This is a genomic window from Olivibacter sp. CPCC 100613, assembly GCF_036959255.1.
GTDB lineage: Bacteria > Bacteroidota > Bacteroidia > Sphingobacteriales > Sphingobacteriaceae > Olivibacter.
In genome coordinates this window covers 403,701-461,371 of sequence record NZ_JAWMTI010000003.1, presented here as the reverse complement: position 1 = coordinate 461,371, position 57,671 = coordinate 403,701, and the positions used below count along the sequence as shown (strand labels likewise).

The window sequence follows — 57,671 nt, the reverse complement described above, 5'->3', positions numbered from 1 at the left end:
TAGAAAAAGGTTTGCAATATGCTTACCGTGACCGTAAAACCAAGAAAAGAGAGTTCAGAGCATTATGGATTCAACGTATCAATGCAGGCGCTCGTCAACATGGGATTTCTTATTCTCAGTTGATAGGGAAGTTAAATGCGAAAAGTATCGGCTTAAATCGTAAGGTTTTAGCTGACTTAGCTTTAAATAATCCTGATGCTTTCAAAGCAGTAATTGATGCAGTTAAATAAATATTAAACTTATCACAATCTATTAGTGAAAGGGAGGCTTTGGCCTCCTTTTTTTGTTAGTTTATCGTTCGAAACTATTCTTAGTTGCGGTTAAATATCTGATTACTATAATATTGAGCCTGTTGGAGTGCTTCTTGATCGATTTTACTGTCGATATTTTTAGTTTGTAAAAAGGATAACAAGGCCTCGGTTGCAATATTCCCTGTCAATTTGTCACTTGCCATTGGGCATCCGCCATAACCACCGAGCGCGGTGTCAAATCGCCTACAACCACTCTCGTATGCCGCTTGTATTTTTTCCAGCATACTTTCAGGTGTACTATGTAGATGAACGCCAAGGTCGATATAAGGAAAATCTTTGGTTAAATTTTGATAGAGCATTTTAATAGTTGCGGGTGTGGAGACACCAGTCGTATCAGCTAACATCAAGTGCTTGACTCCCTTTTTTACAAGCAAATTTGCATAAGAGCTAACGATTTCCGGCGACCATGGATCGCCATAAGGATTACCAAATGCCATTGACAAATATATCAAGGGTTCTTTACCCGATTCGCTACAGATTGTTAAGATGTGATCAATATTTACAATGGATTGTTGAATACCCGCATTTGTATTGCGCTGCTGAAAAGTTTCAGATATAGAAAAAGGAAAGCCAAGAAAAGTTATTTCAGCGTAAGCACTGGCTTCTTGGGCACCTCTGATATTTGCAATAATAGCGAGTAATTGTGTGCTCGTATTCGATAAGTTTAATTGTGATAATACGGTTGCTGTATCTTTTAGTTGAGGTATTGCTTTTGCAGAAACAAAACTGCCGAAATCCAAACGATCAAAGCCCGCTTTTAAAAGCAAATCTAAATAAGTTACCTTACAAGAGGTTGGAATAAATTCCTTGATCCCTTGCATTGCATCGCGCGGACATTCAGTGATTTTAATCATAATTGTCGTTTATTGCTGATACAAAAATACGAATTAGAAATCGATATAAAGTATCAATCCAAGGAACCCTTTATTTTTACATGGAGGCCATCAAGTCGTTCGTCCAACCGAATTTGACAGGCCAATCGACTGTTTTCATCTGCGTCGGGAAGTGTGTCTAACATGTTTAGTTCCTCATCAGATGCTTCATGAAGCATCTCTAGGCCAGACAGTATCTCCACATGACAGGTTGCGCATAAAGCCATACCTCCACAGGTAGCCAGTATATTATATTCCGAAGCCTTTAGTACTTCCATTAAACTCAAATTGATGCCTTCCGGAACTTCTACGGTCTCGATTGTGCCGTCCCTGTCTTCTATCGTGATATGAATCATTGTTAGCTATCGTTATCAGTTGTTAGTTATTCGCTTTGTCTTTTAGCCGTACCACTATTTCCGGTGCATTAACCAAAACTAAAATGCATGAATGCCGTTGACCGTTGTATATTTAAAACTCAGCTTTTGAGCAGGGTAAACATATTTAAAAGCACTTTGGGCCATTAGGGCGGCCTCATGATAACCACATAGGATCAGCTTTAGTTTACCGGGGTAGGTGTTAATATCGCCAATAGCATAGATGCGTTCTATATTGGTAGAATAATCAACCGTATTTACCGATATGGCTGATTTATCAATTGCTAAGTTCCAATCAGCGATTGGCCCCAGTTTCGGACTTAAACCAAAGAGTGGTATGAGCGCATCTATTTTTAAAGAAATCTCTTGCTTCTGTTTGTTAATCAGCGTAACGTCTGTTAAGTGACCTGTTCCCGCTACTCGAGCTAAATTATGCGATAACAGTAAGTTGATTTTGCCCCTGTTGGCCAGATCGAAGACTTTTTCTGCCGAGTCGGGCGCGCCTCGAAAACTATCGCTCCGATGCACAAGCGTCACTTTTTCAGCTATTTCACTTAAAAAGATCGTCCAATCCAAAGCCGAATCACCACCACCCGCAATAAGGATTTTTCTATCTCTAAATTGCTCCGGATTTTTGATTATGTAATAGATACCTTTACCTTCAAAGTCGACCAGACCTTCTACTTCTGGCTTGCGCGGTTCAAAGGAGCCTAAGCCACCGGCGATGACGACCACCTGTGCATGAATGCACGTACCTTCATTGCTTTTAACAATATAGGAACCGTCATCTTGCTTCTCTAAAGCCTCCACCCGTTCGCCTAAGGTAAATGTAGGGTGAAATGGAGCAATTTGCTCCATTTGCTTGTCTATAAGTTCCTGTGCATTAATGGCAGGATAACCAGGAATATCGTAGATGGGTTTATGTGGATAAATTTCTGTTAATTGCCCGCCAACCTGTGGAAGAGCGTCAATTAGATGACAACGCATTTTCAGTAATCCTGCTTCAAAAACTGCGAACAGACCAACAGGACCTGCACCTATTATACATATATCGGTAGTAATCATCTTTTTATCAAATTAAGTTACTTAAGCTCTAAATTATTATAAATGCTATTCAGTATGCGTTCTAACTGCAAAAAGTCGTCTTCATTGAGATTTTCCCATGCTTTCGTTCTTATTTCTTTAATTTGAGGGGATAGCTCTTTTACTTTTGAAATCCCTTTGTCTGTTAAATGCACAATAAAACTTCGCCTGTCAGTTGGATGAACTTTACGTTCTGCTAGTTCTTTCTTTGCTAGTAGATCAACGATTCGAGTTAGGGTAGGCTGGTCCTTACCGCAGCGTTCGGCTAATTCCTTTTGTGTTAGATCGTGAAATTCGAAGAGGTTTTTTAAAACCATCCATTGATCCAAAGTTATATCAAAACCTTTATTACTGAATGTGGCCTGTGCATATTGCTTTACTCGACGTGCGGTGCGGTCAAGCAAAAATGAATACATGTTGTATGGTTCTTTTTGCATAACAATATTTAGTATGACAAATATATGTGTATTAATTAAAATTAAAAAAGTAAAAATCAAAAATGACAGGCGGATGAGGTCGTTAAAGTGATAATTAGTCAGCATATAAAAAAGGTGTGTGTTTAATAAAAAACACACACCTTTTTTATGAATAGCCGGCAGCTAGTTTATGCTTTCGCTGGCTTTAAATTTCCTTTTTCTGCAGAAGGAATTTCTTTTGTACTCGTTTTGCCATCTCCTTGTAAGTCGGCAAAAATTGGAGCCGCCAAGAAGATAGAAGAATAAGTTCCAAAAATGATACCGATTAAGATAGCAAATGAGAAACCACGAATAACTTCACCACCGAACACAAAAAGTACGGCCAAGACGAATATAACCGTTAGCGAAGTGATAATAGTACGACTAAGGGTTTTATTAATAGCTGTATTGACCACATGTGACAAGGGTTCATTCTTAGCACGATGCTCTCTAAGGTATTCGCGAATACGGTCGAATACAACCACTGTGTCATTTATCGAATAAGCCAATACCGTTAACACTGCGGCAATAAAGTGCTGATCAAGATCGAGCGAGAATGGTAGGATGCCATCGAATAAAGAGAATATACCAAGCAATATAATTGCATCATGCGCCAAAGATATGGCCGCGGATACACTGTATTGCCATTTACGGAATCGAATTAGTATATATAATGCAATGACAATGATTGAAAAAATTACGGAATAAATAGCCGAGATTTTGATGTCATTTGCAATAGTTGGCCCTACCTTTTGCGAGCTCACGATCTGGAACGGATTATTTTGAACCTTTGAGAGCCCCTCATTTAATTTATCCAGAACCTGTTTATCCGCAGCATCATCCGTTTGATCAATCAGATAAGGTGTCGTAACTCGTAATTGGTTGTCGCCGCCGAAGGTTTTAACCTCACTTGTTACACCGAATGTACCATCTACATGCTCTCGAACTTCTTCCAGATTCACCGCTTTTTCATATTTCACTGTATACGTACGTCCACCTGAAAAATCAACCCCTAAGCTGAAACCTTTTGTGAAAACGGAGATTAAGCTGATAATGGTTAAAGCAATTGAAATTGCATAGAACTTCTTTCGGTTTTTTATAAATCCGAAATCAGCATTCTTCATAGTATGATCACTCCATGGATAAGAAACGGTGATTTTCATATCTTTTTTGATCATCCATTCGAAAATGATACGTGTGATGAAGATTGCTGTAAATAAAGAGGTAATAATACCGATCAACAAAGTCGTCGCAAACCCCAAAATCGGACCCGTACCGAAAATATATAGAATAAGACCTACCAAGAAGGTGGTAATCTGCGAGTCTAGAATAGAAGGCATCGCATGCTTATAACCATCTGAGATTGCTTGTCTGACTCCTTTACCCAGCGCATATTCTTCTCTGATACGTTCGTAGATTAACACATTGGCATCCACCGCGGTTCCCATAGTTAACACAATACCAGCAATACCGGGCAATGTTAGGACGGCGCCAAGTGAAGCCAGGATTCCCATGATGAAGAATACGTTGAAGATTACAGCAATGTTGGCCACTAAACCAGCACGATTGTAGTAGAAGATCATAAAAATAAGCACAACAACCAAACCAATAACGGAGGAATTAATACCCGCGTCAATTGCAGCTTGCCCCAATGTAGGGCCAACAATTGCTTCTTCCACTATTTTTGCGGGTGCAGGTAAGCGTCCCGCCTTTAATACATTTGCTAAGTCTTGTGTATCTTCAAAAGTAAAGTTTCCGGTAATGGAAGAAACACCATTAGGAATTTCGTCTTGTACGGTTGGAGCCGAATAAACCGTATTATCTAAAACAATGGCAATTGCCTTTTTAGGATTTGTTGCTGCAGCAGCTGCACTGATCTTTCTCCATTCACGAGCACCTTCGCTGTTCATTACCATTTCTACCTGTGGGTTATTGGTACGCTGATCAACATCCGCACGGGCATCGGCGATTACATTTCCGGTAAGGACAGGACCTGCATTCAGACCTGTTGGTTTCACGGCGAACAATTGGAACATCTTTGTTTCTTTCGAAACAGGTTTCACGCTCCATAACAATTTTACATTGCCGGGAATAATCGCTTTTATTTCAGCGCTATTGAAATAGGCATTTACTCGGGCAGTATCTTTCTGTAATACGTAACCTATTACAGGACCTTGCCCTAGCATTTGTTGTCCTTGCGCACCTTGACCTACATTTGGGCTCAATACTGCAAATAAAGGGTTCTGATTTCTTGCCTGTTCCAGTGCTACGGTACTGCTATCTTTCTTCGTTGAATCACTTCCTGCAGCTTTATTACCACCTAGGGAAGCTAAACGGCCTCCTGTAGCTGTATCCTTCACGGCCGTGTCAGCCGTTGAGGTGTTAGATTTAGTATCCGTTTTTAGGGTCGAAGCAAGTGTGCGGTTAATATTTTCCAATAACGGAAAGATTTCTGAATTATCATAAGTTTCCCAGAATTCCAGCTTAGCTGACCCTTGTAGAAGCTTGCGCACACGATCTTCATCACTCACACCTGGCAGTTCAATTAAGATTCTATTGGTTCCTTGCTGACGTTGAATGTTGGGAGATGTAACACCAAATTTATCAATACGTGTACGTAAAATATTGAAGGAACGATCAATAGCACTACCTGATTCTTTCTGCAAAAAAGCCAAAATATCACCATCACTCGAATTCGAAGTAATATTGTTGACTGCATTATCTTTATTTGCAAAGAAAGTAGCCAACCTACCAGTTGGATTTAGTTTTTTAAACTCTTCCCCAAATAAGCTAACGAAATCTTTTTGACTGTCCTTACTTCGAGCTTCCGCATTATCCAATGCCTTTTTAAAGTGCTCGTCTTTCGGGTTGTCTGCTAAATTACTGATCAGCTCCTTTAAGGAGATTTCCATCGTAACGTTCATCCCGCCTTTCAGATCCAATCCCAACGCCAATTCACGCTCTTTGCAGTATTGGTAAGAGAATTTAGCGAAACCGAGATTGTAGACATCTACGGTAGCCATTGAATCTAAATAAGCCCGTTCCTTTACGGGGTCACCTTTTGCATAAGCAACTGCGTCGCGTTCAACCTTGTGGGTTACAAAAGTAAATGAAAGTGAATACAGGCACGCAATCGATATCAGTATTACAAAAAAGTTAATTAGGCCTTTACCTTGCATCTTTGTTTAGTGTTGTAATTTATGTAATAATTGTTGTATACATTCCCATCTATTAACCTTGATCCTCACTATGTCTAGCGAGTCATCTGTCAACGCCTTTTATATACTATTATTTTTGCATATAAAAAAGGCAATTTACCTAAGTTTTCTTAAGAACGGCAAAGCTATGAAATTTTTAAATAAACAAAGGGTTTATTGCGAGAAAATTGTTTGCCCGTTGACATGTCATTTTTGGGTCCTCCGGGATAGGGTGAGGAAATCGGAATTCTCGGAATTAGACCTACTCAAATAAAAGTGGCGCAAGAATTTAATCTAGTTTCTAACTTTAGAATACAGATAAAAGCTGTAGTCGTAGGGGTTTTTTTCGTCACTTTCGTGATGTTCCACCTCTTCTAATTGCCATTCCTCATCACTGATTTCGGGAAAAAAGGTGTCCGCGTCAGCAAAGTCGTGGTTAATTCGAGTCAGGTAAATCTTATCAGTTAGTGTCATTGCCTGTTCATATATCTGAGCACCGCCAATGATGAATACTTCTTCCTTTTCATTTTCGCAGATAGCTAAGGCCTCCTCAAGCGAAGTAACTACTTCAACATTATCAGCTTGAAAATTTGCTTGACGTGTAACAACGATATTCCGGCGTTTTGGAAGTGCCTCGCCAACAGATTCAAAGGTTTTTCTTCCCATAATAACCGTATGCCCTGAGGTTGTTCTGCGAAAAAATTTTAAATCGGCGGGCATATGCCAAAGAAGCTCATTATTCTTTCCGATTGCGTTGTTTTTCGATGCAGCAACAATGATGGATATAATCATGGTTCAATTGGTTAAACCGCCACTTCTGCTTTAATGTGGGGGTGAGGGTCATAATCTGCTAATGTAAAATCTTCGTAACGAAAATCAAAGATACTCTTTATTTCGGGATTGATTTTTAATGTGGGCAGACTTTTGGGTGTGCGTGTTAATTGTAACGCAGTTTGTTCTAAGTGATTACTATAAAGGTGTGCATCGCCTAAAGTGTGTATAAAATCGGCAGCTTCCATATCACAAACTTGGGCAACCATCATTGTGAGTAATGCATAGGAGGCGATATTAAAAGGTACGCCCAAAAATATATCGGCACTGCGCTGGTAAAGCTGACAGGACAATTGCGCCTTGCTCTGACCTTTTTGGCGGTTAGGGGGAGCAACATAAAATTGAAAAAAGGCGTGACAGGGAGGCAAGGCCATTTTTTCAATTTCTGCCACATTCCAAGCGGAAACGATGATACGACGTGAGTCGGGATTGTTCTTTAATTGATGTATAACTTGCGTAATCTGATCGATGTGTTTGCCATCGGGGGTAGGCCAAGAACGCCATTGTGAACCATATACCGGTCCAAGGTTGCCTGCTGCATCTGCCCACTCATCCCAAATGCTCACTTTATTTTCTTTCAAATAAGAAATATTGGTATCGCCTTTCAAAAACCAGATCAGCTCGTGAATAATAGATCGAAGGTGAAGCTTTTTAGTGGTGACCAAAGGAAAGCCTTCCTGAAGGTTGAAACGCATTTGATAGCCAAACACGCTTCTTGTTCCCGTACCGGTGCGATCCTGTTTATCCACTCCTTGCTCATAGACATGACGCATTAAATCGAGGTATTGCTGCATTGTTTTGAATGAAATATGATGGTGGTAAAGATAGGGATTTTTGTGTCAATTAGCCAATTAGTGAATGAGCCAATTACTAAATTGGTGAATTGGTGAATGGTTGGCTATTTAACGATCCAACTAAATCGCAAATCCTGCACAAACTGAACAATTGAAGTGAATACTCTTTTTACGTCTTTTGTCCCAAGTAGGAGACAATACCTTAACGAGACATAAACCGCTTTTTTACAATTTCAACTTAAACAAACGCCTATAGCCAACATGTACTCAATCCTTTTCCGTTCCCCGATTTTTAAAGCACTTGCTTTGTGTTTACTCCTATTATTTGGAGTAAAGGGGGAGGGGTATGGGCAAAGGGTGTATGCTAATATGCAACGGAATGGGACTACTGGGACTGCTGGCAGTGGATCTGTAATAAACCCGACATTTTCGATCGATGCCAATAATTTATCAAATTTCACCCGTTTATCCGCGTCTTCTGCAGTGTTAGCTTCAGGTGGAGCTTGGCAACAGTTAATTTTCGATAGGACGTTTGCAGGCAACACGACTATTTATGTTAAACTTAATGTGGCGAGTTCATTATTAGGTGGGGGTGTTACTCTTAAGGTTTATAACGGAAGTACGATAAGCTTAGATGGAAATGAGGTTGCATCAGCATCAAATTTTTTTACCGCTATTGACGGAACTACTTATTTGGCGATTACAGGAAGTACATCATTTAATGCTGTTCGCATTACTTTAGGTGCACCCGCACTTCTAGGAACCAGTACCGCAGATATTTATTATGCCTTTTATGAACCTGTTAATAAACGTTGTGCTGAAGTTTTGGGTGTTTCGATAGGAGGCACGGGAATCTCTTTAGGCGGAGGAGTAAGTAACCCGCTTAATGCGGTTGACAACAACTTAACGACATATTCTTCATTGACAGGGGGGCTCTTGGGACTGGGTTATACAATTACTCAGGCTGCTTACTTTTCGAATTTATCAAACCCGGGAGATGCTGCTACCGTCACATTTTCTCTTCCACCCTCTCTTTTACAACTGAGTCTTTTTAACAATGTAACAATTAATCTATATAACGGAAACACCCTTGTCAATACAGGAACTATTGGTAGTCTGTTGTCATTAGACCTTTTGGGTTTACTTCGTTCTGGGCAGCGATATACTGTATCATTATCGTCAACTCCTGTTTTCGACAGAATTGAGATCGCCGTTGCAACAGGTGTATCTTTGCTTACCGATTTTCGGATTCACGAAATCCAACGCACTCCTGCCAAACCAACTGTACCGATTGTTTATCCACAGGCGCAGGCTGTATGTTACGGGCAGACAGCGACTTTAACTGCTGTACCGACTAGCTCAGGTAGTGTTTTAAGGTGGTATAATCAAGTGAACGATGGTACATTATTGCATGAGGGAAGCCCTTATATTACACCTCCAGTGACCGTAGCCGAGGGAGACACCACCTTTTTCTATGTTGCTGCGGCCTGGAACAGTGATTGTCCGGCAGAATCAGAACGAGTGAAGGTTGCTGTAATAGCCAATCCCTTGCCTGGCATTACATTATTGTCTCCAGCTAATTTATGCCAGGGAGAAACGAATGCACCATTGATGTATAGTGCTACAGCCGGCAACCCGGTAAGTTACAGCATTACGTGGATTGGATCACCTACAGGCTTTATCAATGTGATCGATCAAATATTCCCCTCCACGAGTATCAATTTGAGTGTTCCTGAAAATGCGTCTGTTGGAACATATTCCGGGATACTAAAAGTAAAAAACGCTAACGGATGTGAGAGTTCAGAATTAGCTTTCTCTGTTGAAATACACCCTAAACCGGCACCGCCACATATAATAGCAAATTGAATGAATATGAACTTACATTTTAAATAAAAAAGACCATGAAAAGAACAAACAAATTTTTAAAACTAAGTGCGATATTAGGCTTAATATGCGGCCTACCATTGGCCGTGGCAGCTCAGGACCCTACCGTAGCTTACCTATGTGGTAACGTCACACTAACATTACAGCCTCAATTTTCAGATTACACCTTACAACCTACCGATGAGGTGATTTGGCAGGAAGTCGATGCTACCGGGAATGCGGTTGGTACGCCTGTTGAACAAACTGGAGCGTCACCGAATTTATTACTCTCCTCTCTTTCCGTTGGGGAACATAGTTACAGAGTTAGTGTGATACCTGCAAATACAGAGGTCTGTGCACCAGATGTCTCGGATGATTATACTGTTCATATGCTTCCAGTTAGTACAGTATCGCTGACTGCAGATAAGGACGCTTATTGTGAAGACGGACCGACTAATACAGATCCTGCCATCCTTACGGCGACTACATCGACCACGGGGGGAGCCGGTTTACCTACAGGCGTTGAGTATTCATATACATGGTCTGCTACGGTAGGAGGAACACCTGTTGCTGATCTGACTACCATTGGAACAAGTAATAATAATGTGTTCACAATGTCGACACAGACCGTGGGAACCTATTCATTTACAGTGGCAGCGAAATACAATGTTCCTGCTGGTACGTTCTTCAAAGCGGAAGATAGTAACGGTTGTGAAGTTACTGGAAATACAAATGTAGAAGTAACGGCTAGACCTTCGAAGCCAACAATTACATTTCAATAGCTCACACTTGAAAAAAGCATTTCTCATATTTCTGTTTTTTGTCGACCTAGCCTTTAACAGTCATGGGCAAAGCCGGCCTACCGCGCATTTGGTGCAAGGTGGGTCGGTGACGCTCCATGCACATGCTGAAGGAGCATTGAGCTTCCTTTGGTTTAAAGACAATGAGCCAGTCAATGGATTTTATGAAGAAAAGCTAGTTGTTCGGGAAGCTGGCATTTATACAGTAATTGCACTTAATGATGGTTGCGAGTCAGAAATATCTGATCCAGTGGAAGTGGTCATCGAACCAAATGGACCGGTCAAACAAGTGGATATGCAGATTGCCAAATCGGCGTCTCGCTCCATTGCGTTATTGGGGGCTACGATTGATTATCAGTTGGTAGTCGTCAACAAAGGACCTGACACAGCGACAAATCTAACGGTGCGGGATGTTCTGCCGCCGGCATTGGAATTTAATGAAATCCTTGGAGCCTACAGTGGAACGGCTTCTTATTCCGCTTCCTCACATGAACTGGTTTGGAAACCGGACAGCTTACCTGCCGGTGAAAGTAGTGAACTTCGTATTCGTACGCAGGTGAAACAGGAAGGAAGGGTAGAAAATTATGCCGAAGTAGAGACTACCCAACCTGATCCTGATATTGGTAACAACACCGCCACGGCCTCGACTGACGTGGTGGCACTTCGTATACCCAATGCCTTTTCTCCGAATGGGGACGGGTTGAATGATGTCTTCGAAATTATCGGTTTAGCGCTTTTCGAAGAAAATGAGCTTTTTATTTTTAACCGCTGGGGTACCGAAGTTTACCGGATGAAAGATTATCGTAATACCTGGGATGGTGGAACACTCAATGAAGGAACTTATTATTATGTGCTCCGTATAAAAATGGAAAATGGGAAAATGGAGACTTTTAAGGGTTATGTTACGCTTATTAAACAACAGCGTTCTTTTTAGGGTGAGACGTTAAGTAGTAGAGTAGTTGAGCTGGTGAGTAGTATTACCTTTAGGAGCGTTGGTGCTTATAACGGATAACCAGTAACGAATAACTAATAGAGTTGAGTAGTAGCCAACCAATGCTCGCAACTGACAACGAAAGACGGAACCGTGTTAACTGATAGCCAATAAATAATTTGCAATCCCCCTTTTTTATTATTAAATCTGTGGCATGATTACATTCGCAAATGCCAAGATCAACATCGGTTTGCAGGTACTGAACAGAAGACCTGATGGCTACCATAACCTGGAAACTGTCTTTTACCCCATTAAACTATTTGATATTCTAGAAGTGGTACCCGCTACTTCATTAAAATTAGAGGTGTCCGGTATTGGTATACCCAATAATAATGAGGATAACCTTTGTATCCGTGCCTATAAAGCGCTTGCGAACGATTATCACTTAGAACCTGTTTGTATTTATTTACATAAGCGCATCCCCATCGGAGCTGGTTTGGGAGGTGGGTCAGCAGATGCGGCGTTTTTGATTAAGTTGCTGTCGCAATATTTCCAACTGAACTTAAGTCTTGAACAGATGGAATCATATGCCGTAGCACTCGGTGCCGACTGTAGTTTTTTCGTGAGAAATAAAGCTGTTTTCGCTACCGGAATAGGTGATGTATTTACGGAGCTAGCTATTGACTTATCAGCCTATAAACTTGTATTGGTTAAACCTCCTATTCATGTCTCTACAGGAGAGGCTTATGGAAGTGTACGTTCTACCCGGGAAAGTAAAAATTTACTTGACTGCATTATGCGGCCGATCGAACAGTGGAAAGCGTCTATTTATAACGATTTTGAAACTGGCATTTTCGAACGTTATCCGGAAATAAGAGGTATAAAGTCTACACTATACGAAGAAGGCGCAGTATACGCCTCTATGAGTGGGTCCGGATCAACGGTGTATGGCCTTTTCAAAGAGGAACTTGATCTAAAAGAATTGAAAAATAAATACGAGGTATATTGGATGAATCTTTGAAAAAATTTAAAATTTATAAGCACACGATGATGAGTAATTTAAATAATCCGATATGGTTGATGAGCTCTGCTTTTGACAAGCTGGGTATCGATGATCTAATTGAAAAAGCAGTAGCCGTTGGTGCGCAAGGTATTGATTTATGTGTGTTCAGGAGGGATGGAGCGCGTAAGGATCATACGGCCACACATTTGGAATATGAAACATTTGATTTAGAAGCGGCAAAGAGACTCATTAGCAAATTTAATGAGGCCGGTTTACAACTTTCATTGGGGGCTTTTGAAAATATGATTGGAGGAGACCCCGCAGAACGTGTGAAGAATCAAGCGCATTTGTTAAAGCTAATTCGGATTGCCTATTTGTTAGGAGGAAATGCTAATAATGTAAAGGTAGGAACTTTTGTTGGCTATAACCACGAACTTGGGGTGCAAGAATACGGTTTTCAAAAAAATCTTGACGAATATAAACACGTCTTTGAGCCTATTGTTCGCTATGCAGAAAGCTTGGGGGTAACAATATTATATGAAAATTGTCCGATGGAAGGATGGCGGTCAGCAGCTTATACTTCCACCTATAATAATTTACCCGGTGTATTGGCTGCTCGCAAATTGATGTATGCACTCATACCCAGCAAGGCGCATGGGGAGATTTACGACCCCTCTCATGATATTTGGCAACATACGGATCCTGTTGACGTTATTGCGGCCAGCGACATTGACCGTATCCACAGGATACATGTAAAAACGACTAGAAATCTCCTAACGAAAGGACGCACGGAATGGGGAGGAATGTATCCTATGCAGCAAGTAGCGGCTTCTTTAGCGGCCGAAGCAAGTGTTTCGCAACCAACAAACGACTGGGATCGACATCATTATGAAGCGATGTTGCCGGGATTTGGCGGGACAGATCATATGGATTGGCGCACGTTTGTTGATCTATTACGTGAAAAGGGCTTTGATAGACCTTTTGAAATTGAGAACGAGGCGAAAAATTCAAAGGATACAGGTAATCTATCGGCTACTATACAAGGATACGAGGCTGCTATCCGTTTTTTGAGTCCGATGTTATGGAATTTAGGGGAGAACGGCTACGAGTATCAAAAGGGAGCGCCTCTGAGTGAGCCTAATGCACAAGATATCCCCATTAAAACGATGAAGGATTTATAGACCTCTCAAACTTTTTTTTTATCCAATTGTTATTGAGACATGACTATCAAAGAAGAAATGAAAGAAAAAAAGGGAAGCAAAACAGCAAAATTTGTTGCTTTTGCATTAGCAGGACTAGCAGCTGGAGCCGCAGTTTATTATTTGTTTGGGACAAAAGAAGGTCGCAAAACACTTAACAAAGCAGTAGATGGCGTAAATGGATTAAGTAAAACATTGAAAACACAAGCCGAAGAAGGCTTACAACGGGCTTCGCATTTGGCGAATCGTGCAAAGGAAGAATATCATCGCGTGCTGACTATGGCAGATGGCGCTCGGCATGATGCATTGGAGAAAGCCGATAAATATAAAGCTGACGCAAAGAAGCTTACGAAGAAGGGTTTAAAGTACGCGGAAGAAATAAGTAAGGAGGCTCGTTCAAAAGTGGACAAGGCTTAGGCTTATGAAAGATTTGCTTGCCGAATGGTTAAACGAACAATCATCAACAGTGAATAATAATAACTAAATAGTATCTTTGCCTGCGATGAATATGTTCAGGCAGGTAAGCCTACTTATACGGAAAGAAATCAAATTGGAGTGGCGATCCAAGTACGCCTTAAATGGTATTCTGCTTTATGTGGTTTCGACTGTATTTGTCTGTTATCAGGCATTTAAATCGGTTCATCCGATTATATGGAATGCATTATTTTGGATTATTTTACTTTTTACTTCGATCAATGCAATTTCCAAAAGTTTTACGCAAGAAAGCAAAGGCAGGCATTTATATTATTATACCTTGGTAAGTGCCCAAGCCGTTATTTTATCAAAAATCATTTACAATATGCTATTGATGCTACTGCTATCTGCAGTGGCATTTTTTGCTTATAGCACAATATTTAAAAATGAAATAGGGGATCCTCTTCTTTATTTCATGACCATTTTGCTTGGTAGTTCAAGCTTCGGTACCTCACTTACGATGGTTTCAGGGATAAGTGCCAAAGCAGGCAACAACGGTACGCTAATGGCTATTCTCAGTTTTCCCATTTTGATTCCGGTCATCATTGTGCTCATTAAATTGTCCAAAAATGCCATGGACGGTTTGGAACGCAGTGTAAGCTATGACGAAATCGGGGTCCTAGTAGCTATAAACTTAATCGTCATTACGGTATCTTTATTGTTATTTCCTTACATTTGGAGAGACTAAACAACACTTGTATTCAAATTATATTATTTAACATGAAGGCTTATTGGTGGAAAATTTTAGGAGCAGTTCTTGTATTTTATTCAGTAGTGGCCGGCTTTTTGATTTCTGTACCTAAACTACCTATTCTCCATGAGACTATCCGTAATACCTATTTTCATATTCCGATGTGGTTTGCCATGATACTTCTCTATCTACTATCGGTTATTTACAGTATTAAATACCTCTCCTCTGGAGATATCAAGCATGATCTGTTGGCCGTTGAAAGCGTGAATGTTGGTATTGTGTTTTGCGGACTCGGACTAATTACTGGTATGTTTTGGGCGAACGTTACTTGGGGTGAACCCTGGCCAAATGACCCCAAGCTAAATGGAAGTGCAATCGCAACCCTCATGTATTTGGCATACTTAGTGTTGAGAAATGCACTAGACGAAGAACAGAAACGTGCGAAGATTTCGGCTATTTACAATATTTTTGCCTTTCCCGTTATGATTGTTTTACTTTTTATTCTCCCGCGTCTTACCGATTCATTGCATCCGGGAAATGGGGGGAATCCTGCATTTAGCAATTTGGATATGGATGGCACCATGCGTGCAGTTTTTTATCCTGCGGTGCTGGGGTGGATGCTGATAGGTCTATGGATTACATCACTGCGCTATCGCTATCGCTTGATAGAACGTGCTGATATATAGATGCGACTTATTTAAGTGAAACATGACAAAATTTTGATGTATCAAGCTCGGTCAGAAGGTTTTTCCTGTTTTACGGACTTCGTTAAAATACCTTTAAAAGTATACGGAATATAGGATTTTGATATTTTTATTTAAAATAAAATAATAATTTGTGATAAAAGATATGAAGAAGCTAATTCTTTTGTTTTTATTAGGGTTGACATCCTTTTTTCATAGTTTTGCACAGTCGTCAAACGACGTAGAAATGGCTGACGTTATGCGTAGTTCAGGCAAGATTTATGTAGTGGTTGCGGTGGTCTGTGTGATATTCGTCGGGTTCATTATATATCTCTTTACGATCGACCGCAAAATTAGCCGATTGGAAAACAAGAAAAAATAAAAGAGGTCAAGCACACATAAGTGCTTCTTAGGAGAAACCAATTATTAATTAATTACATTATGGCTACAAATCAGTCACAGGGAGAGTTTAGTTTCTTTAACGATGTTTGCGAATTTTTTGATCATGCCGCTCAATTTACCAATCATGACCGGGGTTTATTAGATCAAATTAAAGCGTGTAATAGTGTTTATCGTTTCCGCTTCCCAATCCGTCGAGCGAATGGTAAATTGGAGGTTATTGATGCATGGCGCGTAGAGCATTCGCACCATAAGTCGCCAACCAAAGGGGGAATTCGTTATAGTGATATGGTTAACGAAGATGAGGTAATGGCACTTGCAGCGTTAATGACCTATAAGTGTGCAATTGTCAACGTTCCTTTTGGAGGAGCTAAGGGAGGAATTTGTATAAATCCAAGAGATTATTCGGTAACCGAATTGGAGACGATTACCAGACGCTATACTGTAGAGTTAGTAAAGAAGAATTTTATTGGTCCTGCCATTGATGTACCTGCACCCGATTATGGCACAGGTGAGCGGGAAATGAGCTGGATTGCCGATACCTATCTCACGATGAATCCGGGCCAATTAGATGCGCTGGGAAGTGTTACCGGTAAACCGCTTTCATTAAGCGGTATTGACGGTAGGAAGGCAGCAACGGGTAGGGGTGTTGCTATTGCGATCCGAGAATGCGTAGACGTGGCCGAGGATATGAAGGCCTTGGGATTAACGCCTGGTATTGCCGGTAAACGTATCATTGTACAAGGACTTGGTAATGTAGGATATAATACGGCAAAGGTGTTGGAAGAATATGGTGCTATTATCGTTGGGGTTTGTGAATACGATGGTGCTTTATATAATGATGAGGGCCTAGATGTTGATGCGATCTTAGAGCATAGAAGAAATACGGGTAGTGTTTTAGGTTATAAGAAAGCGAAACGAGAGTTTGCAAATCCAAGCGAAGGTCTTGAACAGCCTTGTGATGTATTGGTACCAGCTGCGTTGGAAAAGCAGATTACCGAAGATAATATAGGGAGAATTAAAGCTAAAATAATTGCGGAGGGAGCCAATGGACCAACAACACCCAAAGCAGAAGAAATATTTACAAAAAACGGAGGCATTATTATTCCTGATATGTACTGTAATGCAGGTGGTGTAACTGTTTCTTATTTTGAATGGCTGAAAAACTTATCGCATGTCGCTTTCGGACGTATGGATAAACGTTATGAAGAAACGGCCAATAGAAACATCGTTAATATGGTAGAGGCTGTCACAGGGGTAACCTTAACTCCCGATCAACGAAGTGTGATTGTAAAAGGTGCTTCTGAGCTAGAATTGGTGAATTCGGGACTTGAGGATACAATGATCAGATCATATCATGAGATCAGAAGAATAAGAAATGTCAACGGTAATATTGATACCTTACGTACGGCTGCTTTTGTAAGCTCGATCGATAAAATCGCGACTTCATACCTTAATATGGGAATCTGGCCGTAGAAATTAAAAAGTAAAAATTAAAAAGTAAAAAAGCTATCGAATTCAATATCCGATAGCTTTTTTGCTGTATAGAATTTTGAATTTTCTTATCTATTAATACTGAAGTCCAAAGGTTTTTTTACTTTCTCTTTCAAGAGCGCGAGATCTACCACTTCCTTCATTTCATTAACATAATGAAAGTTCAAGTCTTTTATATAATCTTCTTTAATTTCTAAAATATCCTTCCTATTAGATTTGCAGAGTATGATATCCTTAATATTTGCTCTTTTCGCCGCTAGTATTTTTTCTTTAATACCACCAACAGGTAATACCTTTCCACGTAGTGTAATTTCGCCGGTCATGGCTAAATTAGCGCGCACTTTTCGTTGTGTAAAGGAAGAAGCTAACGCGGTAAGCATGGTTATACCAGCAGAGGGGCCATCTTTAGGAGTTGCTCCTGCAGGTACGTGAATATGTACATCCCATTTATCAAATAGCTCAAAGTCTATGTTAAAATCGGCCGCATGAGCTCGGAGATAAGCCATCGCAATGCCTGCCGACTCCTTCATTACATCACCAAGGTTTCCTGTTAGTGTAAGTTTTCCTTTGCCGGGGCTCAGGCTGGATTCAATAAACAGAATATCACCGCCTACTTGTGTCCACGCTAGACCTGTTACTACGCCGGCTACATCGTTACTTTCATATAAGTCTTTGTCATAAATCGGAGCACCTAAAATATCTACCACCTCTTGCTGACTGATGCTTGGGCCTATCGGAGTTTCCATCACGATATTGGTTGCCACTCCTCGAACCAAAGCACCTATTTTTTTCTCAAGGCCGCGCACCCCCGATTCACGGGTATATTCATCTATTACTTTCTCAATTACGGTATTCTTCAGCGAGATATCTTTTGCCGTAAGACCATGCTGTTCTCGCTGTTTAGGTAAGAGGTGTTTTTTTGCTATCTCGATTTTTTCTTCAATGGTGTAACCGTTAACTTCAATAATTTCCATTCGATCTAACAATGCAGGTTGAATGGTACTCAATGAATTAGCGGTCGCAATAAACATGACATTGGAGAGGTTAAAATCCATCTCAACATAGTGGTCATAGAAAGCGCTGTTCTGTTCCGGATCCAATACTTCCAGGAGAGCAGAAGACGGATCTCCCCGAAAATCATTTCCGACTTTATCTATTTCATCTAAGACAAAAACAGGATTGGACGTAGCCGCTTTTTTTAACGACTGGATAACTCTTCCAGGCATTGCCCCGATATACGTTTTTCTATGTCCTCGAATTTCCGCTTCATCTCGAACACCCCCTAAAGCCATTCTAACATACTTTCGATTCAGCGCTTTAGCAATAGATTTTCCCAATGAGGTTTTACCTACACCCGGAGGGCCTACCAGGCACAAAATTGGGGCTTTCATGTCTCGTTTCAATTTCAAGACTGCCAGGTATTCAATAATACGCCTTTTTACTTTCTCTAATCCGTAATGATCTTTGTCTAGAATCTTTTCAGCACGTTTTAAATCGAAATTGTCTTTGCTGAACTCATTCCAGGGTAAATCGATGAGCAGCTCCAGATAGTTAAGCTGTACCGAATAATCAGCGGCCGCCGGATTTATTCTACTTAATTTGTCTAACTCTTTTCTGAAATGAACGGCTATTTCTTTACTCCATTTTTTTTCTAAGGATTTTTTCCGTAATTCTTCAATTTCCAGATCAGGAGTAGAGCCGCCCAGCTCTTCTTGAATAGTCTTCAATTGCTGATTCAAAAAGTAATCACGTTGTTGTTTATCCAGGTCGACGCGAACCTTATTTTGAATCTGATTTTTTAGCTCTAGTAATTGTAATTCGGCAGTAAGCTGTTCAAGTACTTTATTCGCCCGCTCCTTTACATTCTTCATTTCGAGAAGCTGCTGCTTTAAGGTTAAATCAGCGTTCATATTAGAAGAGATGAAATTGATCAAAAAAGACGAGCTCTCAATATTTTTAATAGCAATGCCTGTTTCGCTCGGTATGTTAGGGGAGATATTAATGATTTGTAACGCTAATTCTTTGATGGACGAAATAAGTGCATTGAATTCTTTCTCTTTCTTCGCTTTTTCTTCTACAAAACGTTCGATAGTGGCCTTTATATACGGTTCCGATTGAATCTCTTCCTTTAATTTAAAACGTTGTTTGCCCTGAATGATTACCGTTGTGTTTCCGTCAGGCATTTGCAACATTTTTATGATCATTGCAACGGTTCCTACGGTATGCAATTGGTCAAAAGTTGGGTCTTCAATTGACATATCGCGCTGTGCAACCACACCAATGGCACGATCACCTTTGTAAGCCTCTTTTATCAATTTAATAGATTTATCGCGACCAACAGTGATTGGTATAACGACTCCTGGAAACAACACCGTGTTTCTTAACGGTAATATGGATAGAGCTTCGGGTAATTCCTCACTGCTCATATCGTCCTCATCTTGCTGCGTAAATAGTGGAAAAAATTCCGTGTCCTCATTTATGATTGGTAATGCTTGGTTGAAATCAAATAGATCAAACTTGCTCATTTGTATGTTTTAATGTTTATGTTGTAACAGGTTTGGGTCAAAATGACAGTCTGCCTGCTTATTTTATGCTGTAAACAACTGAATAGGTATTGTCGCAAGCGCTATGCCAAGATCTATTTGTGTTGTCTTTTTTACCATTTGTGTCATATTTTCAGGTCATACCGAAGGATTACCTATAAACATACAATGATACTACAATAAAAATTAAAAGCCTGTAAATGAATAATATTTAATGTGATACAATAAAATACACAATTTTTAGTTTATTTTTGTGTCGAAATGGCAATTAGATTGCTATCTTTAGAGTAGAGATAAACCTTTCGGCTTAGCAGCATGATGTAAGCCCTCAAGGAATAAAAGAAATTAATTAATGAACATTAGACGCTATCAATTTATGAATTTTGGTAAATCAATGAAACAATTGGTGTTACTGGGAGTTTTTATTTTTTCCGTAGGTGCCGTTGCCGCACAGTCGCAATCTTCATCCAGTAATCCCTACGTGCGTTTGGGAAATAAAGCGATAATGGATGGAGACTTTAAAGCAGCGGTAAACGCTTTGGAAAAAGTAAAAAATCCAGATACGCTTGTGACGTACATGTTGGGATATTCACAGATCAGATGTGCTGATTACAATAAGGCCATTAATTCTTTTACAAAACTTCTTGATCAAAGTCCGAATAATTTTTCAGCTTATTATTGGAGAGGTAAAGCACGAAATACACTTGCTGTTCAAAGCGAAAGCAAATTAAGTGAAGCTGATCGCAGTAAGATGTTGCAGGCAAGTATCGACGACTTTAGCAATGCGATCAAGCTTAATCCAGATGATTTATCCTATTATCAAAGCAGGGGAATGGCTTATCGAGATCTGGGTATTTTACAAGGCACTAACTCTACTGCTGTTTATGATAAAGGTCAAGCTACAGAGGCTTATCAGAAAAGTATAGACGACTTACAGCACGTGTTAAGTGCCAATTCGAAAAGAGAGGATTTGGCGAAAGAAATTAAGAAAGTAAAGATTTACAAGAGTAACTTATCTAAGTAAATTTTATTTAACAATAGTAGTTTTTTTACTAAAAGGGCCCTTAACAACATTGTTAAGGGCCCTTTTTATGAATAGCTATAAAATTTTTCCGATAATGGTATATTGATTCTGTCCTATTATCCGAATAGATTGTTCTTTTGCTATTTGATACAGTGAGTCCGGATAATAATCGAGTTGCTCAATTGATTCGTATAACCAATTTTTTTCGCCATTGAGGATATGAATATGTTTAATAATACCATTTCGATTCTTGTAAATGGTTATTTCTTTTGTGCGAAGGCGCGAACTTTTTGCACGATAATTTAACTTTTCGTCTGTCGAGTCGATCCGATAACTTTGTCGCCAATCCGATTTATTGATATCTGAAGAAGAGAACAATTCAAATTCCTTTTGCCAGTTGTCTAATTTTAGTTTCTTCTGTTCCGTTTCCATGTTTTTACCTACTGTTTTGAGAATCATTGGATTCTTTCTCTGTAAGAGAATGGCTTGCTGCCTAAAATAAGAAGCTAAATCAAAATAGGAAGGTTGGTCAATCTTCGTTGTATCATTATTCGTAGAACAAGAAACACTTGTAAAGAATGAGAAGAAAAGTAAAATAATGGAAGGAAAATATTTCATGGAAAAATAATGCCTAGAATTGCTCCTAGGGGGAACAACATTTTTGTAAATGAGCGCGCAGATGGAATTATTTTAGCCCTTTATTCCATCTGCACGGTTTTAGCTACGTTGCAAATTAAGCGACGAGTATTTCACCTGTCATTTTTTGAGGAACAGAAATATTTAAAAGTGTAAGGATTGTTGGAGCGATATCTCCTAGCTTACCGTCTTTTATCTGTTTGTAATCTTTATCAATTAAAATACATGGTACTAAGTTAGTTGTATGCGCAGTGTTAGGTGATCCATCTTCATTTACCATATACTCTGAATTTCCGTGATCAGCTATGATAATAAAAGAATAGCCTTCTTCCAAACCTTTCTCTACCACTTGTTTAGTACAGCTGTCTACCGTTTCAACGGCCTTTATCACGGCATTAAAAACGCCTGTGTGACCTACCATATCAGGGTTTGCAAAATTCAGACAAACGAAATCAGGATGATTAGCTTCCATTTCTTTACAAATAGCATCGGCAATACCCTGTGCACTCATTTCGGGTTGCAAATCGTAAGTTGCAACTTTAGGAGAAGGGATTAATATTCTTGATTCGCCGACAAATTCGGTTTCTCTACCACCTGAAAAGAAAAAGGTTACATGTGGGTATTTTTCGGTTTCGGCGATACGCACTTGTGTTTTACCATTTTTTTCTAATACTTCTCCCAGTGTTTCAGTAATGTCGTCTTTTTGGAAAATTACTTCTACATTTTTAAACGTTTCATCATAGGACGTCATCGTGATATACTTCAAGTTCAAAGGCGTCATATTGTATTCAGGAAAAGCCTTTTGCGTTAAAGCAATCGTGATTTCCCGGCCCCTGTCTGTACGGAAATTAACGCAAATAACCACATCACCATCTTGAATAGTTGCCAGCGGTTTGCCCTTTTCATCAACTTTAACAATTGGTTTTACAAATTCATCTGTAATACCGTCTGCGTAAGAATTGCGGATGGCGTCAACTAAATTCTCACTTGCAGTTCCTTGGCCATGAACCAAGAGGTTATAAGCTTCTTTTACCCTTTCCCAGCGATTGTCCCTATCCATTGCGTAATAGCGGCCGATTGCTGAGGCGAGCTTTACTTGTCCATCCGCTAAATATTGCTCCAAATCCGAGATATAGTTTACACCAGAATGTGGGTCAGTATCTCTGCCATCTAAGAAAGCATGAATAAAAACGTTATCCGTTAAGCCGGCTGTTTTTGCAGCATCACATAAACCACGAAGATGTTTGGTATGGGCATGAACACCTCCATCCGAAACTAGGCCAATAAAATGTACCGCCTTGCCCTTAGTTCTGGCATAGACGAAGGCTTGTTGGAGCAAGCTGTTTTGATTTAGTTCGCCATCTTCTACCGCTTTATGAATACGGCCCAGCTCCTGATATACAATGCGACCGGCACCTAAGTTCATATGCCCCACTTCAGAATTTCCCATCTGTCCTGCCGGCAAACCAACGGATTCACCGGATGCTTCCAGTTTTGAATGAGGATAAGTAGTTAATAAATGATCTAAAAAAGGTGTATTGGCTGCTTTTACCGCATTGGAATCATCATTCTTGCCATAGCCAAGTCCGTCAAGAATTATGAGCATTGCTTTCTTCATTTTTAATATTCTTTATTATTTTCTCTTTACACAAACCTAATACAAAAAATGATCCTTTGCTCAATTTTTTTAAAATATTGACGAATAGGTATACAAGAGCAACCAAAATAGACAAAATGGCATACTTTTGGCTGCAATATGGAGCAGAAAGTATTCGTGCTAGAAAATGTACATAGTTGCAAATATTAAAGTAATTGAGCTAAATTCTTATCTGTCGGGATGATGAAAAGTGCGTGTATTATATTGCTTCTTTTTTTTACTAACCTAAAATCTCATGTCGTTTATTCTCGTATAGACGATTTGATTGATAATATTACGAATTGTTTTAGAACGGGTAATAGCAAAGAGTTGTCATTTTACCTGTCTAGCACGGTGAGCCTCTCTTTATTAGAAGAAAGCAATACATATTCAAAAAATCAGGCAGAAATATTACTTCACAATTTTTTTGACCGATATGCGTTTAGAAGTGGAAAAATTCTTCATAGAATGGAAACGAATGCTAGTAACCGCTATGCTGTTATCGAACTAAATTCCGCTACACAAAAATTTAGAGTTTCTTTGTCTCTCAAGAATTTCAATTCGAAATTTTTAATCACTGACATACGGATTGACGAGGTGAAATAAAGTAAGAATCAATCCGTAAATAAGCGCCGATCATGGAGACGTTGGTAGAAGCACGTTATCAAGCTTTTCTATTCACAAAATTTTCATTAGGTTTGGAGCCGATTTATGATATGAGCACAATAAATAAGAAACAACTAAATAGCTTTATACAACAAGCGCTGCAGGAAGATGTAGGGGATGGTGATCATACTTCACTGTCGACTATTCCGTCGGAGAAGCGAGGAGTAGCCAGGCTAATAATTAAGGAAGACGGAATTCTAGCAGGGGTAGAAATCGCTGTCGATATTTTCGAAGCAGTTGATTCTTCATTGGAAGTAACCGTTCAGCGGACAGATGGTGAAGAAGTTGTCATCGGTGATGTTGTCTTATTGGTTGAAGGAAGTATACATTCCATTTTAGTGGCAGAACGTTTAGTACTTAATGTCATGCAACGGATGAGTGGCATTGCAACCACCACTCGTAAGGTTGTGAAGTTACTGGAGGGGACACAAACAAAAGTGCTTGATACGCGGAAAACGACTCCAGGCCTGCGATTTTTGGAAAAAGAAGCGGTACGTATTGGGGGAGGGGTCAATCATCGTTTTGGTTTATACGATATGATCCTGATTAAAGATAACCATGTAGATTACGCAGGTGGAATTACCGCTGCCCTATTGGCGGCAAATACGTATAGAGAATCATTAAAAAAGGCAATCCAAATAGAAATTGAAGTGAGGAATTTAGCAGAGCTTCAGTCAGTTCTTGATTTTGGACACGTTGACAGGATTCTGCTGGATAATTTTGACTTCGAAACATTAAAATTAGCGGTACAGCTGGTAAACGGAAAATTTATAACAGAGGCTTCGGGAGGGATCACCCTTGAAAATGCGAAACAATTTGCAGATTGTGGCGTTAACTATATTTCTATGGGCGCCTTAACCCATTCCGTTAAGAGCCTTGATATGAGTTTGAAAGCTCAAATTGTTAACTAAAGTTAAGATTTTTTACTAATAAGATTCTCCTTTTTAGTATCATTGTACCCGATGACATCAATTAATGCCATTATTGCACTTTTGGTTGCCTACCTTTTTGGATCCATACCTACAGCCGTTTGGCTCGGACAATCTTTTTATGGTGTAGATGTAAGAGAATACGGTAGCGGGAATGCAGGAGCTACCAACACATTTCGCGTTCTTGGCGCTAAGGCCGGTGTTGCTGTCATGATCATTGATATTTTAAAGGGGTGGACAGCAACCAATCTCGCTTATTTTATTGGCGTTTCCATTACCGGACCTACGAGTTCTGTACTTTTTATCAATTATCAGCTTGCATTGGGGGTAATTGCGGTAATGGGGCACTTATTTCCTCTTTTTGCTGGTTTTAGAGGAGGGAAAGGTGTTGCAACGCTCTGTGGAATGGTGTTGGCAGTTCATTTGCAAGCGGCCTTGTTATGTGTAGGTGTTTTTGTTTGCATATTGGTACTTACCAGGTATGTTTCATTAGGGTCTATTCTAGCAGGTTTTACTTTTCCTTTTAGCATTGTTTTTGTTTTTCAAACGCCTTATAAGTCCTTGTTATTGTATGGAATGTGTATCTGTGCACTTATACTTGTTACGCATCAGAAGAATATTGAACGGCTGCTAAAAGGCAAGGAATCAAAAATTACGCTCTTCAAAAAGAAGAGTACTTGAGACTATTAATCGGCACAACAATTGCTGTGTCTTTTTAAATATAATTATCATTATGAATTGGAATAAAACTAAATTATTTGGTTCATTACTTCTACTCGTCTTTTTTGCTGCATGCTCTACTGTTCCGTTAACCGGTCGAAAGCAATTAAGTTTGGTAGATGATAAGACGATGCAACAACAGGCGACGCTTGCGTATCGTGAACTTTTAAGTGATCCTAAAACCAAAGTGATAAAAGGAACCGCTAATGCACAAATGGTTCAGAATGTCGGTCGTAAAATAGCGCGGGCTGTGGAATCTTACCTGCAACAACAAGGGTATGCGAATCAATACCAATTTAGCTGGGAATTTAACTTAATAGATGATAAGCAAGTAAATGCTTGGTGTATGCCAGGTGGAAAGGTAGCTGTGTATACAGGTATTTTACCAGTAACGGGGGATGAAGCTGGTTTAGCAACGGTTATGGGGCATGAAATTGCACATGCGATTGCTAGACATTCCTCTGAACGTGCTTCTAATGTGATGGCTGCACAGGGCATCGGTGTGGGAGTTGGATTAGCGACGTCTAATAAGTCACAATTAACGCAGGTTTTTGTTAATCAATTATATGGTGTAGGAAGCCAGGTAGCATTGTTGAAATATTCTCGGAATCAAGAAAGTGAAGCGGACCGAATGGGGTTGACTTTTATGGCAATGGCAGGATATAATCCCAATGAAGCAACTTCCTTTTGGCAACGAATGGCAAGTAGAGCAGGTGGACAAAAGCCTCCTGAATTTTTAAGTACGCACCCCAGTGATCAAAGGCGTATTGCTGATATCCAAAAACTAATACCGGAAGCCATGCGGTATTATAAGAAGTAATCCGATTTTTTATATTAGTTATCGCAGGATTTAACCGGTTTTAGCAGGATGTTACTATAAGCAAAGAAAGGCTATTTAAGGTATTTCTATTTATGACCTTCCTGAGAGCTTAAATGTTGATGTCCTAACAATTCTAATATTGCTTGCGCCTTTAGCAGACATTCCTGGTATTCTCTTAAGGCGTCGGCTTCAGCAGTTATTGCCCCACCAACATGAAAGGAAAGTCTTTTTTTCGTTTCGTTGTATAAAATAGAGCGAATGACAACATTGAAATCATAATCGCCATCGGGTGAAAAGTAGCCTATACTACCTGCGTATACTCCTCTTCGGCTTGATTCATATTTGTCAATCAACTGCATTGCGCTAAGCTTTGGAGCGCCTGTCATCGAGCCTGCGGGAAATGTGTTTTTGATACTTTGTGTGTTTTCTAATTTTTCTTTTTCCGTTGCTGTTATGGTAGAAATAAGTTGGTGTAGGTGTTTGAAACTATAGAGACCCATCAGTTCCTCTACATTAACAGATGCAGGTTCCGCACTTCGGGTTAAGTCATTTCGTACTAAATCAACGATCATGATGTTTTCGCTGATTTCTTTTTTATCCGTTTTAAGTTTTTTTATTAGCACCGTGTCTTCTTCTTTTGTTTTCCCTCTAGGAGCAGTTCCTTTGATAGGTTGCGATATGAGTAAACGATTTCTTTTTGCCAAAAACCTCTCCGGTGAAGCCGATATAAGGTGATGCTCCTTGGTTTTAAAATAAGCCGAGAAAGGTGTTGGTGACAGCTCTGTTAATCTATAATAAGCCTCTAAAGGTGAAAAAATGACATCTTCTGCAAAAAACTCTTGACAAAGGTTCACTTCATAAATGTCTCCTTGGTGAATATGTTTCTGTAATTTATTGAATGCATCCACATAATTTTCCTGAGACATTTTTGTTTGTATACTCCCCCTAAAAACAAAGGACTGTCGGCAAAATGATATACTTGCAATATGATCATAAAGCTTAGCAGGGTTATCGCTTTGGATTGTAACCTTATCGTCTTTTATACATATTACGTGTTTCGGGACGAAGAAATAGATGCTAGGTGTTCCTTGTTCATTTGGATGAGCCGTATGCAATGATTCTATTTCATTTTTTAGATCATAGGCTAAAAATCCGGTAATCCATCGCTTAGGATATTTTTTAAGGAATATTTGTAATGTTTGAAAATTATTTCCTGGATTTTCTGTAAATTCATCTAATATGTCTGCTACAATCAGGGTGTCAAATTTACGGTAGCGATCGTGGTTTTGGCGCTGACTAACCAAACTACAGGTGGTATTAAACAAAGAAGCCCATTGTAGGGCTTTCTTTGTAAAACTAATAGGATCATTAATTTGATATTCAGCAGATAGCATACCGGTTTAATCCAAAATAAGGGTTTGAGTTCTATCAGGACCTACCGATAAATATTTGATTTTAACAGCTAATTGTTTTTCCAAATATTGAATATATTCTTTTAAAGCCTTAGGTATTTGATCGACCGAAGTAATACCCGTGATGTCCTCATTCCAACCTTTAACGGTTTCATAGACAGGTTCCGGTTTTAGGGTATTGATGTCATAAGGCATGTAATCGATCTTTTCTCCATTATGGATATAATGTGTACATACATTTACTTCTTCAAATCCACTCAAGACATCTGCCTTGGTCATGACCAATTCGGTCACACCGTTCAATTGAATTGCATAGCGTAAAGCAGGAAGATCAATCCAACCTGTTCGACGAGATCGACCTGTTGTGGCGCCGAACTCATGTCCAATTTGGCGCAATTTTTCACCGGTTTCGTTTTCTAACTCCGTTGGGAAAGGACCGCCACCGACTCGCGTACAATAGGCCTTGAAAATCCCGATAACTTCACCAATACTTCTAGGAGCAACTCCTAAACCGGTACACGCTCCTGCTGTTGTTGTATTAGAAGAAGTAACAAAAGGATAGGAACCAAAGTCGATATCTAACAATGTTCCTTGGGCGCCTTCTGCCAGCACTGTTTTACCTTCCTTTAAATAATTATTGACCAATTGGTCACTATCGACATGTGGAATGGCTTTCAAGTATTCAATTGCCTCAAAAAATGCCTGCTCTCTTTCATTAAAATCAGGGATCTCACCGTAATGGGAGAGAATATTTTTGTGCTTTTCTACTAACTTCTGATAGCGTTCTTTAAAATCAGGTAGGGTAGTATCACCGACGCGTATACCGTTACGTCCGGTTTTGTCCATATATGTAGGTCCAATGCCTTTTAAGGTCGATCCGATTTTACCTGCGCCCATTTTGCTTTCAGAAGCGGCATCAAGTAATTGATGTGTAGGAAGTATAAGATGTGCTCTGCGTGCAATGACCAACTTTCCTTCTGCAAGTGGGTCAAATCCGCTTTTTTTTAAGTTTTCAAGTTCTCTTTTGAGAATAATAGGGTCGATAACAACCCCGTTACCTATCAAGTTTAAGGTGTTTTTATTGAATATGCCGGAAGGAATGGTGTTTAATACATATTTTTGTCCGTCAAATTCCAGTGTATGCCCAGCATTTGGACCGCCTTGAAAACGGGCAATTAAATCATACTGTGGCGTAAGGACGTCCACAATTTTACCCTTACCTTCATCGCCCCATTGTAGGCCCAAAAGCACATCGACTTTCATCATGATTTGTTGTTGTATGTCTTTTTATTAATAATTATAGGTGATAACAAAAAAAAGAGATGCTCAAAAAGAGTGTTACCATTGAACTAATAAAAAAAACTATTAGCTCACTTTTTTGATAACAGATAGCAATTGTAATGCTTCTTTTTGAACACCTCGAAATATCGTATTATACAGTGCATTTTAAACGGAAACAACCTCTTTATTTCGGTTTTGATTTGCTTCTGTTTTAGGACAGTTTTCATTACACTCATTACAAACCCCATATAGATTTAATGAATGATGCTTGATGTCAAATTTCAACAGCTCTCCCATCATGCTTTGTATCTGATGAATTCTGGGATCGCAAAACTCGACCACCTTACCACATTCTATGCAAATAATGTGATCATGTTGCTTATATCCATATGATTTTTCAAATTGCGCCATGTTCTTTCCGAACTGGTGTTTCGTCACCAAATCACAGGATACTAAGAGTTCCAATGTATTGTAAACAGTGGCCCTACTTACGCGGTATTTTTTGTTTTTCATGTGGATATACAAGGATTCCACATCAAAATGGTCGTTTCTTGAGTATATCTCTTCCAAGATGGCAAAGCGCTCAGGAGTTTTGCGCAAGCTTTTATTTTCGAGATAAGCCTCAAAAATCTTCCTGACCATACTTGTTGTTTCTGCTGTAGACATAATAATCCTTAATTATGTACAAACTTAGCTAAATTGCTCCTTATATGCAAATAACCAAAAAGTATATAGAAACTTATCCATTATCCTTGACATTCAGTTTATAAAGCTCGTTGCTCGTTACCCGTTATTGATTATCCGTTGTCGGTTTTTGTTCCATTGTTCAGCCTGTAATTTCTATCCTTCGGAGTCAAATCGAGTAATTCCGGTTATACCCTTAATTTGTTTTAATTTTTTTATCAGGCTATCCAAATGTTCCGTATTATTCACATAAACCATGATAGAGCCCTCAAAAATACCTTGATTGCTCGTAATCGTAATGGAACGAATATTAATTTTAAAATCTTGCGAAATAACGGTTGTGATTCTATTAACCAGACCAACGTCATCAATGCCTACAATACGCAAGCCTGTTAGAAAAGCTAGTTCTTGTTGGGAGGTCCATTTAGCTTTAACAATTCGATATCCATAATTAGCCATTAACTTTGAGGCATTTGGGCAATTAGTACGATGGATTTTAATGCCATCGTTAACCGTTACAAAACCAAATACGTCATCGCCTGGAATGGGATTGCAACAGGCGGAAAGTGTATAGTCAAGCTTCTGAAAATCGTCACCAATTAATAAAGTTTCTTTGTCCTTCTTATCTACCTTTCGGAGTAAACCGTCGACATGTTGCTCGATTTTGGTGCTTGCGCCACTTGAGGTATCGACAGACCTCTCGGCCGTTGCAAACTCTTTTAATTGTTTTAAGTCGATTTCTCCCTTTGCTACTTTATAAAACAGCTCTTGCGTAGATGGTAGCTTTAAGAATGTACTTAATTTATTAAGGTTATCGGTATTATAAGTGATCTTAATCGATTTAAGTTTTCTTTCCAGGATTTCCTTTCCATCTTCCGCAATACGCCGTTTTTCTTCTTTTAGCGCGGACTTTATTTTTGACTTGGCTTTCGCAGTAACTACAAAATTTAGCCAATCTTCCTTGGGTGTTTGTTTATTAGAAGTGATAATTTCTACCTGATCCCCATTGGAAAGTTTATGCGAAAGCGGCACGAGTTTATGGTTCACTTTTGCCCCAATACAGCTGGCACCTAAATCGGAATGTATTTCAAAAGCAAAATCAAGCGCAGTGGCATCTAAAGGAAGTTGAATGAGTGCCCCTTTCGGAGTAAAGATGAATATTTCATCAGAAAAAAGATTCATTTTGAAGTCATCAACAAAATCCAAGGCATTGGATTCCGGATTGCTCAAGATGTCTCTCACTTTCTGTATCCATTGATCTAGCCCACTATCTGAATTTGATTCTTTATATTTCCAGTGTGCGGCAAAGCCTTTTTCGGCTATTTCATTCATTCTTTTCGTACGGATTTGCACTTCGACCCATTGTCCCTTAGGGCCCATTACAGTTGTGTGTAAAGACTCATAGCCATTTGCTTTAGGAGAGGAGATCCAATCGCGTAATCGGTCAGGGTTTGGCCTATATAAATCCGTAACGATGGAATAAGCTTTCCAACATTCTGCCTTTTCCATTTCCTGCGTGGTATCAATAATGACGCGAATGGCAAACAAGTCATATACTTCTTCAAAAGGAATAGACTTTTTGCGCATCTTATTCCAGATAGAATGAATAGATTTAGGGCGGCCAAACACATTGGCTTTAATTCCTTGCTCTGTAAGTATTTCTTTGATAGGGCCAATGAATTCCTGGATATAGCGTTCACGCTCAGCTTTTTTCTCGTTTAATTTTCTTGCGATAAACTTATAAGTGTCCGGGTCCGTATACTTCATCGAAAGATCTTCCAATTCCGATTTGATTGCATATAAGCCTAACCGATGAGCAAGTGGAGCATATAAGTAACTGGTTTCGGAAGCGATTTTCAATTGCTTATCACGTGCCATAAATTCCATTGTTCGCATATTATGCAGACGGTCGGCCAACTTGATAAGAATTACGCGTACATCATCAGCAAGTGTAAGAAGCATTTTTCGGAAGTTCTCTGCTTGGATGGAGCTATTGGGATCGAAAATGCCAGAGATTTTCGTTAAACCATCGATGATTTTAGCAACCTTTTTGCCGAATTTGTTCTCAATTTCGTCTAGCGTAATTTCGGTATCCTCTACCACATCGTGTAACAATGCACACACAATGGAAGTCGTACCCAAACCAATTTCTTCCGCTGCAATTTGAGCAACAGCAATCGGGTGGTAGATATAGGGCTCCCCGGATTTGCGTCGCATATCTTTGTGATTTTCCAGCGCCATATCAAAGGCCCTTCGAATCATTTGTTTATCGCCCTTTTGTAAAGTAGGTTTACAGGCCCGTAATAACGCCCGATACCGCTTTAATATCTCTTTTTTCTCTGCTTCTAAATCTATCACTAATTCCTTCATGGTCCCGAATTTCGTAAATGTCTATATCTATATGCAAACAAATTTTATTTCCTACCTTTGAGATCGTAAATGTCTCAGAAGGTTTAATAAAAATTGTATTAGTCACCAATTTTTATTTAACTTTATTGGAAGTTTAGTAAGAGCTAAATCTATGAAATTTTTACGTTTAATGTTAATTTATTTACTGCTTTTTTTTGGTAGAGAGAGCTTGGCGCAGCAGGTTAACAAAGATAGTTTAGCTAGTACTTCGGACGGTACCTCAAATATCAAGCCAATTATGTTACCCACTACACTTGTTAATGGAGAGCGGATACCGTGGGTCTTGTTGAGAGAGGTGGTCATTACGGATTACAGGGTTTTTAAAACACCGGCAGATAGGGCGCGTTATAACCGTTTAAAATATAATGTTCTAAAAGTACTGCCCTATGCCAAATTTGCAGAAGATCGTTACGATAAATTGCAACGTGATTTAGCTGTTACGCCCAAAAAAAAGGATCAAAAGAGACTTATTAAAGATTGTGAAAAAGAGATTAAAGCCATGTTTAACCGCGAGATAAAAAACATGTCCGTATCTCAGGGGGAAATATTAATAAAACTTATTAATAGACAAACGGGCAATTCCAGTTATGAGCTTGTAAAGGAATTAAGGGGCGGGGTGTCTGCTTTTTTCTATCAGTCTGTGGCGAAGATATTCGGACATAATTTAAAGAACACGTATGATCCTGATGAAGACCGTGAAATAGAAACTATTATCCGGAATTACGCCAACAACAATCGTTACTTTTATTAATGGATAGTATATATCAATTTTGTGCAATGAAGCCCGATGGCTCCGTGGTCGATTTTAACATTTATCAACGTAAGGTTCTGTTAATCGTAAATACGGCCAGTGGCTGTGGTTTCACGCCCCAATATCAACAATTGGAACAGCTCTATCAACGGTACAAGGAACAAGGCTTTGAAGTTCTTGCCTTCCCTTCAAATGATTTCGGAAATCAAGAACGTTTGAATGGTAAAGCACTGCAAGATTATTGTAGTATTGATCAGCGGCTCAGTTTTTCGGTCTATGATCGTGTCAAAGTGAGGGGGGCTGATGCCCATCCGGTATTCAAGTTTCTTGGGGATAAACTTTTAAATGGCCGTGTGAATAGCCGACCGCTTTGGAATTTCCATAAATACCTCATTGATAGAGAAGGTCATGTAGTTGACTATTTTTATAGTTTTACGAAGCCCTTATCAAGACGCTTGGTTCGGAAAATAGAGAAATTTTTGTAAAAACGTGATTAAGTAAAAAGATTCAGATAAAAAACAATAAAACGTGAAACTAGATATATTAGTGATTACCGTACATCCCGATGATGCGGAGCTAGGATGTTCGGGTACCATTTTAAAACATGTTGCACTTGGCAAAAAAGTGGGTGTTGTTGATTTAACACGAGGTGAATTGGGAACGCGCGGCACTGTTGAAAGTAGGGCGGAGGAGGCTGCCGAATCAAGTGCGTTGCTTGGATTGAGCATAAGAGAGAATTTAGGTTTGCGGGATGGCTTTTTTAAAAATGAGGAATATGAGCAGTTGGAACTAATTAAAGCGATCAGGAAATACCAGCCTGAGATTATTATTGGGAATGCACTTTATGATCGCCATCCCGACCACGGTCGAGCAGGCGAATTAATAAATGATAGTTGTTTTTTGTCCGGGTTACGTCGAATTGAAACGAAATCGGGGGAAAGCTATCAGGCTCCGCATCGTCCGAGACTTCTTTTGCAGCTCATCCAAGATCAGTATATTAAACCCGATATTGTTGTAGATGTGAGCGATTACTGGGATAAAAAACTTGCAAGTATCCGTGCCTTTAAGTCTCAATTTTTTAACGAAAATTATGATACCGAAGAACCCCAGACGTATATATCCAATCCAGCATTTTTGAAAGTGATTGAGGCGAGAGCAATCGAATATGGCAAATATATCGGTGCTAAATATGCAGAAGGTTTTACATGCAGGAGATTGTTGGGTGTTGATAATCTTTTCGATTTGCGTTAGATCCTTAACTTTATTCTTTGCCGACAACTCTTCGCGTTAAACAGTTCGGTGTGTATTTTGTTATCATCTTTAAAAACTGGAAATATGTCAAACACGTTCACTAAAATAAAGCAGGCTTTTAACCTCTTCAAACATATCGACTTCGATCAGTTGTCAAGGATTGCACAGAAAGTCGATCTTGCCAAAGTAATGGATGGCTTTTCGAGGCTGGACGATAACCAATTGAAAGGATTGTTAAAGATGATGGATGGCGGTTCAAAAAAGAGAGACTTGCCTCCGATTAATGGGGATTTTTATGAACTGAGCGAACGGTTAAGCGTTGAGGATCGCGCTCTGCAGCTTCAAATTCGCGAATTTATGGAACGTGAAGTGAAACCATTGGTCAATAAATACTGGTTGCATGACGAGTTTCCGTTTGAATTGATACCTAAATTTGGTGAATTAGGTTTGGCAGGTATCACATATGATGGTTATGGCTGTCCCAACAAGTCATTTCTCATGGAGGGTGTGTTGGCGATGGAAATGGCCCGTGTAGATGCCTCTATTGCTACCTTTTTTGGTGTCCAAAGTGGTTTGGCGATGGGTTCAATTTATCTATGTGGCTCAGAAGAACAAAAGCAGGAGTGGTTACCTCAAATGAACAAAATGCAAAAAATAGGTGCGTTTGGATTAACAGAACCGGAAGTTGGTTCAGGAGCGGCCGGTGGTTTGACCACTACCTGTAAACGAACGGCAAGAGGATGGCTGCTAAACGGTCAAAAAAAGTGGATTGGTAATGCCACCTTTGCGGATCTGATCGTAATATGGGCCCGTGACCTTGATGATGGACAGGTAAAAGGTTTTATTTTAAAGAAAGATACACCTGGGTTTTTCGTTGAAAAAATAAAGGGGAAAATGGCGCTACGGATTGTTCAAAACGGCCTAATAACATTAAAAGATTGCTTGATTGAAGAAAAAGATCGGCTGCCACAGGCTAATTCGTTTAAAGACACCGCGAATGTACTGCGTATGACACGTGCAGGTGTGGCTTGGATGGCTGTTGGATGTGCTCGGGGAGCTTATGAAAGTGCGTTGGATTATACGCGGAAAAGAAAACAGTTTGGTAAACCCATAGCCTCTTTTCAATTAATACAGAATCATTTGGTAGAGATGCTTTCTAATTTGACGGCTATGCAAACGCTGGTTTTTCGACTATCCGAATTGCAGGATGCAGGACAATTAAAAGACGAACACGCTTCATTGGCAAAAGTCTTTTGTTCACTGAGGACGCGCGACATTGTGAGTCAGGCTCGCGAGGTAATGGGAGGGAACGGTATTCTCTTAGAACATGATGTAGCCCGTTTTGTTGCCGATGCAGAAGCAATCTACTCTTACGAGGGGACCAAAGAAATTAATTCGCTTATTGTTGGGCGAGCAATTACCGGTATGAGCGCATTCGTTTAACGTTTTTACTTATTACGTATTAAAAAATCCAGTGTATTAACACCGTCGGCATAATCGTTCAGTGCGGGCTGCTGACTGTGGCCCAAAGGAAAAGAAGGGGCGATGGTGAATAATTTTCTGTTGCTTACAATGCATTGTATTTCCTCGTTCCGCTTATCTAACTGCGCGGTCAAACCTTCTATATTATCGTAATATTCATAATAAAGCACCGCTAATGGAGACGCTAGACGTTCATCTTCTTTGAGCAGCAGGAATCCATTATCATAATGCTTGTCGCCATTCACCAGATAAATGGATTTATTATAGTCGTAGTTATTGTGGTATTTAAAGTGATTGATCATGTTGTTGAAAGCCTCGATTGCTTCAAAAAAACAACTAATTTCATAGTCTTTTGGGAAATAAAGTTTCGATACATTTCTACATCCCAAACCGTAATAGTCAAAGAGATCATGACCAATAGGTTCCAACTCAGCTTTGGTTTCGTCTCCCCAAATAATTGCTACGCTATTTCTATTTTTTCTAATGATATGGGGTACGTTCTTGAAATAATACTCAAAATAACGAGCGGTGTTATTGCTCCCGGTCGCAATAATCAAGTCGAAATTTTGAAGTCGATCGACAAAAGTAATTCGCTCTTCAAACGCAGGTTCAAATTCAATTAACTTGTTCAATAAGTGAGGTGTCAAATGCTTGTCATCAGAAGAAAGCTTTATTTGTACATTAAGACCCGCAATAAGTACTGATAATACATCGTGAAAACCAACCAAAGGAATGTTCCCCGCCAGTACGAGCCCTACCGTCTTATCCACAAGGGAGTCAATTTCAGGTAGATAGGGCTGTATCCACGTTGTTAAGGTAGATTCAGTTAAGTTTTTTGCGATAGCGTCTATTGCCTTTTTTGTATTGGCGGGTGTGAACCAGCTATTGTGACGTCCTGCGAGTTCAATAAGTGCATGTAAATCATTCGGCTCCGAGCTTAAGTAGTGACCTAAAGCACAGAAAGCTGCGATACGTTGATGGCTTGTCAAATTGTAATTCTTCAAGGGGGAAAAACTATTTAAATGTTATATTTGCAATAAAAATACTACCATATTTAACAAAAATCTACTAAATTTGTAGTTTATTGTTGAAGAAGTAATATTTGCAAAAATAAAGTATAAACGGATTTTTTAAGAAGATAATGGCAATTAAAATTACTGACGAGTGTATAAACTGCGGAGCTTGTGAACCGGAATGCCCTAACAATGCGATATACGATGCAGGTATGGCATGGCGTTTTTCTGATGGAACCGAGCTGCAGGGTGTGATTGATTTTGGAGATGGCACTACGCTAGATGCTGATGAAGCGCAAGAAGCTTTGTCAGACGAAATTTACTATATAGTATCCGATAAGTGTACAGAATGTGTTGGTTTTCATGATGAACCACAATGTGCAGCCGTATGCCCTGTAGATTGTTGTGTAGATGATGAGGATGTACGTGAAACACAGGAAGAATTACTAGCCAAAAAAGCGTGGCTTCATGCAGAAGGTTAGGCATAAATTGAGAAAGAGCAGGGAAATAGTTTTTACGACCTGCTCTTTGTGAATTTTTTTTCTAATCTTCGTCTTTATAGGGGACGATTACGACCGGGCAAATAGCGTGTCTCGCAACCCCCTCAGATACACTTCCCGAAATAAAATGATCGAATCCTGTTCGTCCATGAGTTCCAAGTACAATGAGGTCTGCCTGCCATTCATTAGCGGCTTCCAATATCTCCTTTCGCGCTTGGCCCAATCTACTAATCTTTGTTACGTTTTGTTCGCCATTTGGCCAAAGCGTAGCTAATCTACTTAATAGATCTGCTGAAGCTTGTTCCTGAACTTCATTGATTTCAGGTATATATACCGGATTGACACCCATTATTGGGTCTACAGCGCCATAAGTGCTACTTGTTGGTGGATCTATAACATGCACCAAAGCTACCTGACCATTGAAAGCCTGCGCCAAATGATAACCATAACGAACCGCTTTTTCAGAATATTTACTGTCTTCAACGGCAATTAAAATGCGCTGTGTTCTTATTATTGATGGTGAATCTGCCATAGTTCTTTTTATCTTGTTAAAGTATAACACTTAATATAGATGAAAGTTTTTTAAGTGCTGATCATACATAAAAACTGATTGTATAGTAGATGCATTTTATCTAAGTTTGTATTAACAATGATTTGTGTGTACCATGGTGTATGGAATTTGTAACTTACCCGTCATCCCTGTCCGGGCTGACGTCGGTAACAAAAGCGAAATTGTTTCTCAATTACTGTTTGGCGAAGTTTTTGAAGTGCTAGATAAAAAAGCTGAGTACCTATATGTAAAAATGGGATACGATGATTATGAGGGATGGATTGATAGCAGGCAACAGACTTCACTGTCTGTAGATGATTTTAACGTGATCAAAAATGAAGAACAGCATATAGCCGACTTATCTACACATGCAATGTTGCTTAAGTTGGGTAAGGAAGAAAGTCTTCATTTGCTGCCGGGGAGTAACTTGCCTTTTTTGGATAATGACAGCTTCAGTATCAACGAGACAGATTATCTTTTCTTAGGTTTATCCCGACTACCTGATTTAGAAGACTTTGAACAAGAAGCAGAAGATGTGCTTAGATTTTACCTAAACGCCCCATATCTATGGGGAGGTAGATCTGTTTTTGGAATAGATTGTTCAGGATACGTGCAATTATTTTATAAACATTTCGGTGTTCGTTTAAAAAGAGACGCTTGGCAGCAGGCAAAACAAGGAAAGGTTATTGACTTTCTTCAAGAAAGCAAATTAGGAGATTTAGCCTTTTTTGATAATGAGGAGGGGGAAATTATTCATGTTGGGATTTTACTAAACGAATCGGAAATTATCCATGCATCTGGTAGGGTAAGAATTGATCAGATTGATAATACCGGGATATTTTCAAGAGAGCTCGATAAGTATACACACAAGCTTAGAATCGTTAAAAGACTTGTATAAGCTAGCTGGAACAAACCAGCCAGCTAGCCTTTATCGTGTTAGTGATAGCCCAATATCTTTAATACTTGTTTAGAATTTTGCTCTTCACCGAACACTTCAAAGTTGAAAGTTTCATCTCTATTTCGGCGGATAATAACATGCTTAGGAGAGGGGAGTAAGCAATGGTGTATGCCTCCATAGCCACTTAATACTTCTTGGTAAGCACCTGTATGAAAGAATCCTAAATATTGTACTTTTCTTGTTTTGGGCATGAATACATTGTTCATATGGGCTTCCTGATTGTAGTAATCTTGTCCGTCACAGGTAATGCCTCCTAAGTTCACCCGTTCATATTCCGAATCCCAGTTATTTATCGGCAAAAGAATATATTTTTGATTCAGTGCCCATACGTCTGGTAAATTTGTAATAAAAGATCCGTCAAGCATTAGCCATTTTTCGCGATCATTTTGCTGTTTTCTTCCCAATACTTTATAGAGGATACCTGAAGCTTCAGCGACGGTATATTTACCAAATTCAGTGATGATATCCGGTTCCATTACTTCATGTAATGCACAAATCTCCTTGATTCGATTGACAATTTCGTTAACCATGTATTCATAATCAAAATCGTGCACTAATGAATCTTTAAATGGCATACCACCGCCGATATCTAGCGTGTCCAAATCAGGATTTATTTTTTTGAACTTGCAATAAAGTGTTACATATTTTTCTAGCTCATTCCAATAATAAGGTGTATCGGAGATGCCGGAGTTAATGAAAAAATGTAGTAATTTCACTTTGAAGTTGGGGTTGGATACAACCTTGTTATTATAAAAATCGATTACATCCTCCATACGGATACCTAACCTGGATGTATAAAATTGGGAGTCGGGCTGCTCTTCTGCTGCAATCCGAATACCAAGATTGCAAGGCTCGTCAAGCTCGACTTCATCATCATAGAGGTTAAATTCTTCCTTATTATCTAGAACAGGTATAATGTTTTTAAAGCCGTCATGGAGCATGTCAACAATATATTGTTTATATTGAAAAGTCTTAAACCCATTACAAATGACGGTAATATCCTTTGCAACGACTCCCTTTTTTTCTAAAGCATCGATCATAGGCATATCGAAAGCTGAAGATGTTTCTAAGTGGATATCGTTTTTAAGGGCTTCTTCTACCACATGTCTGAAATGTGAACTCTTTGTACAATAACAGTATTTGTAGGACCCGCGATAATTGTTTTTCAAAATAGCCGTTTGAAAGAGGATTTTAGCCTGTTGGATCTTTTTACTGATGATAGGTAGATAGGTAAATCTTAGCGGCGTTCCGTAAGTTTCTATCATTTCCATTAAATTCAGATCGTGAAAGTATAGTTCATCATCAATGATGTCAAATCCGTCTTGCGGAAAACCAACACTTAGGTCAAGAAATTCCTGATAGCTTTGCATTTATCTTCGTTAAAAATTTTTGCAAAAATGTAATTTTAAATCGATATATAGCATCAGATTTTTATAAAATTGATGTCAAGAAAATAAGAAATCTTTTACGCTATGACGCGGGACGTTTTTTTAGAGGCAAAAATATTTCTGCGATCATGCATCTGGCACTTCCTCCACCATTTTTTTCAATGACATCAAGGGGGGAATAAAGCAACTGCGCATGTTTTTCCAGGCATTTCAACTGTTTTTTATTCAGCGATAAATATGCTTGTTCAGACATAACTAACAGCGGTTGATCGTATTTGTTTTTTATTTGTAACATGTTGCCGGCGAAATGTTCCATTTGGTCAAAGGATATATTTATGATCTCTTTTCCATGTCGTCTCAAATTTTTTATCAGTCGATCCTTCTCACTAACAGATTTTATCGCTTCGCCACAAATAACGGTGAAGTTGTCGCCCATACACATCATCACGTTGGTATGATAGATTGGAAATCCTTTTCTATCCTGTGCTTTAAAATATAATGGATTGTACCCTAGATTTTTACAGAATTCATATAAAATTTTAGTGGAACTTCTTGCAGATGTACACATGTAAGTAACACGGTTTTGTCGATCCAATATCATACTGCCCGTGCCCTCCAAGAAAAGATCTTTCTGCTCAAAATAAGTCAGGTCAACGGTGTTTTTTAACTCATATTTATTCGAAAGTATGTCGATGATGTCTTGCCTTCTTTCTTTTCTACGATTTTTGGAAAACATTGGATAAAGTACGATCGATCCATCTTCGTGAAAAGATATCCAGTTGTTTGGAAAAATTGAATCAGGTGTATAGGTCTCCAATGTGTCTTCAAAAACCTGTACGTTAACGTTGTTATTTTCCAATAGGGCAAGCATTTTGTCAAATTGGATCAAGGCAAGCTTCTGCACATCAATGTCCTTTGTCGCTTGCTGAAATCTGTTGTTAACAGCTGTCTCTTCATTGTATTTGAAGTTCACAGGCTTAATCATCATAATATGACTTGTGAGGCTCATGAAGTATCTAATCAATATGATCTCTTAATAAAGGTAAACTCATGCAGTGGAAGCCACCACGTGCTCTTGACAACTCTGCCGAAGGTAGGAGAATGAGCGTATCTTTTATTTCATTTATATTCAGTGTTTTACAGTCTAGCTCTTTTAGAAGTGTGGCAACATCTTTAATCTGAAAACCTTTTTCCAAAAAAGCTTGAATCGTTTTGTCATTCCGATCATAACCAAGCACTACGCCTTCTTTTAAAGCAAGTAAATTGCAGGAGTCTGTCCATTGTTCTCGAGCATCGAAGGGAAAGATATTGTTACCACTATAAATAAACTGTGTTTCCTCTGTACTGTTCAGGTCATTTTTACTTATATCATTCAGGAGTTCTTCTAGCGATAAAAAGCGCTTGGGCTTTTGGCTTTTATCACTATAAAATTGAATAATTTCCATTGTTTGCTGTTCAGGTGTTGTGAAGAAGTTAAGTGGTTCGTCCTTATTTGGTGCTGGTTTAGCGACCGATGCCAACAGTGTCCACACATTACGTTTTACTTGTGTAAAGATTGTGTCTATATGCATAAAGTCACGTTTTGCCGGAATCTTAACAATGGTTATCTTCTTCACAACTCCGTGTTCGAAAAGCAATTTGACTGCTTCGTTAGCCCCGTGGGGGGAGGTGCGTTCACTGCAACCAATGAGTACATGCTGCGGACTCACGACCATAACGTCACCGCCCTCTAATGTAGCGCGTTGCTCTTCGTCTTCACCGGGGCGAAGGAAATGTTGGATGGGGTCAGGAATCTCGAGAATAGTTTCTTGAAAATCCTTGAAAATCGCATGGTTAAAAAATATATACCGCATAATCATGCTTTCACGACCTCGTGCTTTTTTTGCGGGCTTGTTTAGCAAAATAAAATGGTTGATAACAATACCCAAATCGCGCGTGAAAATAAGATTGGGAATAGGAGCGAAAATCATGTGCTCGTCGTCGAGCGAGCCGGATAGAATGATTTTTGCCAATTTAACGGCGTCTTTTTTTGATAAGATTTGTTGCAACCGATAATTGCATCCCTCAATAGCGCAAACCGCCGCAACGAGATTGGCTTTGATAGAAGGGTTTCGTAATATATCAGCCAGCAGCGACTGTACTTCAATTACCTTGTCAGAGCGATGAAATCCGCTTGCATCTGGTTTGAAAAACGCTCGATCTTGCTCGGGTTCGTCAATGTATTGCAACTTTCCTTTTATCTTTTCCGCATCTAAAAAGTATAACAATAGCTTTATATAATAATCATATTCTCCTCTTCTCAAAGTATTTAAATGTACGATGTCTTCAAAAAGCCAATCTTGGGCCTTCGATGGGACTACTTGCCCTAACCCGCTATCCGGGCTATGGACGAGTAATTTGCGGAGTGTGCCAATTTCCGAATTGACGTTAATAAGTGGTTTCATGTGTGATTTATATGAATCGGTTCGTATACAGGTCATGGATATTTAATATCTCAGACCGGAAATGCATACATGTAGCTCGCTATAGTGTGCATTTCTGCAAATTAGGGTTTATTTTTTAAATATAAAATTCCGATATTTTCTCTAAGTTTGGCCCATGAATTTTATTGCATCATTAACTATTCAGGCTGTAAAAGAATTATATCAAGTAAATATTGAAGAAAATTCTGTTAACTTGCAGGAAACCAGGAAAGAATTTGAAGGACAAATTACAATTGTAACGTTTCCGTTTACCAAATATTCTAAGAAGTCTCCCGAACAAACGGGTAGTGAAATTGGTGAGTATTTGATTTCTCATGCAGCTGAAGTAGGGTCATATAACGTAATTAAGGGATTTTTAAATTTGAGTTTGACCAATTCTTTTTGGCTACAACTCCTTGATAGAACAATTTTGAAGCCTCATTTTGGAACGATTCCAAAAAATGGAAAACGCGTTATGGTTGAGTATTCTTCTCCGAATACCAACAAACCACTACATTTAGGACATGTGCGAAACAATTTACTTGGTTTTTCAGTTGCTGCAATCCTTGAAGCTGCAGGTTATGAGGTTATAAAAACGAATCTGGTTAACGACCGAGGTATCCACATATGCAAGTCGATGCTAGCCTGGCAAAAATTCGGTAAAGGTGAGACCCCTGAATCTGCTGGATTAAAAGGTGATAAGCTTGTTGGTAATTATTATGTGCTTTTTGATAAAGAATATAAAAAGGAAGTAGATGCGCTAAAAACGGTTGGGAAAAATGATGAAGAGGCTAAGAGAGAAGCACCTCTTATGTTGGAGGCGCAAGAAATGCTTCGTAAATGGGAGGCAGGAGATGAGGGAGTAATGGATTTGTGGCGACGGATGAATGGTTGGGTTTACGATGGTTTCGAAGAGACTTATGAAAAAATGGGAATAACGTTTGATAAAGTCTACTATGAATCCAACACGTATCTCCTGGGAAAGGATATTATTGAAGAAGGTTTATCAAAGGGTGTGTTTTTTAGAAAGGAAGATAATTCTGTTTGGATCGACCTAACTGCTGACGGTCTAGATCAGAAACTTGTTTTACGGGGCGACGGCACCTCTGTTTATATTACACAGGACCTAGGTACCGCACAGTTGAAATACGATGATTATCGCATGGACAATTCCATTTACGTAGTCGGTAATGAGCAAGATTACCATTTTAAAGTACTATTTCTGATTTTGAAGAAATTGGGTAAATCGTGGGCTGAAGGCCTTTATCATCTTTCGTATGGTATGGTAGACTTGCCTTCAGGGAAAATGAAATCGAGGGAAGGGACGGTAGTGGATGCAGACGATTTGATGGCGGAGATGATTGACACGGCGAAATTAAGGACCGAAGAGCTGGGCAAGGTAGATGATTTTTCGACCGCAGAAAAAAGTATTTTATATGAAATGATTGGTTTGGGTGCTTTGAAGTATTTTCTTTTAAAGGTAGAGCCAAAGAAGCGATTGCTCTTCGATCCAAATGAATCAATCGATTTCCAAGGACATACAGGGCCGTTTATCCAATATACACATGCGCGTATAAAATCGGTTTTATCGAAAGGAGCTTATGGTAATACACCATTTAATGTGCAGCCGTTAAGTTTAGCAATATCAGAGCGTGATCTAATCAAGGAACTGGCGAAATTCACGGACATCATTAAAACAGCGGCAGCCGATTACAGCCCCGCGGTGATTGCTAATTATGTCTACGAAGTTGCAAAACTGTATAATAAATTCTACCACGAAGTATCTATTCTAAAAGCAGATGATATGGGTCTTAAAGAGTTCAGACTCAATCTGTCAGCAGCCACAGCGGGTGTTATACAAAAAGGAATGAACTTATTGGGAATCCAGGTCCCCGAACGTATGTAATGATCAATTTGTATTTAGGACTAACAAAACCGAAGATTTATTGTTGTTTCGTTAGTCCCTTACATACATATGATCCTAATTTTATCAATACTTGTTGTTTTAAGTTTTATATTCTTATTCTTTTACAAGTGCCAACCTGGCATCTTGGGCGGACTTGGCGTGTTGCTTGTGTTTGGCATATTCGCCTATTTCTGCACCTATATCCAAGCGATTATTCGCGGTGACAACGTGGCAGAAATGGTCTCCTGGGTACCTGAACTTCGTGTGAATATCCGTTTTTATTTAGATGGATTAAGCTTGTTCTTTGCTTTACTCATTAGTCTTTTTGGTTTTTTTATTCTTTTATATTCTATAGGATACATGCGAGGGAAATTGATGGCTAATCGCTATTTCTTTTACCTGATCCTATTTCTGACTTCAATGACAGGGCTTGTCCTTTCCGATCACTTGATTTTACTTTATGTGTTTTGGGAGATGACGAGTATATCGTCTTATTTTTTAATTACTTATAATAGTCACAAAAAGAAAGCACGCAATGCTGCTCTACAGGCTTTATTGGTTACAAACTTAGGAGGTCTCGCACTTTTTGCAGGATTACTGCTTCTTGGCCATCAATATGATAGCTTTTATCTGTCGACAATCGTTAGCAAGGCACCGGGTTTAACGGGTATGAACGCAGTCATATTGCTGATTTTGATCGGATGCTTTACCAAGTCGGCCCAATTTCCTTTTCATTTTTGGCTTCCGAATGCAATGGAAGCCCCCAGTCCTGTCAGCGCCTACCTCCATTCGGCCACGATGGTGAAGGCAGGTGTATTTCTCCTACTGCGTCTAAACCCTATTTTTTCAACAGATTTGTTGTGGCAGTCCGTTTTGTTGCTTATTGGGTCAATCACGATGCTATTAGGAGCTATTAATGCTATCAAGGCCTTCGATTTGAAGAGTATATTGGCTTCAATAACAATTAGTACGCTAGGGGTGCTAGTTGCGCTGATAGGTATTGGTACGGAGCGGGCATTGCAAGGGGCAATACTCTATCTAACTGTACATGCGCTTTATAAAGCTGTTTTATTCCTTGTTGCGGGCAATGTAGATAAACAAGTAGGCACAAGAGATGTAAGAAAGTTGTCCGGTTTATATCGACACATGCCGTTGACTGGATTAGCTACTTTATTAGCAGGATTAGCGCTTGCTGGTCTGCCGCCAGTGTTAGGTTTTGTTGTGAAGGAGCAATTGTATGGGGCTTTATTAGGAGATTTTTGGTATATGCGTGCATTCCTGACTGTTTTTGTTCTCACCAATGCAATCTATTTTATGCTGGCGATAAAATTATCCTACGGACTCTTCTTTGGTAAATCAGTTTTGCCTCAAGGAATCAAAGAGGTGTCTGTCATCATGTGGGTGCCACCCGTACTGCTGGCGGTCATCGGGCTTGGTTTAGGGCTAATTGGTGTTTATTTGGAAGCGTTTTTTACCGCCGTTAGTAAGGTAACAATGAATGGGTCCGGTGTGGAGGAAATCGACCTATCGTTTTGGCATGGGGTTAATATCGCCTTTATCCTAAGTATTCTAACTTGGTTAGCGGGCTTGATTTTTTATATAGCAGGGGGGCGGTTTAAGCAAAAGGCTCGTAAAGTTCGTTCCTTTTCTTTTGATCGTATGTATCAGGTGATCTTATTTCGTTTACAATCATTTGCCTTGTTGGTAACCCGGTTTTTTCAGCATGGGTTTTTGACTCGTTATTTAAAGGTGATATTCATCCTGCTTATTATTTTGCTGAGTTCGATGTATATAGAAGGACAACTTTTTTCCGAAATTCATTTTGATATTAAGAGAGGTACTTTCTCCGAGGTTTATGGATTTTTTCCTTTACTTCTTATTTTTACGGGTACGGTGTTCATTTTGAGGACTTCCTCACGTTTACGTATTTTGGTTTGTTTGAGTCTTGTCGGATATGGGATTGCTTTGTTTTACGCGGTATTTAGCGCTCCCGATGTTTCGATGACACAATTTTTGGTGGAGACGATAACTTTGGTGATTTTTACCATTGTGTTGAACCGATTGCCAAAAAGCGCCACCTTCCCGTTAGAGCCGCGAAAAATTTTAATAACCGGTGTTTCCATTGCGTTTGGTATTATCATGACTTTTATTCTGATAAGTGTGCAACAATATCCCTTAAATCCCGCACTGAAAGATTTTTATATTCAAAATAGCATTCCACGCGGGCACGGTGAAAATGTGGTAAATGTCATGCTTGTTGATTTTAGGGCATTCGATACCTTTGGCGAAATGGTTGTGTTAAGTATGACGGCATTAGGTGTTGTTGCACTTATTAACTTAAAATCAAAGGAGCGTAAGCTATGAGAACCACGATTTTGCAAGCTGCAGTTAAAGTATTGATGCCAATCTTTTTAATCTATTCGTTATACTTGTTATTTAGGGGGCATGACAGTCCAGGTGGTGGTTTTATAGCTGCTCTTGTATTGTCAATCGGACTGATTTTTCACATGATTGCTTTTGGGGTATCAACAACCCAGCGTACATATAAAATTGATACAATGATTTTAACGGCAGGCGGTTTGCTGCTCAGCTTTGTTTCCGCTACCTTATCGATATTCCTGGCTGGTGGTTTTTTTTATGCACTCTGGAGTGATATTAATATAAAGGGTATAGGAACAATAAGTTCAGTTCTATTATTTGATGTAGGAGTTTATATGGCGGTAACCGGAGCTATATTAAAAATTGCTTTTGCCATTTTTAAAAAATAAGAATATGATCATAGGTATTTCAATTTTGATCGGTTTTTTGTTCGCAGCAGGTGTCTATCTGTTGCTGCATAAAAGTTTTATGAAACTGATTACGGGGGTGATTCTGTTTGGAAACGCTTGCAATCTTTTTTTATTGGTTGCAGGTGGTTTGATAGACAGCCATCCAGCTTTTGTTTCGAAAGAACAAGGTGCTGTACCCATAGATGGTATGGCTGACCCCGTTCCTCAAGCTTTTATTCTTACAGCTATAGTGATCAGTTTGGGTGTTCAGGCGTTTGTAATTGTGTTGCTCAAAAGAATCTATCAAACCAGTCATACTAATAATTTAGATGCTTTAACGGATACAGATGATGTTTAACACCGGTTCTGTTTACTATATGATCGTCCCACTGTTAAGCTTCATGTTGGGAGGAACGCTGTGTTTATTATTTTACAAACAAGTGAAGGTACAGCGGGGTGTTGTTTTGGCTTCGAGCCTAATTGCTTTGATCGGAGGCGTTAAGCTGGTAGGGATATTAGCGCATGACGAATACGTAACAATGCAGGTTGGTGGATGGGAAGCTCCGTACGGTATTACGTTACTTGCGGATCGATTTGCCGGTTTGATGATAACTATGACAGCCTTGCTTTCGGTTAGTGCTGCTCTATTTTCTTTTTCTAACGTTATGAATACGAAAAAGAAACAAATCGGTTTCTACCCGGCTTTTATGTTTATGTTGGCCGGTATAACGGGGGCCTTTTTGACGGGAGACTTGTTTAACTTGTATGTGTGGTTCGAAGTAATGTTGATATCGTCGTTTGTGCTTATAACGTTAGGTAGTAGAAGGGATCAATTACAAGGGGGAATTAAATATGTGATTATTAATTTTATTGCTTCCTCCTTCCTGTTACTGGCTATCGGCATACTTTATGGTACAACCGGTAGTACAAATCTTGCTGCATTGGCTGAAAGTTTGCGAGACCCCGCTCTTCAAGCTGTGACACAACTTGCGGCTATTTTATTATTGGTAAGTTTTGGAATTAAAGCTGCCTTATTTCCGTTTTATTTTTGGTTACCGGCTTCCTACCATACATCGCCTATAGCCGTTACGGCGATTATTGCCGGTTTGTTAACAAAGGTGGGTGTATATACCATGATCCGAACCTTTACGCTCCTATTTCCTCTTCATCAATATCGATATTTACAGGATTTTATGCTGATTAGCTCCTGTCTTACGATGCTGGTTGGTGTGCTTGGAGCTATTGCTCAACAGGATATAAGAAAAGTGTTGGCCTATAACTTAATCAGTAAAATAGGATTTATACTCTATGGTCTAGCCATATATACCTCTGCGGCCATCGCTGGAGCTATTTTTTATACTTTGCACCATATGCTTGTTAAAACTAATCTCTTTTTTACAGCGGGTATTATAGGAAAAGTAACGGGTTCTTATCGGATGAAAGAGATCAGTGGGCTATACGATCACTTTCCTTGTTTGTCTTTTCTCTTTTTTATCCTTATACTGGCACTGGTTGGAATACCGCCATTCTCGGGTTTTTGGGCTAAGCTTATGTTGGTTGATGCAGGATTGCTAGCACATGAATATCGATCCGTTGCTCTATTGTTAATAACAAGTTTATTAACCTTATACTCGATGATACGCATTTGGAAAAAATGTTTCTTAACAAAACTTGATGTTAAATCGCAACAATTAATCCCGGAACGTGTTTTTCTAAAACAATATTATCATGTATATGTGGCCAGCATTTTTTTGTTTTTTGTAACCTTATGGATTAGTTTTAATCCGTCTTGGCTAATCGAGTATACACAAAAGGCTGCGGAACAAATATTGATGCCTAGCAGCTATATTAAGGCTGTGATGCAGCGATGAATTTATTAACATGGGAAACAACGTATGAATTCCTTAATAAAGATGATATGGTGATTTTATTTGTTATACATCTGCTATTCAGCTTTTATGGAAGCTATTTGGTGCTTGAAAAAATTTCCTTTGTACCTGAGACAGCAGGAGGCGCCGTATTTGCTTTCCTTTTTTTCTATACCATGTTTTGGTTGGTATTGTCTGTCTTTCACCGTCGTTATTTTACGTTGGTGATTCAATTAATGCGCTTGCTGAGATATTTTATAAAAGAATTTGTCCGCTCCAACGTGCGGCTAACAAAAGAAATTATTACACCAAGAATTAACATACAACCGGCCGTGGTAAAGGTGCCTTTAACACTTCAGTCCGATATGGATGTGATGATTCTTACTAATATTTCAAATCTTACTCCGGGCACTTTGATTGTTGGGATTTCTGAAGATAAACGGTATTTATTTGTGCATACCATTTACTTGGAAGGTGGATCGTTGTCAAGCTTCAAGTACCATATGCAGGAGGGATTTGAAAAGAAATTGCTTCAGATTACCGCCCTATCCAAAGATGTCAAAATACCCCGGGCCGCCTCAAAGATGAGCGACAAGTCCAAAGAAATAAATAAAACGAAAAAACGATGACTATTTTTTCATACATCTTACTGTTTTGTGTCTGCTTACTAGCACTTTCTGTATTATTGGCATTATATCGATTTATTGTCGGGCCGAGTGTGGCAGATCGACTATCTGCTTTAGATCTGATAGCTGCCTATTTAATTGGCTTATTAGTAATATATGTAATGTACACGGATAAGCTCATCTTTTTTGATGTTGCCTTAGTTTTTTCGCTGATCGCATTTCTAGGGGCAATATCGTTTGCCTATTACCTTGTAAATCAAAAAAAACATGAATGATTTAACGTTGCTTATAAGCGCTTTCTTAATTGTACTTGGCTCCCTAACGATGTTTGTTTCAGCAATCGGTTTATTGCGGTTACCCGACTTTTATAGTAGACTGTCAGCTGTTACAAAGAACTCAACACTTGGCGTACTTTTGATTATAACTGCAGCTGTATTTTATTTTAATAATATCGAAGTATTATTAAAAGGGCTTGGTATTATGTTCTTTATAGCGTTAACTGCACCAACAGCGGCCTATGTAATAGCGAAAGCCGCTATTCATATAAATGTGCCCTTTTGGGATAAAACAGATTTGGAAGATTTTCAGGATCAGGATAAGAACCGCTCAAATAATGATACCAATAGTTGACATTTTGCTTTTTCAATCGTCTTGATTACGAGTAGAAGTGGAACAGTTTTATATATCTTGCAATTTAAAGGTCCTGTCCAACCTTATCCCTTTTTCGGTTTGTTTAAGTGTGCAACATTCTATTAATGGATCGTGTTCTAAAAACAAAATATAGTTATTCACTAAAGCCTCCTCCAATATCGCTTTTTTCTCTTGCAACGTTTTTAAGGGAAACATATCGTACGACATGACATAAGGTATGGGGATATGCCCAACAGACGGCAATAAATCGGCCATATAAAGAATTGTTCTCCCCTTATAATTAATTTGGGGTAACATCATAGCTTCTGTATGGCCATAAACAAATCGAATCTGAATTGCTTCTATAAAATATACCCCGTTGTTTTCATCAATAAATTGCAGTTTGCCGGCATCTTGAAGTGGTAAAATATTTTCTTTCAAAAACGAAGCCCGTTCTCTATCATTTGGATGAATTGCCCATTCCCAATGTTTCTGGTTCGTCCAATATATCGCATTTTCAAAAGCAGGTATAAGTTCGTTCCCCTGCTTTTCAATGGCGCCACCAACATGATCAAAATGAAGATGGGTCAAAAGCACGTCGGTGATATCGCTTTTTTGAAAGCCATGTTTTGCCAAAGAATCATCGATTTTGCATCCGTGGGGCTGATAATGACTGAAGAACTTGGCGTCTTGTTTATTGCCCAAACCAGTATCTATCAAAATTAATCGATCGGCTGTTTCGATTAATAAAAGTCGAGCTGCCCAAGTACATAAGTTGTTTTCATCCGATGGGTTTGTGCGCTGCCATATGCTTTTTGGTACCACTCCAAACATGGCGCCGCCATCCAATTTAAATAACCCCGCATCAATGGTGTATAGATTCATGATCCTTCCCGTTTGTGTTTCTTCGATGGCTGAATATAGTAAAAAAAATTAAATGAAAAGTTAAATATGAGTTCTGATGCAGCTTATTTTTCTTATTTTTTGTTATAAAGATGGCTATCTCTGTTTTTTTTTGCTGTTATGTTAAATTCAGTATGGTTTTTTGAATGTTTTTTATTAAAATTTTAATAAAAATATGATGGAATTTCTTTTATATAAGTACTTATGTATTAAGTGAATATAACGTATAAATTGAAAGTGTATCTTGTACAAGATGTTGATTATTAGTGATTTTGTGATTTTTTTAATCTCTTTTAATACGTAGTTTTGACCTAAAATTCAACAAAACAAGTTAATATGAACTCTACTATTTCTAACTCGCTGGATTTAGGAAATCAAAAAATTTACCCAAAGGGAAAAATATTTTATCAATTACCAGTTCCAACATTAATTGAACATGCAATCCTAAACCAAGAAGGAGTGTTAACAGATTGCGGTGCATTGGCTGCAGATACGGGGAAATTTACAGGTCGATCGCCCAAGGATCGTTATATAATATATGATGATAAAACAAGAGATACAATTTGGTGGGGAGATATTAATCAAGCGTTGGAACCAAAGTATTACGAGCGGTTGTCGGCAAAAATGCGGGACTATATAACGCATATAAATCTTTATGTACGTGATGGGTATGTTTGCGCGGAAAAAAAACATCGTTTGACACTAAGAGTGATTACAGAATCCGCTTATCAAAATATTTTTGCACATCACTTATTTATGAGACCATCTTTGGAGGAAAAGCTGTCATCCATTGATTGGACGATCCTGGCGATTCCTAGTTTCGAAGCTGATCCCGCTATTGATGGCGTTAAAAATAAGAATTTTGTGATCATTAATTTTACGGAACGAGTCGTACTTATTGGGGGGACCGGCTATACCGGAGAAATTAAGAAAAGCATATTTTCCATTCTAAATTACCTTTTACCAATCGAAAAAGGCATTTTATCGATGCATTGTTCCGCGAATGTTGGTAACGAAGGTGGAGATACCGCATTGTTTTTTGGTTTATCGGGTACGGGTAAGACAACCTTGTCGGCTGACGAAAAGCGAATGTTGGTAGGAGATGATGAGCATGGGTGGAGCGACGAGCTTATATTCAACTTTGAAGGTGGTTGTTATGCCAAATGCGTTGGTTTAACAGAAGAAAAGGAACCACAGATTTTTAATGCAATTAGATTTGGTACATTGCTTGAAAATGTCTGTATGTCAGGGGTGTCATGTACACCAGATTATCAAAATATTAGTAAAACAGAAAATACGAGAGCGGCTTATCCTGTTCACTTTATAAAAGGAGCCATTGAGCCGGGAATCGCTGGACATCCAAAAAATATTTTTTTCCTTACAGCCGATGCTTTTGGTGTTCTACCTCCGATTTCCAAACTGAATATAGCGCAGGCGATGTACCATTTTATATCTGGTTATACTGCTAAAGTAGCTGGTACAGAGGCTGGCATTGTTGAGCCAACAGCGACTTTCTCTGCATGTTTCGGAAAAGCCTTTTTACCTCTACATCCCGCAAAATATGCAACTATTTTAGGTGAAAAGTTGGAGAAACACCAGGTTCAGACTTGGTTAGTGAATACGGGGTGGATAGGCGGGGCTTATGGAGTAGGTAAACGAATTCCTCTGGTTTATACACGAAATCTGATTCAGTCCGCTTTAAATGGTGAGTTGGATACGGTTGATTACCAGAATCATTTGGTCTTCGGACTTGCTTATCCAAAAAGCTGCCCGAACGTGCCGAGCGATATTTTGAGTCCGAGGGATAGTTGGAAAGACAAAGATGCTTATTTTACGCAAGCTAATAAGTTAGCAGAAGCCTTTGCCGCAAATTTTAAACAATATGAAGAGAAGCTGAGTGCGAAGATAATTGAGGCTGCTCCAAAGGTGCGGGTTGTTAGTTTTTAAAAGAAAAGGGGGCAACCGTATATAACCCCATATAACCCCCTTAAACAAAAAACGATCTGTTGTATTTCAGAAACGAGCTGGAGTTTTGATTTAGTTAACTAAATCAAAACCCCAATCAACCCCTTTTAATGTGGCAGGCACACCGCTTTCTAACCAAACAGGCGCAGGTTTTCCTTTCAGGAAGTGGTCAAAAAATTGTTGCTCTCTAATCTGAATATCCTTTCGATTCTGCCTTTTAACCAAATTGTGTTCTTCTCCGTTATAATTGAGTAGCCAAACTGGCTTGTTGAGGCGACGAAGCGCTGTGAACATTTCTATTCCTTGATACCATGGAACAGCACCATCATTATCATTTGCCATAACGACAACGGGCGTATTAACGGCCTTGAGATGAAAAAGCGGAGAATTTTCTATGTAAAGATCATAACCTTCCCATAAATCTTTTCCTATACGACTCTGCGTCTTTTCGTATTGAAACTGTCGATTAAGGCCGGTAGACCATCGAATGCCTCCGTAGGCGGAAGTCATATTAACTACAGGAGCGCCGGCCCAAGCTGCGGCATACATATCTGTGCGCGTAATTAGATGTGCTACCTGATAGCCACCCCAACTTTGTCCCTGTATTCCCAGGTGCTTTTCATCTACCCACGGGAATTTAGCCAGCTCTTTGACGCCCGAGTTAATATATTCCTCAGCCGATTTTCCGGGATGCCCTATTTCATAATTGATATCAGGTGCAAATACCAGGTATCCATTACTTACGAAATAGCTAATATTGAGTCGGGAAGGCGTTGGAGCGGGTGGAATATAAGTGTGCAGACCATCTGATAGCTTCTCGTAGAAGTAGGTTATCATTGGATACTTTTTTGCTTCACTGAAATCCTCGGGTTTATAAAGGATTCCGGTAGCTTCGTGTCCTGCAGGTGTTGTCCACTTCACCAACTCAGCGGTACCCCAAATGTATTGTTTTTGTTGTGGATTAATAGTACTTAACCTCGTTTCATTTTTGAATTCGGAAGCGCTACAGTATAAATCCGGTGATTCCTCGTAATTCTCTTTCGTGTAAATAATCAGTTTTTTATCCATACTTCCTAATACATTCCTGTATGTATAAGGAGACATAATGAGTTCCTTCGGATCTTTTTTGTTACGAGGATTGGTTTCGAACCAACCCCCATTTTTATTGACATGATTAAAAGCACTAACTAAAAACGCTTCTTTCGTATCGATTATAATAGACTTGTCATGTTTTCTTACTCCTGTTTTTGGAACAACCTCCACATACCTAAATGTAGTTTTTGTACTTCTTCCCGCGCCATTGGTCAACAGGCGTCTATCTTCTCCTTTTGGATCAAAACTCCAAATATCGTACTTGTCGTAAATTAAGACTTCTTTATCTTCTGCTGTCCAACCAGCAATACCATATGGATGGGCAAAAGTAGGTGAATCATTATCTTCGTCCGCAAAACTTACCGGCAAGTCGGTATTCAGTATTTTCATTGAACGTGTGTTTACATCATATGATGCCCATTGCTGGCTAACCATATCATACCAAACCGCATAATTGCCAAGCGGTGAAAAATAAACTTGCCCGTAGACATTTGATGCGATCTGTATTTTGCTCCCGTCTACTGTAGAAATTAAATAAAAATCCTGTTTGGTACTTCCTTCCCATTGGGCGGAAACTCTTTTCCCGGTGTTAGTACTTCCAAGCGCATAGATATTATCAGCATTATCTGTTAAATCTATATCGGGAATCGCTAAGGAAGCGAGTGGTATAACAATGCTACTTCTTTTTGGATAAATTACGCTCAAATAGCTCTTGGCCAAATCTTTCTTTAGATTTACTAATTGTTGCGGTTGTAAATAATCGTCTTTCCAATTCCAAATATCTACATTGGCTACCTCGAAATCAACGATTGTGGTGTCCTTTACTTGTGGGATAGGAGCGATTCCGAAGAAGAGCTTTTCGCCATTTTTACTGAAACGCAAATTACCATCTCCACTGATATTCCAATTGGTAGGCATACCTGTGCTACTGACATTAGCTATAACGTTGGCGGTGTCCCGTTCTGGTGTATAATAATATAGACTGTAAGGTTTCTGAAGCGCTTTTTCAGGACTTTTTTCAGCCGTAAAAGCCAATTGAGTACCGTTTTGATCGAAGGTTATCTGACGATAGGTTCCATGTCCTTTACTGATCTGTTTGAGCTTCTTATCCCGAATAGAGTAGAGAAACAGTCCTTCGTTATTTAGTTGATTTTCTTTTTTTCCAGACCGTACGAAAGCCAGCAAGCTAGCTGTATTATCAAAATAATAATCATTCACTTGCTCGAAAACTTCCTCCTGCCCGGTGGCTAAATTGCGTAAATGCAATGTTCCTGCCTCGTCCGTTTTTTTATCTTTGTTTTTACTTTCTTTGTCCAGGCTATCCGTTTTTGGATCCTTTTTTTCTTCCAAATATGCTATATAATCGGACGATTCATCTGCTAATTTAAAAGACCTGACATTAGCTGTTTTGTAGATGCTTTTGTCAAGCAGCGTTATAATTGCCAAAGAGTCTTTGGGCATTTCATTTTCTTTTTTCTTTTTTATCTTAGCTTGTCTCGTTTCTGCAAATGGGGGTTTAATCGTCATAATGGCATATAGCGCGTTATCTGTAAATATACCATTTTCGCCCCGTGGTGTATTCAAAATTAATTCGCCCGAAGATGTACTTATAATAGACTGAGCATCGCCTTCTTGCGGTGTAATACAATATATAATATATTTTCCGTCCAAGCTCACTTTTGATGATTTTATACTTTGCCAATTATCGTAGACTCCGTGATCTAACGGTTTTTTCTGAGCGAATAAGCAAAGACAGATTAAGTTTAGGAGGATTGTTGAATATACTCTATGCACCATGTTGGATTGATTTTGCCGTAAATATCCGAAAAATATAAAATTCTGTCGAGAAATCACTATTATTTTACATTGACGGTGGTCAACGAATTATGCAAAAAAAAGCCAATTTCCCCCAATAAAATAGAGACGTATTTCCACTGGAGACCAAGTCTCTGGAATTTATTCTTACGATAGGGAGTGGATTGTTCATTTACTATCGATGTCTAATCCTTGTCATATTCTATTTGCATAGATCGATCAATTTTTTATTTTATATTGGATTCGCGATATTTGATGAACTATTTACTTTAATAATATGATAACTGTTACTGATAAGGCAAAAAATAGGATCGACGAGATTCTGCGTGAGGAAAGATATGATGCCTCATATTTTGTGCGGGTTGCTGTGGAAAGTGGTGGTTGTTCAGGTCTCACCTATAAGCTTGATTTCGATAATGAGGAACGTGCAGGTGATCAGACTTTTGAAGATAAAGGGGTTAAAATCGTATTAGACATCAAGTCTTTTCTTTACCTGGCCGGAACAAAATTGGATTATAGCGATGGACTAACAGGTAAAGGATTTAACTTTATTAATCCAAATGCCTCACGTACGTGTGCGTGCGGTGAAAGTTTCTCTGTCTAATAATAGCCTGTTTAACTCCTCAGAGTAAACCCGCTTCATGCATATTCCAAATTGGTGAAGCAGCTCTCAATTTATTTACTGTAGTTCGTATTAAGTCGATAGTATGATCGATCTGTTCTTTCGTTGTAAACCTGCCTAGACTAAAACGGAGGGAGCTTTCAGCATCTTCTTTACGCAATCCCATTGCTAGAAGCACATGGGAAGGTTCTCTACTTCCGCTAGCACAGGCAGCGCCAGCCGATAGGGCAAGTTGCGGTAATTGTGTCATGATTTCTGCGCTTTTTATATAACGGAAGCAGATGTTTGCGACATGTGGTAGCCGATGTTGACGATGTCCATTTAATAGTGTTTGAGGAAGTGTAAGCAAAGAAGTTTCCAGATAATCCCGAAGTAGCTTCAATTTCTCGAATTCTTCCTTTTGGGCCTGGATTGCTAGTTCGGCCGCAGTACCTAATCCCACGATACCCGGAACATTTAACGTACCTGCACGAAGGCTATTCTCTTGTTTTCCTCCCTGGAGAAGAGCCCCAATCTGAATGGGGTTGTTTCGCCGTTTGATATATAGTGCACCAACGCCTTTAGGTCCATAGATTTTATGCGCACTTAGCGCTAATATATCAATCCCTTGGTCGACAACGTTTATCGGGATTTTTCCAACTGCTTGTGTAGCATCGCATAAAAATAAAATGTTATTCTTTTTTGCAATAGCGCTGATTTCTTCTATCGGATGAAGTACACCGGTTTCATTATTGGCAAGCATAAGACATATTAAGATCGTGTCGGGCCTTATGGATTGGCGCAAGTCGTCTAGTACAATCCTGCCAAGACTATCCGTTTTCAGTATCGTGATCTCAGCCCCCTGTTTACTTAAAAAAGAACAAGTATCCAAAACTGCCGGATGTTCAGTTGAGCAGGTAATAATATG

54 protein-coding genes (2 of these 54 cut by a window edge) are annotated in these 57,671 nt (G+C 39.2%); 32 read left to right on the top strand and 22 right to left on the bottom strand.

The window, feature by feature from the left end; all coding sequences use genetic code 11:
* On the top strand, window positions 1–230 hold the 3' portion of the coding sequence (rplT, locus tag RYH73_RS12970; RefSeq protein ID WP_335313861.1) for a 50S ribosomal protein L20. It extends 115 nt beyond the left edge of the window; only the last 230 of its 345 coding nucleotides appear in the window; its start codon lies off the left edge, out of view; it ends in the stop codon at window positions 228–230.
* 80 nt (window positions 231–310) lie between these two features.
* Here the strand turns inward: rplT and RYH73_RS12965 are convergent, their stop codons facing one another.
* From RYH73_RS12965 to RYH73_RS12935, 7 genes are all read right to left on the bottom strand, one after another.
* Window positions 311–1,165, bottom strand: coding sequence for a hydroxymethylglutaryl-CoA lyase (locus RYH73_RS12965; protein ID WP_335313860.1), 855 nt, complete (start codon window positions 1,163–1,165; stop codon window positions 311–313).
* 53 nt (window positions 1,166–1,218) lie between these two features.
* Complete coding sequence (locus RYH73_RS12960; RefSeq protein WP_335313859.1) at window positions 1,219–1,539, bottom strand: 2Fe-2S iron-sulfur cluster-binding protein; 321 nt, start codon at window positions 1,537–1,539, stop codon at window positions 1,219–1,221.
* A 78-nt stretch (window positions 1,540–1,617) separates the two neighbouring features.
* Entirely contained in the window at window positions 1,618–2,622 is a 1,005-nt protein-coding gene (locus RYH73_RS12955) for an NAD(P)/FAD-dependent oxidoreductase (RefSeq protein WP_335313858.1), read from the bottom strand.
* Window positions 2,623–2,639: 17 nt separating this feature from the next.
* On the bottom strand, window positions 2,640–3,077 hold the full coding sequence (locus tag RYH73_RS12950) for a MarR family winged helix-turn-helix transcriptional regulator (RefSeq protein WP_335313857.1): 438 nt from the start codon (window positions 3,075–3,077) through the stop codon (window positions 2,640–2,642).
* 167 nt (window positions 3,078–3,244) lie between these two features.
* A complete protein-coding gene (gene secDF / locus RYH73_RS12945) occupies window positions 3,245–6,274 on the bottom strand; it encodes a protein translocase subunit SecDF (protein WP_335313856.1) in 3,030 nt (1,009 codons plus the stop codon).
* A 312-nt stretch (window positions 6,275–6,586) separates the two neighbouring features.
* The gene (locus tag RYH73_RS12940) at window positions 6,587–7,084 is read right to left on the bottom strand and encodes a dihydrofolate reductase (protein ID WP_335313855.1); all 498 of its coding nucleotides are present in this window, start codon (window positions 7,082–7,084) and stop codon (window positions 6,587–6,589) included.
* 11 nt (window positions 7,085–7,095) lie between these two features.
* Complete coding sequence (locus RYH73_RS12935) at window positions 7,096–7,917, bottom strand: thymidylate synthase (RefSeq protein WP_335313853.1); 822 nt, start codon at window positions 7,915–7,917, stop codon at window positions 7,096–7,098.
* A 261-nt stretch (window positions 7,918–8,178) separates the two neighbouring features.
* Here RYH73_RS12935 and RYH73_RS12930 point away from each other — a divergent pair, with 261 nt between their 5' ends.
* From RYH73_RS12930 to RYH73_RS12885, 10 genes are all read left to right on the top strand, one after another.
* Window positions 8,179–9,783 carry an immunoglobulin domain-containing protein gene (locus RYH73_RS12930; protein WP_335313852.1) on the top strand — a complete coding sequence of 535 codons (1,605 nt, stop codon included), beginning with the start codon at window positions 8,179–8,181 and terminating at the stop codon, window positions 9,781–9,783.
* Window positions 9,784–9,818: 35 nt separating this feature from the next.
* Window positions 9,819–10,562, top strand: a complete 744-nt coding sequence (locus RYH73_RS12925; RefSeq protein WP_335313851.1) for a hypothetical protein — start codon at window positions 9,819–9,821, stop codon at window positions 10,560–10,562.
* Between the two features lie 7 nt (window positions 10,563–10,569).
* Complete coding sequence (locus tag RYH73_RS12920) at window positions 10,570–11,514, top strand: gliding motility-associated C-terminal domain-containing protein (RefSeq protein ID WP_335313850.1); 945 nt, start codon at window positions 10,570–10,572, stop codon at window positions 11,512–11,514.
* A gap of 211 nt (window positions 11,515–11,725) precedes the next feature.
* Window positions 11,726–12,532, top strand: a complete 807-nt coding sequence (ispE, locus tag RYH73_RS12915) for a 4-(cytidine 5'-diphospho)-2-C-methyl-D-erythritol kinase (RefSeq protein WP_335313849.1) — start codon at window positions 11,726–11,728, stop codon at window positions 12,530–12,532.
* A gap of 26 nt (window positions 12,533–12,558) precedes the next feature.
* Window positions 12,559–13,695, top strand: coding sequence for a sugar phosphate isomerase/epimerase family protein (locus RYH73_RS12910; protein ID WP_335313848.1), 1,137 nt, complete (start codon window positions 12,559–12,561; stop codon window positions 13,693–13,695).
* 57 nt (window positions 13,696–13,752) lie between these two features.
* The gene (locus tag RYH73_RS12905) at window positions 13,753–14,130 is read left to right on the top strand and encodes a hypothetical protein (RefSeq protein ID WP_335313847.1); all 378 of its coding nucleotides are present in this window, start codon (window positions 13,753–13,755) and stop codon (window positions 14,128–14,130) included.
* An 85-nt stretch (window positions 14,131–14,215) separates the two neighbouring features.
* Window positions 14,216–14,875, top strand: a complete 660-nt coding sequence (locus tag RYH73_RS12900; protein WP_335313846.1) for a heme exporter protein CcmB — start codon at window positions 14,216–14,218, stop codon at window positions 14,873–14,875.
* Between the two features lie 20 nt (window positions 14,876–14,895).
* Window positions 14,896–15,564, top strand: coding sequence for a cytochrome c biogenesis protein (locus RYH73_RS12895; protein WP_335314117.1), 669 nt, complete (start codon window positions 14,896–14,898; stop codon window positions 15,562–15,564).
* 163 nt (window positions 15,565–15,727) lie between these two features.
* Window positions 15,728–15,943: a CcmD family protein gene (locus RYH73_RS12890; protein WP_335313845.1), complete on the top strand. Its 216-nt coding sequence runs from the start codon at window positions 15,728–15,730 to the stop codon at window positions 15,941–15,943.
* 59 nt (window positions 15,944–16,002) lie between these two features.
* Window positions 16,003–17,436: a Glu/Leu/Phe/Val family dehydrogenase gene (locus tag RYH73_RS12885; protein ID WP_335313844.1), complete on the top strand. Its 1,434-nt coding sequence runs from the start codon at window positions 16,003–16,005 to the stop codon at window positions 17,434–17,436.
* Window positions 17,437–17,522: 86 nt separating this feature from the next.
* On the opposite strand, the gene lon is transcribed toward RYH73_RS12885, so the two are convergent.
* Window positions 17,523–19,979 carry an endopeptidase La gene (gene lon / locus RYH73_RS12880; protein WP_335313843.1) on the bottom strand — a complete coding sequence of 819 codons (2,457 nt, stop codon included), beginning with the start codon at window positions 19,977–19,979 and terminating at the stop codon, window positions 17,523–17,525.
* Window positions 19,980–20,349: 370 nt separating this feature from the next.
* Here lon and RYH73_RS12875 point away from each other — a divergent pair, with 370 nt between their 5' ends.
* Window positions 20,350–21,021, top strand: a complete 672-nt coding sequence (locus RYH73_RS12875) for a tetratricopeptide repeat protein (protein ID WP_335313842.1) — start codon at window positions 20,350–20,352, stop codon at window positions 21,019–21,021.
* Window positions 21,022–21,096: 75 nt separating this feature from the next.
* On the opposite strand, the gene RYH73_RS12870 is transcribed toward RYH73_RS12875, so the two are convergent.
* Complete coding sequence (locus RYH73_RS12870; RefSeq protein WP_335313841.1) at window positions 21,097–21,639, bottom strand: hypothetical protein; 543 nt, start codon at window positions 21,637–21,639, stop codon at window positions 21,097–21,099.
* Between the two features lie 115 nt (window positions 21,640–21,754).
* Window positions 21,755–23,275: a 2,3-bisphosphoglycerate-independent phosphoglycerate mutase gene (gpmI, locus tag RYH73_RS12865; protein WP_335313840.1), complete on the bottom strand. Its 1,521-nt coding sequence runs from the start codon at window positions 23,273–23,275 to the stop codon at window positions 21,755–21,757.
* Window positions 23,276–23,494: 219 nt separating this feature from the next.
* On the opposite strand from gpmI, the gene RYH73_RS26680 reads away from it, so the two are divergent.
* The 4 genes from RYH73_RS26680 (at window position 23,495) to RYH73_RS12850 (ending at window position 26,428) form a co-directional block, all read left to right on the top strand.
* Window positions 23,495–23,899, top strand: a complete 405-nt coding sequence (locus tag RYH73_RS26680; protein WP_442946077.1) for a DUF4783 domain-containing protein — start codon at window positions 23,495–23,497, stop codon at window positions 23,897–23,899.
* 110 nt (window positions 23,900–24,009) lie between these two features.
* Window positions 24,010–24,870: a carboxylating nicotinate-nucleotide diphosphorylase gene (gene nadC / locus RYH73_RS12860; RefSeq protein WP_335314116.1), complete on the top strand. Its 861-nt coding sequence runs from the start codon at window positions 24,010–24,012 to the stop codon at window positions 24,868–24,870.
* 51 nt (window positions 24,871–24,921) lie between these two features.
* Window positions 24,922–25,569: a glycerol-3-phosphate 1-O-acyltransferase PlsY gene (plsY, locus tag RYH73_RS12855; protein ID WP_335313839.1), complete on the top strand. Its 648-nt coding sequence runs from the start codon at window positions 24,922–24,924 to the stop codon at window positions 25,567–25,569.
* A gap of 52 nt (window positions 25,570–25,621) precedes the next feature.
* A complete protein-coding gene (locus RYH73_RS12850) occupies window positions 25,622–26,428 on the top strand; it encodes a M48 family metallopeptidase (RefSeq protein WP_335313838.1) in 807 nt (268 codons plus the stop codon).
* An 86-nt stretch (window positions 26,429–26,514) separates the two neighbouring features.
* Here the strand turns inward: RYH73_RS12850 and RYH73_RS12845 are convergent, their stop codons facing one another.
* The 4 genes from RYH73_RS12845 to RYH73_RS12830 form a co-directional block, all read right to left on the bottom strand.
* Window positions 26,515–27,822 (bottom strand): anthranilate synthase component I family protein, encoded by a 1,308-nt coding sequence (locus RYH73_RS12845; RefSeq protein ID WP_335313837.1) that lies wholly within the window; start codon window positions 27,820–27,822, stop codon window positions 26,515–26,517.
* Between the two features lie 6 nt (window positions 27,823–27,828).
* The gene (locus RYH73_RS12840; RefSeq protein ID WP_335314115.1) at window positions 27,829–29,103 is read right to left on the bottom strand and encodes an adenylosuccinate synthase; all 1,275 of its coding nucleotides are present in this window, start codon (window positions 29,101–29,103) and stop codon (window positions 27,829–27,831) included.
* 183 nt (window positions 29,104–29,286) lie between these two features.
* Entirely contained in the window at window positions 29,287–29,787 is a 501-nt protein-coding gene (locus RYH73_RS12835; protein WP_335313836.1) for a Fur family transcriptional regulator, read from the bottom strand.
* A gap of 174 nt (window positions 29,788–29,961) precedes the next feature.
* On the bottom strand, window positions 29,962–32,175 hold the full coding sequence (locus RYH73_RS12830) for a RelA/SpoT family protein (protein ID WP_335313835.1): 2,214 nt from the start codon (window positions 32,173–32,175) through the stop codon (window positions 29,962–29,964).
* A gap of 151 nt (window positions 32,176–32,326) precedes the next feature.
* Between RYH73_RS12830 and RYH73_RS12825 the strand changes: the two genes are divergently transcribed.
* From RYH73_RS12825 to RYH73_RS12810, 4 genes are all read left to right on the top strand, one after another.
* Window positions 32,327–32,965, top strand: a complete 639-nt coding sequence (locus RYH73_RS12825; protein WP_335313834.1) for a DUF4294 domain-containing protein — start codon at window positions 32,327–32,329, stop codon at window positions 32,963–32,965.
* Window positions 32,965–33,450, top strand: coding sequence for a glutathione peroxidase (locus RYH73_RS12820; RefSeq protein WP_335313833.1), 486 nt, complete (start codon window positions 32,965–32,967; stop codon window positions 33,448–33,450). The genes RYH73_RS12825 and RYH73_RS12820 overlap by 1 nt, the downstream gene beginning before the upstream one ends.
* A 43-nt stretch (window positions 33,451–33,493) precedes the next feature.
* Complete coding sequence (gene bshB1 / locus RYH73_RS12815; RefSeq protein ID WP_335313832.1) at window positions 33,494–34,216, top strand: bacillithiol biosynthesis deacetylase BshB1; 723 nt, start codon at window positions 33,494–33,496, stop codon at window positions 34,214–34,216.
* An 84-nt stretch (window positions 34,217–34,300) separates the two neighbouring features.
* Window positions 34,301–35,659 carry an acyl-CoA dehydrogenase family protein gene (locus RYH73_RS12810; RefSeq protein WP_335313831.1) on the top strand — a complete coding sequence of 453 codons (1,359 nt, stop codon included), beginning with the start codon at window positions 34,301–34,303 and terminating at the stop codon, window positions 35,657–35,659.
* 5 nt (window positions 35,660–35,664) lie between these two features.
* Here RYH73_RS12810 and RYH73_RS12805 read toward each other — a convergent pair whose 3' ends face one another.
* Window positions 35,665–36,702: an acyl-CoA reductase gene (locus RYH73_RS12805; protein ID WP_335313830.1), complete on the bottom strand. Its 1,038-nt coding sequence runs from the start codon at window positions 36,700–36,702 to the stop codon at window positions 35,665–35,667.
* A 137-nt stretch (window positions 36,703–36,839) separates the two neighbouring features.
* Here RYH73_RS12805 and RYH73_RS12800 point away from each other — a divergent pair, with 137 nt between their 5' ends.
* Entirely contained in the window at window positions 36,840–37,193 is a 354-nt protein-coding gene (locus RYH73_RS12800; protein WP_335313829.1) for a 4Fe-4S dicluster domain-containing protein, read from the top strand.
* 61 nt (window positions 37,194–37,254) lie between these two features.
* On the opposite strand, the gene RYH73_RS12795 is transcribed toward RYH73_RS12800, so the two are convergent.
* Window positions 37,255–37,743, bottom strand: a complete 489-nt coding sequence (locus tag RYH73_RS12795) for a universal stress protein (protein ID WP_335313828.1) — start codon at window positions 37,741–37,743, stop codon at window positions 37,255–37,257.
* Window positions 37,744–37,876: 133 nt separating this feature from the next.
* Between RYH73_RS12795 and RYH73_RS12790 the strand changes: the two genes are divergently transcribed.
* The gene (locus tag RYH73_RS12790) at window positions 37,877–38,659 is read left to right on the top strand and encodes a C40 family peptidase (protein WP_335313827.1); all 783 of its coding nucleotides are present in this window, start codon (window positions 37,877–37,879) and stop codon (window positions 38,657–38,659) included.
* Between the two features lie 38 nt (window positions 38,660–38,697).
* Here RYH73_RS12790 and RYH73_RS12785 read toward each other — a convergent pair whose 3' ends face one another.
* From RYH73_RS12785 to RYH73_RS12775, 3 genes are all read right to left on the bottom strand, one after another.
* Window positions 38,698–40,089, bottom strand: coding sequence for an arginine decarboxylase (locus RYH73_RS12785; protein WP_335313826.1), 1,392 nt, complete (start codon window positions 40,087–40,089; stop codon window positions 38,698–38,700).
* 100 nt (window positions 40,090–40,189) lie between these two features.
* Complete coding sequence (gene ctlX, locus RYH73_RS12780; protein ID WP_335313825.1) at window positions 40,190–41,116, bottom strand: citrulline utilization hydrolase CtlX; 927 nt, start codon at window positions 41,114–41,116, stop codon at window positions 40,190–40,192.
* 7 nt (window positions 41,117–41,123) lie between these two features.
* The gene (locus RYH73_RS12775; RefSeq protein WP_335313824.1) at window positions 41,124–42,551 is read right to left on the bottom strand and encodes an arginine deiminase family protein; all 1,428 of its coding nucleotides are present in this window, start codon (window positions 42,549–42,551) and stop codon (window positions 41,124–41,126) included.
* Window positions 42,552–42,705: 154 nt separating this feature from the next.
* On the opposite strand from RYH73_RS12775, the gene argS reads away from it, so the two are divergent.
* From argS to mnhG, 8 genes are all read left to right on the top strand, one after another.
* The gene (gene argS / locus RYH73_RS12770; RefSeq protein WP_335313823.1) at window positions 42,706–44,475 is read left to right on the top strand and encodes an arginine--tRNA ligase; all 1,770 of its coding nucleotides are present in this window, start codon (window positions 42,706–42,708) and stop codon (window positions 44,473–44,475) included.
* A gap of 69 nt (window positions 44,476–44,544) precedes the next feature.
* A complete protein-coding gene (mbhE, locus tag RYH73_RS12765; protein ID WP_335313822.1) occupies window positions 44,545–46,839 on the top strand; it encodes a hydrogen gas-evolving membrane-bound hydrogenase subunit E in 2,295 nt (764 codons plus the stop codon).
* On the top strand, window positions 46,836–47,243 hold the full coding sequence (locus RYH73_RS12760; RefSeq protein WP_335313821.1) for an MnhB domain-containing protein: 408 nt from the start codon (window positions 46,836–46,838) through the stop codon (window positions 47,241–47,243). The genes mbhE and RYH73_RS12760 overlap by 4 nt, the downstream gene beginning before the upstream one ends.
* 4 nt (window positions 47,244–47,247) lie before the next feature.
* Entirely contained in the window at window positions 47,248–47,601 is a 354-nt protein-coding gene (locus RYH73_RS12755; protein WP_335313820.1) for an NADH-quinone oxidoreductase subunit K, read from the top strand.
* Window positions 47,591–49,114: a proton-conducting transporter transmembrane domain-containing protein gene (locus RYH73_RS12750; protein ID WP_335313819.1), complete on the top strand. Its 1,524-nt coding sequence runs from the start codon at window positions 47,591–47,593 to the stop codon at window positions 49,112–49,114. Before RYH73_RS12755 ends, RYH73_RS12750 begins: the two co-directional genes overlap by 11 nt.
* Window positions 49,111–49,740, top strand: a complete 630-nt coding sequence (locus RYH73_RS12745) for a Na+/H+ antiporter subunit E (protein ID WP_335313818.1) — start codon at window positions 49,111–49,113, stop codon at window positions 49,738–49,740. The genes RYH73_RS12750 and RYH73_RS12745 overlap by 4 nt, the downstream gene beginning before the upstream one ends.
* Window positions 49,737–50,012 (top strand): monovalent cation/H+ antiporter complex subunit F, encoded by a 276-nt coding sequence (locus tag RYH73_RS12740; RefSeq protein WP_335313817.1) that lies wholly within the window; start codon window positions 49,737–49,739, stop codon window positions 50,010–50,012. Before RYH73_RS12745 ends, RYH73_RS12740 begins: the two co-directional genes overlap by 4 nt.
* Window positions 50,005–50,367 (top strand): monovalent cation/H(+) antiporter subunit G, encoded by a 363-nt coding sequence (mnhG, locus tag RYH73_RS12735; RefSeq protein ID WP_335313816.1) that lies wholly within the window; start codon window positions 50,005–50,007, stop codon window positions 50,365–50,367. Before RYH73_RS12740 ends, mnhG begins: the two co-directional genes overlap by 8 nt.
* Before the next feature lie 48 nt (window positions 50,368–50,415).
* Here mnhG and RYH73_RS12730 read toward each other — a convergent pair whose 3' ends face one another.
* A complete protein-coding gene (locus RYH73_RS12730; protein WP_335313815.1) occupies window positions 50,416–51,252 on the bottom strand; it encodes an MBL fold metallo-hydrolase in 837 nt (278 codons plus the stop codon).
* A gap of 354 nt (window positions 51,253–51,606) precedes the next feature.
* Between RYH73_RS12730 and pckA the strand changes: the two genes are divergently transcribed.
* Window positions 51,607–53,217, top strand: coding sequence for a phosphoenolpyruvate carboxykinase (ATP) (pckA, locus tag RYH73_RS12725; RefSeq protein WP_335313814.1), 1,611 nt, complete (start codon window positions 51,607–51,609; stop codon window positions 53,215–53,217).
* Between the two features lie 90 nt (window positions 53,218–53,307).
* Here the strand turns inward: pckA and RYH73_RS12720 are convergent, their stop codons facing one another.
* A complete protein-coding gene (locus RYH73_RS12720) occupies window positions 53,308–56,124 on the bottom strand; it encodes an alpha/beta hydrolase family protein (RefSeq protein WP_335313813.1) in 2,817 nt (938 codons plus the stop codon).
* 295 nt (window positions 56,125–56,419) lie between these two features.
* On the opposite strand from RYH73_RS12720, the gene RYH73_RS12715 reads away from it, so the two are divergent.
* Window positions 56,420–56,746: a HesB/IscA family protein gene (locus RYH73_RS12715; protein ID WP_335313810.1), complete on the top strand. Its 327-nt coding sequence runs from the start codon at window positions 56,420–56,422 to the stop codon at window positions 56,744–56,746.
* A gap of 19 nt (window positions 56,747–56,765) precedes the next feature.
* On the opposite strand, the gene RYH73_RS12710 is transcribed toward RYH73_RS12715, so the two are convergent.
* Window positions 56,766–57,671 carry the 3' portion of a cysteine desulfurase family protein gene (locus tag RYH73_RS12710; RefSeq protein WP_335313809.1) on the bottom strand. The gene runs 291 nt beyond the window's last position, so the window shows 906 of its 1,197 coding nt (coding positions 292–1,197); the start codon falls outside the window, past its right edge; its stop codon occupies window positions 56,766–56,768.

What these genes read in the sequence shown, in the direction of transcription:
- RYH73_RS12965 (WP_335313860.1), bottom strand. Translation starts at nt 1,165, where the DNA reads ATGATTAAAATCACTGAATGTCCGCGCGATGCAATGCAAGGGATCAAG.
- RYH73_RS12960 (WP_335313859.1), bottom strand. Translation starts at nt 1,539, where the DNA reads ATGATTCATATCACGATAGAAGACAGGGACGGCACAATCGAGACCGTA.
- RYH73_RS12955 (WP_335313858.1), bottom strand. Translation starts at nt 2,622, where the DNA reads ATGATTACTACCGATATATGTATAATAGGTGCAGGTCCTGTTGGTCTG.
- RYH73_RS12950 (WP_335313857.1), bottom strand. Translation starts at nt 3,077, where the DNA reads ATGCAAAAAGAACCATACAACATGTATTCATTTTTGCTTGACCGCACC.
- secDF (WP_335313856.1), bottom strand. Translation starts at nt 6,274, where the DNA reads ATGCAAGGTAAAGGCCTAATTAACTTTTTTGTAATACTGATATCGATT.
- RYH73_RS12940 (WP_335313855.1), bottom strand. Translation starts at nt 7,084, where the DNA reads ATGATTATATCCATCATTGTTGCTGCATCGAAAAACAACGCAATCGGA.
- RYH73_RS12935 (WP_335313853.1), bottom strand. Translation starts at nt 7,917, where the DNA reads ATGCAGCAATACCTCGATTTAATGCGTCATGTCTATGAGCAAGGAGTG.
- RYH73_RS12930 (WP_335313852.1), top strand. Translation starts at nt 8,179, where the DNA reads ATGTACTCAATCCTTTTCCGTTCCCCGATTTTTAAAGCACTTGCTTTG.
- RYH73_RS12925 (WP_335313851.1), top strand. Translation starts at nt 9,819, where the DNA reads ATGAAAAGAACAAACAAATTTTTAAAACTAAGTGCGATATTAGGCTTA.
- ispE (WP_335313849.1), top strand. Translation starts at nt 11,726, where the DNA reads ATGATTACATTCGCAAATGCCAAGATCAACATCGGTTTGCAGGTACTG.
- RYH73_RS12910 (WP_335313848.1), top strand. Translation starts at nt 12,559, where the DNA reads ATGATGAGTAATTTAAATAATCCGATATGGTTGATGAGCTCTGCTTTT.
- RYH73_RS12905 (WP_335313847.1), top strand. Translation starts at nt 13,753, where the DNA reads ATGAAAGAAAAAAAGGGAAGCAAAACAGCAAAATTTGTTGCTTTTGCA.
- RYH73_RS12900 (WP_335313846.1), top strand. Translation starts at nt 14,216, where the DNA reads ATGAATATGTTCAGGCAGGTAAGCCTACTTATACGGAAAGAAATCAAA.
- RYH73_RS12890 (WP_335313845.1), top strand. Translation starts at nt 15,728, where the DNA reads ATGAAGAAGCTAATTCTTTTGTTTTTATTAGGGTTGACATCCTTTTTT.
- RYH73_RS12885 (WP_335313844.1), top strand. Translation starts at nt 16,003, where the DNA reads ATGGCTACAAATCAGTCACAGGGAGAGTTTAGTTTCTTTAACGATGTT.
- lon (WP_335313843.1), bottom strand. Translation starts at nt 19,979, where the DNA reads ATGAGCAAGTTTGATCTATTTGATTTCAACCAAGCATTACCAATCATA.
- RYH73_RS12875 (WP_335313842.1), top strand. Translation starts at nt 20,350, where the DNA reads ATGAACATTAGACGCTATCAATTTATGAATTTTGGTAAATCAATGAAA.
- RYH73_RS12870 (WP_335313841.1), bottom strand. Translation starts at nt 21,639, where the DNA reads ATGAAATATTTTCCTTCCATTATTTTACTTTTCTTCTCATTCTTTACA.
- gpmI (WP_335313840.1), bottom strand. Translation starts at nt 23,275, where the DNA reads ATGAAGAAAGCAATGCTCATAATTCTTGACGGACTTGGCTATGGCAAG.
- RYH73_RS26680 (WP_442946077.1), top strand. Translation starts at nt 23,495, where the DNA reads ATGATGAAAAGTGCGTGTATTATATTGCTTCTTTTTTTTACTAACCTA.
- nadC (WP_335314116.1), top strand. Translation starts at nt 24,010, where the DNA reads ATGAGCACAATAAATAAGAAACAACTAAATAGCTTTATACAACAAGCG.
- plsY (WP_335313839.1), top strand. Translation starts at nt 24,922, where the DNA reads ATGACATCAATTAATGCCATTATTGCACTTTTGGTTGCCTACCTTTTT.
- RYH73_RS12850 (WP_335313838.1), top strand. Translation starts at nt 25,622, where the DNA reads ATGAATTGGAATAAAACTAAATTATTTGGTTCATTACTTCTACTCGTC.
- RYH73_RS12845 (WP_335313837.1), bottom strand. Translation starts at nt 27,822, where the DNA reads ATGCTATCTGCTGAATATCAAATTAATGATCCTATTAGTTTTACAAAG.
- RYH73_RS12840 (WP_335314115.1), bottom strand. Translation starts at nt 29,103, where the DNA reads ATGAAAGTCGATGTGCTTTTGGGCCTACAATGGGGCGATGAAGGTAAG.
- RYH73_RS12835 (WP_335313836.1), bottom strand. Translation starts at nt 29,787, where the DNA reads ATGTCTACAGCAGAAACAACAAGTATGGTCAGGAAGATTTTTGAGGCT.
- RYH73_RS12830 (WP_335313835.1), bottom strand. Translation starts at nt 32,175, where the DNA reads ATGAAGGAATTAGTGATAGATTTAGAAGCAGAGAAAAAAGAGATATTA.
- RYH73_RS12825 (WP_335313834.1), top strand. Translation starts at nt 32,327, where the DNA reads ATGAAATTTTTACGTTTAATGTTAATTTATTTACTGCTTTTTTTTGGT.
- RYH73_RS12820 (WP_335313833.1), top strand. Translation starts at nt 32,965, where the DNA reads ATGGATAGTATATATCAATTTTGTGCAATGAAGCCCGATGGCTCCGTG.
- RYH73_RS12810 (WP_335313831.1), top strand. Translation starts at nt 34,301, where the DNA reads ATGTCAAACACGTTCACTAAAATAAAGCAGGCTTTTAACCTCTTCAAA.
- RYH73_RS12800 (WP_335313829.1), top strand. Translation starts at nt 36,840, where the DNA reads ATGGCAATTAAAATTACTGACGAGTGTATAAACTGCGGAGCTTGTGAA.
- RYH73_RS12795 (WP_335313828.1), bottom strand. Translation starts at nt 37,743, where the DNA reads ATGGCAGATTCACCATCAATAATAAGAACACAGCGCATTTTAATTGCC.
- RYH73_RS12790 (WP_335313827.1), top strand. Translation starts at nt 37,877, where the DNA reads ATGGTGTATGGAATTTGTAACTTACCCGTCATCCCTGTCCGGGCTGAC.
- RYH73_RS12785 (WP_335313826.1), bottom strand. Translation starts at nt 40,089, where the DNA reads ATGCAAAGCTATCAGGAATTTCTTGACCTAAGTGTTGGTTTTCCGCAA.
- ctlX (WP_335313825.1), bottom strand. Translation starts at nt 41,116, where the DNA reads ATGAGCCTCACAAGTCATATTATGATGATTAAGCCTGTGAACTTCAAA.
- RYH73_RS12775 (WP_335313824.1), bottom strand. Translation starts at nt 42,551, where the DNA reads ATGAAACCACTTATTAACGTCAATTCGGAAATTGGCACACTCCGCAAA.
- argS (WP_335313823.1), top strand. Translation starts at nt 42,706, where the DNA reads ATGAATTTTATTGCATCATTAACTATTCAGGCTGTAAAAGAATTATAT.
- mbhE (WP_335313822.1), top strand. Translation starts at nt 44,545, where the DNA reads ATGATCCTAATTTTATCAATACTTGTTGTTTTAAGTTTTATATTCTTA.
- RYH73_RS12760 (WP_335313821.1), top strand. Translation starts at nt 46,836, where the DNA reads ATGAGAACCACGATTTTGCAAGCTGCAGTTAAAGTATTGATGCCAATC.
- RYH73_RS12755 (WP_335313820.1), top strand. Translation starts at nt 47,248, where the DNA reads ATGATCATAGGTATTTCAATTTTGATCGGTTTTTTGTTCGCAGCAGGT.
- RYH73_RS12750 (WP_335313819.1), top strand. Translation starts at nt 47,591, where the DNA reads ATGATGTTTAACACCGGTTCTGTTTACTATATGATCGTCCCACTGTTA.
- RYH73_RS12745 (WP_335313818.1), top strand. Translation starts at nt 49,111, where the DNA reads ATGAATTTATTAACATGGGAAACAACGTATGAATTCCTTAATAAAGAT.
- RYH73_RS12740 (WP_335313817.1), top strand. Translation starts at nt 49,737, where the DNA reads ATGACTATTTTTTCATACATCTTACTGTTTTGTGTCTGCTTACTAGCA.
- mnhG (WP_335313816.1), top strand. Translation starts at nt 50,005, where the DNA reads ATGAATGATTTAACGTTGCTTATAAGCGCTTTCTTAATTGTACTTGGC.
- RYH73_RS12730 (WP_335313815.1), bottom strand. Translation starts at nt 51,252, where the DNA reads ATGAATCTATACACCATTGATGCGGGGTTATTTAAATTGGATGGCGGC.
- pckA (WP_335313814.1), top strand. Translation starts at nt 51,607, where the DNA reads ATGAACTCTACTATTTCTAACTCGCTGGATTTAGGAAATCAAAAAATT.
- RYH73_RS12720 (WP_335313813.1), bottom strand. Translation starts at nt 56,124, where the DNA reads ATGGTGCATAGAGTATATTCAACAATCCTCCTAAACTTAATCTGTCTT.
- RYH73_RS12715 (WP_335313810.1), top strand. Translation starts at nt 56,420, where the DNA reads ATGATAACTGTTACTGATAAGGCAAAAAATAGGATCGACGAGATTCTG.